We start from the raw sequence: 57,671 nt of genomic DNA, 5'->3' as shown, positions 1-57,671 counted from the left end.
GGACCTTGTAGGCGTTCTTCGACAACGGGGTCGCCCCCTCCACGGCGGCCTTCGCCGCCTGCCGTGCGAGCCCCTCATCGAGCGTCTTCCCCACCAGGAGCTTCTCCGCTTCCGCCACTCGCCGGGGAGTGGGCGCGACCCAGCCCATGACAATCGCCGCCTGACGGATGACCTTGCCATCCATCTGCAGCACCACCGCGACGTCACAGATGGGCCAGTCGTAGCTCTCCCGCTCACCCTGCTTGTGGTACGCCGCCTTCGTTCCCGCTCCCAGCGCGGGGAGGCGCACGCGCGTCAGCAGCTCATTCGGCGCGATGACCGTGTCGGTGGACCGCTTCATGTCCGGTGGCAGCAGGAAGTCGGACACGGGCACCATCCGCGTCTTGCCCCCGGGGCCGGTCAACTCCACCGAGGCCCCATAGGCCACCAGGGCCGTGGCGGGCGTGGAGGCGTGCACCAACACCGTGCGCTGGTTGTCGAAGATGGCGTCGTACTGGTTCTCCCCCGCGCGCGCCCGCTCGGAGATGTCGCCACTGGCTTGATGGAAGTACTCGTTGCGGAAGTACCAGTTGCGGGGCCGCTGAAGCAGGTTGCCTCCGATGGTGGCGGCATTGCGCACCTGCGGGGTCGCGGCGTGCTCCGCCGCATCCGCGAGCGCCACGTAGCGGCGGCGCACCTCGGACTCCCTCGACAGCCGGGCGAGCGTCACCAGGGCGCCGAGCTCCAGGCCCTGTTTCGCGTCGAAGCGCACCCCATCCAAGCCCTTGATGGTCTTGAGGTTGACCACCCGGTGGGGTGCCACCACGCCATTCTTCATCAGGTCCAGCAGGTCCATTCCGCCGGCCTTCGCGACGACAGGCTGGCGCTCGTTGCCTTCTCCCAGCAGCGAGACGGCCTGCTCCACGGATTCAGCGTCCACCCACTCGAAGCTCTGCATGAATCCTCCGATTCGTCTCAGGCTCGCAGCGCCGCGAGCACGTTGGCGGGAGTCATCGGGAGCGTTCGAATCCGCTTGCCCGTCGCGTTGTAGAAGGCATTGGCCACCGCCGCCGCCGTCGCCACGTTGGCGGGCTCGGCGACTCCGCGCGCATCCGTCGAGGACTGTGCCCCCAGTTGCTCGAGCACGATGACCTCGATTCTTGGCACCTCGCGCGAGCCGACGATCTTGTACTGATCCACGTTGGCATTGAGCTGGTGCCCGCTCGCGGCATCCACGTGCCGCTCCTCGTAGAGGGCATAGCTCACGCCTTGAGTCACACCTCCGTAGATCTGGCTCTCGATGAGCTTGGGGTTGATGGGGCGCCCGCAGTCATGCACCGCGACCACCCGCTCCACCTTGACGATGCCCGTCTCGGTGTCGACCTCGACCTCGGCGAACTGCACGCCTCCAATTCCATGCCGGCTGAGACCGATCTGAGGGAGCTTCAGCACGAACCCTTCGTAGTCGTCACGGCGCTCGGCCCTGTGGGAGATCTCCGCGATCCCTGCCTTCTTGATCGCCTCGCGGAACGTCATCGCCGACGAGGCCTTGCCTTTCACCATCACCTTGCCATCGGCGAAGACGATCTCGTCCGCGTTCGCCTTGAACAGGGGGGCAAGCCGGGAGGCCAGCTCACGGGCACAGCGATAGGCCGCGTTGCGTGCGGCGGGAGTCAAGGTACTGGTGACCCGGCTCCCGCCAGAGGCTGGCCCCGCCGGATAGCGGGTGTCCCCAACATGGGTGCCAATCTCCTCGGGGCGCAGGCCGAGCTCCTCCGCCACCACCTGCGCCAGGACGGTCCGCGTCCCCGTTCCGATGTCCTGTGTCGCGCTGAAGGCCTCGACGGAGCCATCACCCGACACCCGGACCTCACACGCGGTGTTGGGATGGATCAGGTAGACCCACTGGGACTGAGCAAACCCCATCCCCCGCTTGATGGGACCCTTGTCGGCGCCCGCGGGCTTCCGCTTGCTCCAGCCAATCCGTTCGGCTCCCACCTTGCGTTCGTGGGCGCGGGCCAGGGAATCATCCGTCCCCGAGATGTCGATCTTCCCCCGGAGCGCGAGGGGATCCGTTCCAAGCTTCTCCGCCAGCTCGTCGATGGCTTGTTCCAGACCGAAGATGCCCTGGACCTGGCCGGGCGCCCGGAAGGCGGCGCAGGGCCCGGTGTTGGTGAAGACGTCGTATTGCTCCACCAGCACATTCGGACAGGCGTAGAGCGAGGAGTGGCAGAAGCCGACTCCCGCGCCGCCAGCCACACCTCCACTGCCGTGGGCCTGGAGCTGGAGCGCCACGAGGGTGCCGTCGCGCTTCGCGCCCAGTTTGAGCCGTTGAATGCTGTTGGGACGATTGCCGCCCGACACATGCTCTTCCCGGCGATCCAGGATCATCCGGACCGGCGCCCGGGCCTTGCGCGAGAGGTGGATGGCGAGCAACCCGTAGTTGCCAATCCCGTACTTCGCACCGAAGCCGCCCCCGGTGAAGTCGCTGATCACCCGGACCTTGCTCTTTGGCAAATCGAAGAGCTCGGCCGCTTCGTCCCGGACGCTTCCGACCCACTGGGTGGAGGCATAGAGGGTGAGTCCCTCCTCCCTCCAATCGGCGACGAGCCCGTGCGGCTCCAGGGGCACATGGGTCTGCACCTGGGTGCGGTACTCCGCTTCGATGATCACATCGGACTCGCGAAGCCCCTTGGCGACGTCCCCGCGCGGGCCGCCACTGCCCAGAGGTTTCGTGTCGGGACCGCGCACGTTGCCTTTCTGGGGAAGGCCCGGCGGCGCACCTCCGCCTCCCGCGGTCGCCGGCTGTTCGGTGGGACCGGGAAAGACGCGAGGCGCGTCCTCCTTCATCGCCTCCTCGATATCGGTGACGTGGGGCAGAGGCTCGTACTCCACCTTGATCAGCTTCGCCGCGGCCTCGGCGGCGCGGGGGCTGATGGCCGCCACCGCCGCGATGGGCTGGCCCGCGTAGCGGACGGTGGGATAGCGATTGCCCTTCTCCGCGTTGGTGTCGCGCAGCTGCGCGATGGAGAGTACGCGCTCCAGGATGTGAACGGCACGGACCCCCGGGTAGCGCTCGGCCTCCGAGGTGTCGATGGACTTGATGCGCGCATGGGGCAGCGGAGAGAGAACCCGCTGGCCCCAGAGCATTCCGGCAAGCTGGACATCGAAGGTGTAGCGGGCCCTGCCGGTGACCTTCTCGGTTCCGTCCAGGCGAGAGACAGGCTTGCCAATGGACTTGAGCTTCGCGTTCTCGGGCAGGGGTGGCGGCTCGTCCAGGGGCACCCGCCGGGTGACCTCCTTCAGTCCCTCGCCGACAATCCCATACGGGAGGGCCTGCTCTCTGGAGGGCCCTGGGTTGGGAGGCTGTGCTTCTGCGGGTTTGCTCGAGCCCTGGGGCCTGGTGGTGTCCTTGACCTCTTGCATCAGCTGTTCCCCTTTGCCTTTCCGCCTCCCTTGGCCGCGGCCAGGGTCGCCTTGAAGACGTTGGGATAGGTGCCGCACCGGCACAGATGACCACTGACCGCCTGCTTCACGTCATCGAGCGTGCACTTCGGATTGCGCTCGACCAGCGCGGCGCAGCTCATCACCATTCCGGGAGTACAGAACCCGCACTGCATCGCATCGTTCTCCACGAAGGCGCGCTGAACCGGGTGGAGTTCGTCCCCCTGGGAGAGCCCCTCGATGGTGGTGACCTTGCGGCCGCGAGCGTCGAAGGCCAGCGTCATGCAGCTCGCGGCGACCTCGCCGTCGAGCCAGACCGTGCAGGCCGAGCAGGCACCGCGGTCGCAGCCAATCTTCGTCCCTGTCATTCCCAGGTGGTTGCGCAGGAGCTCGGCCAACGTCGTGGCGGGGTCCGCCTGGACGATCACGGTGCGGCCATTGATGGAGAGGGACAGCGAGGAAGGCTCGGGGCCCAGGACCGCCGGAGAGGCGGGCGCCGCATCCGCAACGGACTGGGCCAGGGTGACGCTCAGCGCGGAAGCACCCGCGCCGGTGAAGAAAGCGCGGCGGCTGAGCTTGGGAAACGGAAGCTTGGGGTCGGAGTCATCATCGGAGGGGGCCAATGTCGAATGCTCCTTTCGCGGGTGAAGCTACAGGAGCCATCGCGCAGCGGCCCAGCCAGATGATGGCGCGCGAGCCGCCAGCATCGATTCGTCAACAGAGATGGGAAGTAAGGCCCACGCCCCCCTCTGAGACAGAGAGAAGTACAGCGCGAGATTGTGAACAGAGGCGTGACGCCGAGGTGGGCCATGCTATGCACTCGAGTCGACCCTTATGTTCCGCATCGAGACAGAGAAAGAGTTCCTGAGCGCATTCCGCTCGCGGGATCGGAAGCACGTCGAGTTGCCCAAGGGCACCTGCTTCCCCCTCTTCGTCCGCGACTATCTCTCGTGGGTGGATCCCTACGGGGTTCGCGTCTTCCTCGTGTTCACCGCACCGGGCAGCAAACGGCCCACGGGCATTGCATTCCGCCGCGATCAGCAGGGTGACAAGATCCTGACGCCTCGGGTGTGTGACTGGTGCCGCTCCCCTGGTACGTCGGACCAGGTCGGGCTGCTCACCACGGATGTCGATTCGAAGCGCCGGGTGGGCGTGAATCTCTGCCTGGATCTCCGCTGCAACGAGAAGCTGGAGGCGGCGGCGAACATGACCGGCCGGAGTGTCTTGGATGACACCCAGCGGTTGATCGAACGCATGGCTCGCTTCGCGAACGAGGCGTTGGGCATCGAGTTCAGCCCGGAGACGTGAAGGGCGAGCCCGGCCGGGTCAGGCCTCGGCGAGCAGCCGGTCGAGCTCGCGCCGGTAACGTGCCAGAAGGGAGTCCTCGGCGGGGTGGTGCCGCTCGCGCACCACGAAGCGTGCGGCCACCATGACGTCACGGACGCAATCGCTCCCACTGGCGAAGAGGTAGGAGTCGAGGAGCGCATCTCGCGTGCGCCCGTAGAGCTTGGGGTGTTCCGCATCGAGGACGACGAGGTCGGCCGGGGCCCCCACCTCCAGCCCGGGAGCGGAAAGCCCCAACGCCCGGGCACCTCCGGCCACGGCGGCGCGGTAGAGGCCCGCCCCCACCGACTCCTCCGAGCCCACACGCAGCACGTTGCGGCGCCGTGCCACCAACCGCTGGCCGTACTCCAGCAGGCGCAATTCCTCCGGCGCGCTGACGCTGATGTGGCTGTCCGAGCCGATGCCAAACACGCCCCCCTGGCGCAGGTAGTCCACCGCGGGGAAGAGGCCGTCTCCCAGGTTGGCCTCCGTCGTCGGGCACAGGCCAGCCACGGCGCCACTGGCGGCCAGCCGTGTCACCTCCTCGGGCGTGAGGTGCGTGGCGTGCACCAGGCACCACCGGGAGTCCACCGGCACGTGATTCAACAACCACTGCACGGGGCGCTCACCGCTCCAGCTCAGGCAGTCCTCCACCTCCTTCACCTGCTCGGCGATGTGGATGTGGAGCGGCGCCTGCCCGTCCAGCGAGTTCATGCCGGCGAGGGCCGCATGCAACTCCTCGGGCGTCACGGCGCGCAGCGAATGCAGCGCCAGGCCCACGCGCACCGCGGGCTCCGCCGCCGTCGCCCGCCGCACGGACTCCACGACGCCGAGCAACCCCTCCACCGTCTGCAGGAAGCGCTTCTGTCCCTCGGTGGGAGCGCGCCCACCGAAACCACCGTGGGCGTAGAGCGTGGGCAGGTGCGTCAGCCGGATGCCCGTCTCGCTCGCGGCGGCCACGATGCGGTGCGAGTTCTCCGCACGGTCGGCATATGGCGTCCCGTTCCGGTCATGGTGGAGGTAGTGGAACTCGGCAACGGAGGTGTAGCCGGCCTTCAACATCTCCAGGTACAGGAGCGCGGCCACCGCCTGCAGACCCTCCGGGGTGAACCGGGCGAGGAAGCGGTACATCGTGTCTCGCCACGTCCAGAAGTCATCGTCGGTGCGGCCGGCCCGCTCGGCGAGCCCGGCCATGGCGCGCTGGAATGCATGGGAGTGCAGGTTGGGCAGCCCCGGCACCACCGGCCCCCGGGCCCTCGCGCCCTCGGGCCGAGCCCCGCGCTCCACCGTAGTGATGACGCCCCGGTCATCGAACCGGAGCAGGACATCCTCCGCCCAGCCGTCCGTCAGCAGCACGGAGTGGCAGAACAGGCTCGTCTCACGACTCATGGGAGTTCCTCGCGCTCAGGAGCGGCCGCCGGAGCGGGCAAAGTCGGCCAGGACGTCGACGAAGCGCCGGAGCACGGGCCGGAGGGCCGCCGCACGCTCCTCGCGGAAGGTGAAGGGCGCGTCCTCGTCCATGTAGTTGCACTGGGCCATCTCGAGCTGCACGGCATGGTAGCCGGCGGTGGGCCGCCCGTAGTTGCGGGTGATGTAGCCGCCCTTGAAGCGGCCGTTGAGGACGTGTGAGTAGCCACTCGTGGCGCACGTGGCCACCAGCCGCTCGGAGACTTCCGGCGCGAGGCTCCGCCCGTCCGCGGTGCCGATGTTGAGATCAGGCAACCGCCCCTCGAACAGCCGCGGGACGACCGAGCAGATGGAGTGTGCATCGAGCAGCACCGCGATTCCATGCCGCGAGTGGAACCCGGCCAGCGTCTGCTCGAGACGCTCGTGGTAGGGGCGCCAGTACGTCTCGAGGCGCGCCTTGCGCTCGGCGGGCTGGAGAGCCGGGCCGGAGCGGAAGAGCGGGCGCCCATCGAAGAGCGTCTCGGGGAAGAGGCCGGTCGTCGCGGTGGTGTAGAGCGGCGTGTCATCCGGCGGGCGGTTGAGGTCGATGGTGTAGCGCGAGTAGCGGGCCACCAGCACGCTGGCACCCACCTCTTCGAGGAAGTCGTAGAGGAGCGGCAGGTGCCAGTCGGTGTCCGGGAGGCCCTGGGCCTCATCGGTGAGCCGCTCGTGCAGCCCCTCCGGGAGCTGGGTCCCCACGTGAGGCATACTGACGAGCAACGGGATGCGTCCCGGTTTGAAGAGGTAGGTCTCCATGGGCCTCGAGTCGTGCGTGTAGGGGGCGCGAGTCTACGAGAGGGCCAGGGGATGCCCAAGCTGGTTCACGGGGCTGCTGGAAGTGGGCGTGTTGGCACCTCCCAGCTTGACTGTCCGCCAGACGCGCAACGCGGAAGGATGCAGGCCGCATCACCCGGCAAAAGCCCGGAGCACCTCATCCCAGCTCATCCGGGAGCACCGCTCCACCCACCGCGCCACGGTCTCCTCCCTCGTTCGCGCGGCCAGCGCCACTGCGGCGGCCTTCTCGAGCGGTGCATCGAAACGCTCGCGCGCTTCCGCGGCCAGCCGCTGCACATCCACGGGGCTGGACAGGTATGCCACCGCCAGGGCGCCCGGCCGGTTGAGCGCCTCATAGGCACGGCGCAACCGTTGGAACCCCTCCGGGTCCTGGTGAGGTGGGTGCCGCGCCAACGCGGCGAAGTACGCGCTCTTGACGGCGACCGGGTCGAATGTGGGCTCCAACCCCAAGATGGCGAACGACTCTTCGAGCGTCATATCAGCGGCTCCCCTCCCCGTCCTCCGGGGAGCGCGTCTCCCGAGGGTTGCTCTCGGGCTCCTTGGGTGGCGCGGCGCCCTTCTTCTTCTTCGAGCGGGGCGCGCGGCGAGCCGGGGTGCTCTCGGCCTTCTTCTTCCGCGGAGACCTGCGCTTGCGCAGCCGGAATCCATGCTCGTGCGCCAGCGCCCGCGCCTGCTCCACCGTCGCGGAGTGGGGAGCTGGCGACTGCTCCGCCAGGGCCTTCATGAAGGCCTCCAGCACCGGGTGGAAGTACTCGCAGGGGGTGCCCATCCTCCCGGCGGCAACCACCGCATCGGCTAGCGCCAGCACATGGGCCGAGAGGCGCTCCAGCCAGCGCGCCAGGATGCGCCTGGCGAGCGACTCCCGCCCGAACACCGCCATCGTACGAAGAGCCTCGAGATGCCCCATGTCCCCGGGGTGTACCTCCAGGTATCGCACCGCGGCATCCCATGCCTCGGCGTCCGAGGAGGCATGACGTACCGCCTCCTCGAGAAACTCCACCCGATAGGTCAACACCCTGGGAGCGAACCGGCGCCAGATACGCAGGCCGTCCGCGGCCAGCTTCATCGCGGAGTGGACCTGATCCATCGCCCCCTCCACCTCCATCACCATCCGCGCTGCGTCCTCCAGACTCTGCGCGCCGCGCAGCAGCTTGTCCAGCCGCCGTCCTCCCTGCTTCGCCCGGCTGCGGTCCAGCAGGATGAGGATGGCTTCGCTGAGCATGCTCCGGAGCTCCTCGTCCGCGCCCTCCCAGCAGACCTCCACCCATGACTCCACCAGGTCCGGCGCGCAGGTAGAGGCCACGCATTCGACCAACTCCGTACGCTCGGAGGGCGCTGCTCCACCCAGCCAGGACAGCAGGACAGAGGCATTGGTGGCGACCAGTTGGCTCAAGCCCCCCTGAAGCCACCCGGGGGCATTCGGTGCCTCGGGGTTCTCCTCGCACCAGGCCAGGAAGGCCCGTGCCCAGAGGGGCGCGTTCGCGGCCCGGGCCAGCAGGTCCTGGTAGAGGCCCAGCGCCCGCGGCAGGGCCGCCCCCTCGAAGTGCATCCCAGACACCGCCTGTACCACCCAGGGCTGGACCGCCGGTTGGAGCGCCGCGGCCTGGGCCAGGGTGCACAGGAGCTCGGCATCATCGGCGCGTGAGACGACCGTCTGTGCAAGCCCTGCGGCCACCCACCGCAGCGCCTGCAACGTGGGGACGGACAGAACCTCGGGGGCTCCTCCCTCACGCACCGCCCGCGCCAACAGCGAGGCCGGCTCCACGAGAGAGGCGCGCCCCTTGCCCGCCGCTGCCCGGAGCCACAGCTCCCGCGCCGCCAGCTGTCCCGCCAGCTCCCATACCGCCCGAGCCACCTCGGCGGGCGCCGCTCGTGCCCATGCCTCGGCGCGGCTGGCGAAGACGGGGAAGTGCTCGAGCGCACACAGGGAGAGGAGCGCCCCTTCCACCTCCGCCAGCGAGCGGGGCGGAGGCAGAGAAACACGCGGACCCGGCGGCTCGACTCCCAGGAGAGAATCCACCGGGGGCAAGCGCTCGAGCGCCGGGGCGATGACCTCGGGGGCAGGACTCCCCTCCGCGGAGAACCAGCCATCCAGCGCCGTGCCCAGAAGAGGTGCATGCGCTCGCACCTGCTCGGTGAGGGATTGCCACAGACGCCGCGCGAGGCCCCAATCGCGGGCACGGCCCGCCGCCCATACCAGCGGCCAGTACGTGGCCCGGACTTCCTCTGGAGCCGCGCCTTGCTCCACCAGACGGGGTTCGGCGTCCGCGCGCATGGCCAGAGTGCCGAGCGTCGTCCAGGCGCCGCGGCGGTGCTGCTCCTGGACGGACTGCCGGAAGAGAGCGGCGCTGCGGGGGAGCAGTTCCTCCCTCTGCGAGGGAGGCAACCGGAGCAGCGCGGAGAGCATGCCCTCCAGATTCCCCCGCTCCAGGTACTTTCGAGCCTCCTCCAGCCACTGGCGGTGCTGGCGTTCGGTGCGGTCGTGCCTCCCCATGGCTCAGGACTCCGGCAGTCCCGACCCGTGGTCGAGATTGAGGAAGAAGTCCAGCAGCGCCTCCTCCGCACGTTCGCGCATCGCGCCCTGGGCCCGCGCGTACTCACCCAGCAGCCGCTCCAGCTCGGCGCGAGGCCCGGGGGAAAGCCGCTCGAGAAGGGCGTGCCCCTTGCGCTCCACCGCGCTCTGGCCCGGAGCCAGGGCTTGAGTGGCCTTGCCTACGTCCGCCACCGACAGGGCCACCGTCTTGGCGTTCGCCGTGCCGGGCTGGCTGACGGAGACCTTCACCACCCCGTTGAGGTCGTAGGCGAACTCCACCCGCACCGGTGAGTTCGCGGGCCGGGGCTCGAGCGGGAACTCGAAGGCCCCCACCCGCGTGTTCTCCGACGCCCGGCGCGACTCTCCCTGCAACACCTCCACCTGGACGAGCTCCTGCTCGGACACCAGGGTGTAGAACTCCTCCACCTTCACTGCCGGCAGCACCGTGTTGCGGCGGAGGACCGGGGCGAACATATCCGGCACGCTGCTCCCCCAATCTCCCTCTCCGAGCACGCGCATGCCCAGGCTGTGCGACGCCACATCCACGAGGATGCGCCCCACCGGCTCGCCGGACAGCATGCCGGCCTGGATGGCCGCGCCCAGCCCTACTGCCAGGTCTGGATCCACCTCTTCATGGATGTCGACGCCGAAGGCCTCCTCCAGCATCTGACGAACCCGGGGGATGCGCGTCGAGCCTCCCACCAAGCATATCTTGGACAGGGATTGCCCCTCGAGCCGGGCCTCCGCCAGCGCCTGGCGCGTCAGGGCCACGGTGGACTCGAGCAGCGGCTCGATGAGCGCCTCGAAGTCGCGCCGCCGCACCTCCAGCTCGAGGTGGATGGGCCTGCCTTGCACCTGGGTGAGGAACTCCTCCTTCACCTGCACGGAGATGTCCTCGGACAGACGGATCTTCGTCTCCTCGGCCAGCTGGCGCAGGCGCGCCATGGCCCGCACGTCCTCGCGGGGATCCACCCCCTGCTTCTTGAGATCCTCGAGGAAGAGCTGCACGAGCTTGTCGTCGAAGTCGTCCCCACCCAGATGGGTGTTGCCCGAGGTGGAGCGCACCTCGCGCACTCCTTGGAACACCTCAAGCACCGACACGTCGAAGGTGCCGCCCCCCAGGTCATAGACGAGGAGGATCTCCGGCTCGGCCACACGGAGGACCTCGGGGTGCAGGACGCGCTCATACAGGAGCGAGGCACTGGTGGGCTCATTGAGCAGCCGCAACACGTGCAGCCCCGCGCGCTGGCCGGCCTCGAGGGTTGCGCGGCGCTGAGCATCATCGAAGTAGGCAGGCACGGTGATGACCACGTCGCGCACGGGGATGCCGGTGACCTTCTCGGCTCCCTGCTTGAGCGCGGACAGGATATCGGCGGAGACATCCTCGGGAGCCAGTTCGCGCCCGGCGATGGAGTAGCGGTGGACCGTCCCCATCCTGCGCTTGACCGAGCGGACGCACCGCTCGGGCCACAGCATCTCGAGGTTGCGCGCCTCGCGCCCCACGACGACACGATGGTCCTCGTAGAGCACCACCGAAGGGACGATGCGGCTGCCCTCCACCGGCACGGCCACCGGACGCCCATCCACCAGGTGGGCGATGACCGAGTTGGTCGTGCCCAGATCAATCCCAAAGACATGGCTCAAGGGGTATTCCTCACGATGATGACCTCGCCCTCGCGAATGCGGTGATCGCCCCGCAGAGCGGCGGCACGGACCACCCGGGCAATGGCTCCCTCCGCGAAGCTGGGATGAGGCTGGGTGCCGACAATGCGGAACAGTCGCCCATCAGGAACGTGGCCGATGGGCGCCAGACGCGTGAGCCCGGAGTGGGCCAGGAACCGCTCGAGCCGGGCCACCACTCCCATGAGGCCCGACGCCAGCCCCGCATCCGCGACACGAGAGGCTTCTTCGAGCAGATCCATGGCATCCAGGAGCTCATCCCAGCGGGGTTCGCCCCCCGAGGAGTTGCCCAACGTGGCACCCCGCAGAGAAGAAAGTGACCCTCTCAGCTCCGCGAGCCCCCCTTCCAGTTTGCGCTCCAGATCCTCGACATGGAGACCCATGCGAGCCTGGGCCCGGGAGGACTTCTGGACGGTGTCCAGAAGCGTGGTGGCCCAGGCAGGAGGAGACTCAGCAGGTAGCGTGGTCTCGGGGAGTCCGGGCGCCCCTGAATGTCCAACGAAAAGGCGACGCAGCCAGCTGAGCATCAATCCAACACCAATCGTTGCCGACTGGCGCTCCATACAGAACAGAACCGGATGTCTCCCATGCATCTCTCGGTGCAAACACCCTGACGCCTACCTCTGCCGTGGGCCCCTATGACATAACCTCTCCCGTCATGTCCACTCCTTCCTCCTCGCTGCCAGCTCCACGTTCGCCCTCAGACAGTGGCATGCCAGTGCAAGACACATGGCGCATCGCGTCACGAATGACTCCGTGATGGTTGAAAAAACCCGCCAGAACATCACTCCATGGAAGTCATGGAAAATAAGCCCTCGTTGGATTATCAGGTTGAGCCCCGAGGGCTCAGCCGAGCCCATGGCGCGACGTGGGACACGAGGAGGCTCGAGTGGCCTTGAACTTCAAGAGGACGATGGGAAGCCGTGGGTTGCTGTTGCTGAGGATGGGAGTGGGAGGCCTGTTGTTGGGAGCCCTCGCCTGCGCGCCCGAGGACGGCCTGACCCCGGCACCCGGCGCTGACCCGTTCCTCGACGTGCGGGAGAGCCAGCACCCGCTGAAGCTCAACGCGCAGGGCATTACGGCGGGCAGCTACACCCAGGTCTACGTCGCGACGAACGCAATCGACGGGAGTCAAGCCACCTATTGGGAGGGAGCCGCCAACGCCTATCCCAACTGGCTCCGGGTCGATCTGGGCAGCGCGAACAGCATCAACCAAGTGGTCCTCAAGCTGCCGACGACCTGGGGAGCCAGGACGCAGACCTTGTCCGTCCTCAAGAGCACCGACGACATCACCTATACACAGGTGCTCGCCCCCGCCACGTACACGTTCAGCCCGAGCGCCAATACCGTCACCCTGAGCTTCACGGAGACCAGCGCGCGGTACGTGAAGCTGAACTTCACGGCCAACTCGGGCGCCACGGGAGGGCAGGTCTCCGAGTTCGAGGTGTATGGCCCCGGCTCCACGACTCCTCGCTCCGCACTCACCCAACTGGCGGCGTCGAGTCATGACAGCCAGACGGGCACGCAGTTGGAGGCATGCAGCGAAGGAGGCCAGAATGTCGCCTACATCGACAATGACGACTTCATCGCCTTCAACAACCTGGACTTCGGCGGCGGCGCGACGGTCTTCGATGTCCGGGTGGCCAGCGCTGGAGCCGGAGGCAACATCGAGGTGCGGCTCGACAGTCTGACGGGAGCGCTCGCGGGGACCTGCCCGGTCCCTTCAACGGGCGGCTGGCAGACCTGGCTCACGAAGTCCTGCACCGTCAGCAACGTGAGCGGCGTGCATACCCTGTTTCTGAAGTTCACCGGAAGCGGGACGGGAGGCCTCTTCAACCTGAGCTGGTTCAAGTTCTCGGCGGCGGCGCCCAGCGGCGGAGACGTTGTCGGCAAGCTCATCGTGGGATACCAGGGCTGGTTCAACGCCTCCGGGGATGGGTCTCCGAACAACGGCTGGGTGCACTGGTCGAAGAACAGCAGCGCGCCGACCGCCAACTCCAACGTCAACTTCGAGCTCTATCCGGACCTCCGGGAGTACACCAAACTGTATCAGACCAACCTGGCGAACCTGGGCAATGGGCAGGCCGCCCGGCTCTTCTCCTCCTATGATCCGGAGACGGTCAACAAGCACTTCGAGTGGATGCAGACCTACAACATCGACGGGGCCGCGCTACAACGGTTCGGCGCCGACGAGAGCGACACCCCGAACGGCTGGAAGACCAACCGGGACAGCGTCGCGGTGAAGGTGAAGAACGCGGCGGAGACCTACGGCAGGAAGTTCTATGTCATGTACGACATCACCGGGATGAACCCTGGCAACTGGGTGAACGCGGTCAAGCATGACTGGACGGCCAACATCGTCAACACGATGCACCTGACCTCCTCCACCGCCTACGCCCGGCAGGACGGAAAGATCGTCGTCTGCATCTGGGGAATCGGCTTCACGGATCGGCCTGGCACGGCCGCCGAGGCCGCGGATCTCATCAACTGGTTCAAGGGCCAGGGCATCTATGTCATCGGCGGTGTCCCCACCTACTGGCGCACGGGCACGAATGACTCGAGGGCGGGCTTCGAGAATGTCTACAGGTCCCTGGACATGCTCTCGCCGTGGTTCGTCGGCCGCTTCGGGGGGCTCGATGGTGCGGACAGCTACAAGACGAACCAGTGGCAGCCGGATCTGGCCTACACGCAGCAGTATGGAATCGCATATCAGCCCGTCATCTGGCCGGGCTTCGCCTGGGCCAACCTGAACGGAGGGCCCCGCAACCAGATTCCAAGGCTCCACGGCGACTTCATGTGGCGGCAAGCCTATGCTCTCAAGAGCCTGGGCAGCACCACCACCTACGTGGCCATGTTCGACGAGTACGATGAAGGGACGGCCATCGCCAAGGGGGCGGAGAACAGCTCGATGGTTCCCACCAATCAATACTTCCTCACCCTGGATGCGGATGGGGTCGCTGTGTCCTCGGACTTCTATTTGAGGCTGGTGGGCGACATCAACCGGCTGTTCAAGGGACAGCTCCCTCTGTCCACCAACCATCCCACGAGCCATCAGTAGGACACGCTCCAGCCCGGTTGAAAAAAGACCAGGCTGGACGTGCTTTCGGAAAGCGCTGTCATCAACGCGCAGAATCCTGTATATTTCGTTTAACCAGTATTTACTGGTTACGAGATCGGTCGTCTCCCGACTGCGGCCGGAACTCGGCTCCGTATCCGTTCACCCTCAACCCCCCCGAGCTCAATGAAGATCAAAAATATCGGCGTCGCGGTCGGCGCATCTCTGTTCACGTTCGCCCTGGTTGCGGAGGCCGCTGTCATCTTCCACAACACCGGCACGGTCTCCGGCTGGAACTCCATCAACCAGGAGCACAACGGTTCCGTGAACGAGGTCACGAATGTCACCTACGAGGGCCCGACCGCCATCAAGGTGACCCAGATCTACGACCCCTCGTACACCGGCCGCTATCACTCGGAGGTCGTGAAGAACAACGTGTACCGCCGTGGCGACACCGGCTTCTATGGCTTCGCCTTCCGGCTTCAGGCCGACTGGCAGTTCCAGCCTCAGTCGTACAACATCGCCCAGTTCATCGCGGATTTCTCCGACACCGGCTGCGACGACTACATGCCGTCCAGCATGGTCTGGCTGCAAGGCAACCAGCTCTTCACGCGCGTCAAGCAGGGCACGATCTGCAGCCAGAAGACCGTCACGTTCGGCAACCTCGCCACCGTCACCGCGGGTGAGTGGCACAAGATCGTGATCCAGGCGAAGTGGGCGAGCGACGGCACCGGCTTCTACAAGCTCTGGTTTGACGGCACCAAGGTCCTCGAGCAGTACAACCTGAACACCACCGTCGCCGACGACCGGTACTTCCAGTTCCGCGTGGGCCTCTACGCGAACGGCTGGCACGACAGCGGGTACATGCAGGGCAGCCAGGGGACGCGCAGCATCTGGTTTGACGAGATCGGCGCGGGCACGACCTTCGCCGACGCCGACCCCGCGCAGTGGTAATCCCGTTCCGGGCACGACCACGGCTCGCGGATTCGGAGTACTCCTCCCCGACGGGTTCGAATCCCGTCGGGGACACTTCAATCGGGGCCGGAAGCTGCTGGAAGCTCAGCGGTTTCCGGCCTTGGTGTTTTCAGGCTCCTGCTCGTCTCCAGAATGTCTCCAAGCCGGAGACTCTCCCCGCCCCTCCTCCAGCATTTGGATGGCGCGGTGCTTCTCTCCCTTCCCCAGGTGCATGTACCGCCAGGGGGTGGCCATCACCACGGAGATTCCCATGAAGCTGGGCTGGACGGTGGTACTGCTGATGCTCTTCGCCGGGTGCGGCTCCATCAACGAAGCGAGTGGTTCCCTCGGGACCAAACCCACGCCATCACCTGGGGCCAAGCCCGCTGTGAAGAAGGAACTGCCGTGGCTGACGGTGCCGGGCGGGCGGATGAAGACGACCCTCTTCTACGGTCCCTGGCAGTGCCGCCAGGAATTCATCAACCAGTGCCAGATGGAGTGCGCTGGTGAGGGCTACCCGCTCATGGGCTGCATGTGGCTGGCCGACCTCAAGTTCGACTGGGAGGGAAGCATCATCCTCTTACCCGTGGATGTTGATGCCGGGAGCCGCTACGGCATCTATCACTGCTGCTGCAAGTTCCCCACGCGGACGAAGGCGGAGAACGAGGTCGCGCGCCAAGGGTGGAAGAACGTGATGAAATCCTTCCGAAAGAGCTGGAGTGAACGGTTCGGGGAGTGGCCCGTCGAAAAAGGCAAGTCATGGCCCGGCCACCACATCCGGGACCTCTGGCATGGCGGCGACCCGGTGGACCCCAACAACATCTTCCCCGCGCAGCCGGACGTTCACGATGTGCACACCGAGCAGTACCCTGCCTGCTACGACGGCAAGGCTCCTTGGAATACAGTGGGCCCCAATCTGCCCTACACGGACAACTGACGATGGCCACCCCCATGAGCAGCCTGCTCGAAGAGGTCTCCCGCGAGCACTTCCCGTACCCCCCCGCCACACCCGAGGAGATCGAGGAGTTCGAGCGGCGGGTGGGGTGGCGGTTGGATCCGGAGCAGCGGGCCTTCTACCTGCACTGCAACGGGGCTGAGCTGATTGAGCGGCTGCCGGATTCGCCTTACCAGATTCTCCCCCTGTCAGAGATCGTCCGGGCGCGGGTGGCCATCTTCGGAGAGCGAAACGATGATGACGAGCACGGTCCCGCTTCGATGTACACCCTCTGCGACGTACAGGACGGGGATTACGTCCTGGTGGATGTGAGCCGACAGGAGAATGGCCGCTACCCCCTCATGGACGGCTACCATGAGGCGTGGCCGAACCCGGAGTACTGCGGGTCAGTTGCCAGTTCCTTCGCGGAGTTCTTGGAGGCGGCGATGCGCTCTCGACGCCCTGCCTACTGGCTAGGGAAGAAGTGATCTCGCTGGCCGCTTGCTTGGCACTGGGCTGACTGTCCGGCAAGGTCGTGCTCGGGAGGATGGGCTCCAAGCACGAGGAACTGACGGGGCTGACGCATCTTGAGCCTGCTCCGATTTCGTGGCTCTCCCGCACTTCATGTGGTTCGGATGCAGCGAGCAGGCGGCCCGCCCTGGCGCAGACAACCGCATGCGCTCAGGATTCACACAAACTGCGAAAGAGCCGTAACTGGGGTAAGCCCACCCGCGCCGTCCGCTTCTTCTTCAGCTCCTCTCCCGTCGCTGCCTCAGGAGGCGGGTTCGCCTCTTCCGGCTTCGGCTCTGCCCCCCGCTTGAGGGAGCCCTGATGTTCAAACACCGGGCCCCGGCTCGCCCCCGAGGGTGATTCCAGCGCCACCTCCAGGCACCTATTCATCCATGCCCAGGGTGTGGGGGCGAGGCGATGCGGCCCGGGAGCTCGGAGATGACTCCGTATCAGCTTCAGATCTTGGACCTGGCCCTGAAGACCCTCGGGCTGCTGGCCATCGGGATTGGCGTCTTCACGCTCCGGGAGACACGGCGCAGACGCCTCGTCGACATGTACTGGAAGATCTACGAACAGTACTTCTCGGAGGCCTCACGCAAGTCCCGGGAGGACATGGAGAGGGTCGAAAAGCACTTCGGACTGACGCACACCTCGCTGGAGGTGGACGTCGCGCGCGAGGAGTTCGGCCCCCTTGCGGAGCGCTACAAGAAGGAACTCCACGACGCACAGGACCAGGAACTGCGCGCCATCGCCTCGGGAGCGCTGTGGAGGCAGCGCTTCCTCAACCAGATTGGCTATCTCCTCGAGAAGCGGCTTATCGACCCGGACCTCACGTTCTCCCTGGTGGGAGCCGGTGTCGATGTGGACCGCCAGGTGATTCGAATCGCACTGGCCGGCTATCGGAAGACACACGCCCAGCCGAACATGTACCGCGGGGTGGACCTTCTTCTCTCGCGCTACGACCGCTGGAAGGAACGATCTATGGCGTAGCCAGCATCCACTGCCGGTAGGGCACGTAGCCTCCTCGTACAGCACCGTCTCCTCCGGCAGCCTCCGCCTGTACACTCGCCCGCGCCCAAGCGAGACATCACCTCGTGACTCTCCCAGGACCTCCCGTCCAGGGCTCGCGAACCGACAGGAGGACACACGTGCAGAGACAGTTCAGACAGCGCTGGGGGCTCCTGGCCCTGCTCGCCACCACCGCCTGTGGAAGCCAGGGCACGACAGACCCGCGCCCCTCTCCTCCCACCACGGCGTCGGCCGCGCCCCTGACAGGGACCACACAGCAGCTCTGCCAGGGAGAGAATGTCAATGGGAAGAGCTACCTCGTCCTCGTCTCGGACAAGAGCTATGTGCAAAGTGGCTCCTCCTTCAACTTCCAGGTGGGCTTCGTCAACTGTGCCAACGCCGAGCACACCCTCCGTCTATGGGTGGACCGCCTTGAGCGCTCCCGGCTCCACCGGCACCATCAACTTCTGGGACTCGGGCTTCACCAACATCCACACCTGGACCAACCTGCAAACCCTCTCGTCTTCCTTCTCATCCGAGCGGGCCTTCGTCTCCAACGCCTTCGAGATGTACCAGTGGAACCCGAACCAGCGGGACACGCCCCCCTGCACCTGGAACGACCCGAACGCATTCGCTCCCAACTCGGCCTGCGTCCAGGGCGGCGAGACGAAGCGCTTCGAGGTGGCGTGGATGGCCATGCCCGATAACGACGCGCCCAACAACCCGTGGCGCCGCAACTACTTCCTGGCTCCCGAGTACATCGCGGATGGATGGGGCATGTGGTTGACCTTCGAGCAGGGCAGCAATCAGCGCCAGTGGTACGCCCTGGCGAACATCCTTGAGCGCCGCATGCTGCCCGACGATGGCTCCACCAGCACCGAGCCCATGCTCCTGCTGCGCTACTACGAGGGCTCGCCGGGCGCCTTCACCACCTCTCCCGCCTCCACCGACTGGGCGCACCGCGAGGACACCTACGTCACCACGGCAGGCATCACCTGCGTGGAGGGACGGCGCTTCGGCGCTCCGTACTACAACACGGCATGCTCCCATTGGTCGTGTCAGCGGCGGCAGCTGAAGGATGATGCGGATGCCTTCCATCACATCGTCCTCACCGCGCCCAACTACTGTATGACGGCCGCGGGTTCCTGCCTGGTGAAGCTCAACGGCCAGGGCCGGGACAAGTGGCCGGTGCTCTACCAGTAGTCCGTTCACACGTCCTCCGCCCTGACCCGCGCAGCGGTGGGCGCCTTCCGCCGGGTCTCGGCCTCCAGGAACCTCCGATGCAGGCCAGTCTCGGCGAGAGGGTGGTGATGCTGACGAAAACGCCACCCACGCTGAGGACCAGGAAAGTATTGGGTGAGAATGTCTGTTGTTGAGAGTGAGACAGGGCGAGGTACCTGATTCGGGGGGCCGCTTCACAGAAGGACGAATGGGAGGCCTGTAGAGCGGGTGAGGGCTGGAGCAGAGGGGCCAAGGAGGGCTGCGGACGGGTGCCGCCGAGCTGTGCGCCAGGCCGGTGCAGAGGCCGTGCAGCCCTCTTTGGGCACACGCCCGCTCACGCCGCGCTCCCCTCAGGGGCGAGGCAGTTCCAGGTGCTCCAACATGGCGCGCACCCCGTCGGGTGCCGTCAGGTACCTCCAGTCCCATGCCCGTGACCTGACCTCTCGGATACCCTATCGCCCTCTCGGCTGCTCGCGTAGGGCTGGCGGTGATGCGGCGCAGAGTGTATGGAGCCCGCACCAGAATGGGAGCAGGTGCGGGTGAGAATGACAGCAGCCAGGTACGTGGCCATGCCGGCCTTCGGGAACCCGCCATGAGCGCTCCTCGCGTGGGCGCGGTTGCTGGTCGCCAAGAGCGGTTGCTGCCGTGGTTCGGAGCAGCACTCGGGGTGCTCTGGTTCCTCGCGGTAGGTGGGGGACCGACGCTCGACCCCACGAACCTGGATTGGCTGGGCGGGGGAGATCTGGCGGAGCATGTGCTCGGCTGGCTCCACTTCCGTCATGCGCCCTGGGGATTTCCGCTGGGCAGGACGCCCGGCCTCCTGTACCCGCACGTCATGACGGTGGGGTTCTCCGACTCGAACCCGTGGGTGTCGCTCGCGCTCAGACCCCTCTCCCACTGGCTGCCCCAGGACTTCCAGTTCATCGGGCCATGGCTCGGTCTGTGCTTCGCGCTCCAGGGGTGGATGGGCGTCAAGCTCATGGGTCTGTTCACTCCCCGGGCGTCGCAGCGCCTGTTGGGGGCGGCCCTGTTTGTGCTCGCGCCCGTACTGCTCAACCGCACCGGTCACGACACCCTCTGTGCCCACTGGATGCTCACCGCGATGTTCTGGCTCTACCTACGCCCTCGCGAGGACGCACGGGCGGCATGGGGCGCTCTGGGGTGGGCGCTGCTGCTCAATGTGCTCGCCGCGGGCGTGCATCCGTACCTGGAGGTGATGGTCTTCGCGCTCACGCTGGCGTTGCTCTTCGCCACGGTGCGGGAGCAGTACCTGTCCTGGCGCTCGGCGGGAGCGTCGTTCGCCGGGGGCAGTCTGGCGGTGGGGGTGATCTTCGCCGCTTTCGGCTACGTGGGGCAGGGAGTGAGCTCCGGAGCGAGCGGCTTCGGCTTCTACAGCGCCGACCTGCTGACACTCATCAACCCGATGGGCTGGTCGCGCATGTTGCCGGGCCTGCCTACCGGGCCGGGGCAGTACGAGGGCTTCGGATTCCTCGGCACGGGCGTCCTGGCTCTCGCGGGGATGATACTCTGGAAACCCTCGAGGTGGTGGCCCCAGGCGAAGGCGGAGGTGAAGGCCCGCCTGCCTTTGGTGATCATGGTGGTCCTCCTGGCGGTCCTGGCGGGGTCGTCGGTGATGACCGCGGCTGGCCGGACCGTGCTGACGATGCGCAAGCTGATGGGGCCACTCCTGCCGCTGTTCGAGCCCTTCCGCTCCTCGGGCCGTTTCATCTGGCCACTTCACTACGCAGTGCTGACGGGGCTCATCGCGCTCGTCGTGTGGCGGTGGCGGCAGCGCCCTGGCGTGGCCACTGGCATGATTCTGTTCGCCGTGCTCATCCAGGCCGTGGACACTCCAGATGTGTGGGAGAGGGCCCGCTTCCGGGGAAAGCCGTGGCCACGACTCCGGGCGCAGGAGTGGGAGAGCGTAGACCCATTCTACCGGCACATCGTCCTGTTCCCCCCTGCCGTCAATGGCTCGACTGTTCCGTGCGTCGAAAATACCTTCGCGGAGGGCGCCTACGTGAGCTTCGGCGATCTCGCCTACCGCAAGGGGTTGACGACGAACAGCGGCTATCCGGCCCGCCTCGACGAGAAGCAGATCGAAGCGGTCTGCACGGCGCTTCGAGCCGACATCGAGAGCGGCCGCCTCGCGGAAGACAGCCTCTACGTGGTCGACGAGCCCAAGCTGGCGGTGTTCCAGCGTCTGGGCCCGAGCGTCACGTGCGGCGTGCTGGACGGGTTCACGGTATGCGTGGCGGCCAAGGAGGGCAGGTTCCGGGAGGCGCTCATGCGAGCACCGTCCCCTTCAGTCCCCCTCCCAACCCCCGAGGGTGCAACACCTTCCGCGGGTAGCGCTCCGTAAAAGCTGCTCGCGCACAAGGCGAACGTGGCGGCGAAGATCGAATCCGCGGGACGTGATGCGCTAACAAGCGAGGAGCAGTGATGATGAAATGGATGGCAGTCTCCTTCGGGGCACTTGTCGCGGCGACCCTCACCGCGAGCGGCACGGCCCGCGCTGACGCGGCGGGCGACAAGGTACTCGCCGCCATGGACGCGGCCATGAACCGAGCCAAGACCCTGACCTTCGAGTACGACGTCATCAACCAGGAGCCCGGCAAGGCGGAGCGGAAGATGGAGGTGACGGTCAAGCTCAAGGGGGATAAAAGGCTCGGCGAGTTCCTCGCCCCCGCGGACATGAAGGGGACCAAGGTCCTGATCCTATCTCCGACGCAGATGTATGTCTTCTTGCCTGCCTTTGGGAAGGTCCGGCGCATCGACAGCCACGTCAGCGATCAGGGATTCCTCGGCCTCGCCTTCAGCCAGGACGACATGGCCACGACGTCGTACAGCGGCGCCTACACCGCGCAGATCGCCTCGGAGACGCCGACGCAGTGGAAGCTCATCGCCACGCCCAAGGCCGGCCAGACGACGACGTACTCGAAGATCCAGTTCACGGTGAACAAGGACAAGACCTTGCCGAGCGAGCTCCGGTATTTCAACGCGGCGGGCACGAACATCAAGACCGAGACCCGCTCTAATTACACCTGCGAGGGAAACGTCTGCAGCCCGACCGAGCTCAAGATGGTCAACAACACCCAGGGCAATTGGACAAAGCTCGTCCGCAAGAGCTGGAAGGTGAACGCGACCATCTCCGACGATGTCTTCTCGACCCGCAGCCTGGGCGAGTGAGCCCCTCGAGGGACACACAGCCGCGCCAAGCAGGCGCGGCCGGTGATTGGATTGACTGCGCTCAGGTGGCCTCGATGACCTTGCCGTTGTAGGCGAAGGAGACGATCTGCGCCACGTAGGTGGGGTTGCCCGAGGGTGACGTACCCGACGTGACGACCTGGTACTGAATCGTCGTCTGCCCGCCGACGGCGAGCGCGGTGTCGGCGAGCTGGGCCATCGCGACGAGGGTGTTGCTCGAGAGGTTGGCCAGGAACATCCTCGTGCCGAACCCCGGAGAGGAGGCCTGCTCCGTGGTGTCGATCTCGATGTTGTTGGTGAAGTTCAGCGTCGTCACCGAGGGGTTGTTGGCGATGACGCGATACAGCTTGGAGGTAAGGCTGTAGATGGTGCTCATGGTGAGGTTCCTTTCGAGTCGACGGTGACCGCCGATTGACGTGGCCGGCTGGGTTGCCGCCCCGTGACGACACCTCACTGCAACCCGAATGCCGCTCGACGGCCTCGCGGGCGCGGGCTGCTGTTCACCTGGAAAATCAACGCTTTCCCTCGCAACCACCCGCGGGCGCCAGGGGAGGCGGCGGCATTGCGGGTCCTCCCTGAAACCCTCCGGTTTCACGCCAAACCGAACGGTTTCACCCTCGCGCCCTTTTCAGGTGTGTTCCCAAAACTGGGGCAAGCCCATCTGCTGAACCACGACGCGCGCGATAGTGTGACAGTCAGTCCGCGGTGCCCGCGGAGGACTTCCGATAGGCGCTCGGCGTCTGTCCGTGGTGCTGCTTGAAGAGCGCGGTGAACGTGGATGGATCCTCGTATCCCACTCGGTGGGCGATCTGGGAGACGGCTTCGTTGCTGGAGAGCAGCAGCGCTCGCGCCCGCGCCAACCGGATGTCGGTGAGGTACGCCGACAGGGTGCGCCCGGTGGCTTCGAGGAAGCGTCGCCGCAGGTTGCGCGGGCTCATGTGCACCAGGCGGGCAGCTTCCTTCGCGGAGATGGGCTGGCCGTAGCGTGCCTCGAGCCATTCCTGCACCTCCAGAACCTGGGCGTCTCCGTGATCGCGGAGGGGAATGGTGTGGAGGAGGGGCAACGCTTCGGAACCGGGCTCATAGATGAGCGAGTACTGGTACGTGCGCTCGGCGATGGGGACGGTCAGCGCGCGGCCGACCACGTGGCAGAGCGCCACTGCGGACGCACTCATGTCGCGCGCGGTCACGATCCGCCCCGTGACTGCGAGGCGCAGGTCGCTCGTCCAATCGACCCCCGGATACTGGCGCCGGCAGCGGTCCAGGCAGGCCCAGTGGGTCGTAGCCGTGTGGCCCTGGAGCAGACCTGTCTCCGCGAGCAGCCAGCTCCCCGTGGTCATCGCGAGCACCGAGCATCCTCGGGCATGTTGTCGGGTGATCCAGTCCGCCAATCCCGGCGGATGCCCCTCGGGCACCAGGAAGTGGACCGCCCTCGACGGAAGGATGATCACGTCCACGTCCGTGCGGTCCCAGCGCTCCTCCGCGCGAATCGCCATCCCACTTGCCGTAGGCACGTCTCCCGACCGCGCGCCCAGGAACCGGACCTCGATGCCGCCACTGCCGGGTCGCGCCCGCGCGATGACCGACGCGATGTGGAGGACGTCCCTGGCGAGGCTCGCGCTCGAGCCCCAGACACCTGGATAGAGGCAGATGCCGACGTGGGCGATCCGCTCGGATGTTGGCCGTTTTGCCATGGTCTTCGTCCGTCGGCCCTCTGGGCGAGCCGCCCCGTGCGAGCCATCCTGCGGACCATGGAATCACATGCAAGCGGCAGGGACTATTTCGAGAAGGATCTCCTCGCGCGCGAGCTGGGGATCGAGCTGGTGGAAATCAGTCCAGGGGCCGCCCGTGTCCGCCTTCCCACATCCTCACGTCGGCTGAACGGGCTCGGGACGACGCACGGTGCCTTGCTCTTCGCGCTGGCCGACATCGCCTTCGCCACGGCCTGCAACTCCCATGGCCAAACGGCCATCGGCATCCAGGCCAACATCACCTACCTGGTCGCCGCAGGCGACGGCCCCCTGGAGGCTCGAGCCCGCGAGATCTCGCGCGGGCGGAAGCTGGCCACGTACGAAGTGCGCGTGCTCGATTCGGAGGAGCGACAGGTCGCGACCTTCCAGGCGACCGCGTACTTGCGGTGACGACGCGACGCTCTAAACGGGAAGCGGCTCGTTTGCTCAGCGCTGACGCTGGCGCCCTCCAGGAACGGGCACACTCCTCAGCCGGCGTGCTCGTTCACCTTGATGACCTTGGTGTCGGCGAGCTGGTCATGGAGGGTCCGGCGCTCGGCGTTGAAGAAGATGAAGAGCGCGTCGATGATGGCGAAGATGCCGATGAAGAAGCCGATGGCCTCCGGCACGACGTTGCGCAGGAGGATGACGCGGCCGATGTCGGCCGGGCTCCCGTCGGTGCGGACCACCTTGATGCGCATCATTCGCTTGCCAATACTCTGGCCGGTCCTGGTCATCAGGTAGAGCTGATAGCCGATCATGCCGAGGCTCCCCAGCAATCCGAGTATCGTGAAGGTGAGGATGACCGGCATCACATCCTTGCTCTTCGACACCAGCGCCACCACGACACCGATGAATCCTGTGACGAACATGGGGCTGAACACGACGAGACGGTCCACGACGTGGGCGGCGAGGCGGATACCCGGCTCCGCGAGCACGGTGGACACCGTGGAGCTGCAGCGGTTGCAGTATTCCAGGCCGTCGGGCCCCTCGTTGCGACACAGCTCACAGGCATAGCTGCCGCACCGGGTGCAGATGACGCTGGCAGGGCGGTCGACGTGTTCGGCGCAGCGCGCGCCCTGGAGCTGAGGGCTGGAAGGATCCGACTGAAGCATGGCGCGCATACTCTCAGGCCAGACGGCGCGACCTCAAGGGCTCATACCCTGGGGGTCAACGCGGGGACTCGCGGCGGCGTACGCAGGCCACGGCCAGCAGCGCGAGCACGCTCCAGAAGGCGCTCGCCCCGGGCCTACTGGACGTGCTCGCACAACCCGCAGCCTTCGGCTCCGCTCCCACCTGAGGGCTCTCCTCCACCTTCGCGACATATGACAACCATCGAGAAGTAGATCATCTCCGGCAGCGGTCGAAGTCCGTCACGCTCAACGGCGGTCCACGGTCTCGATGTGGCTCAGGAGCGCCGCCGCGAGCGGGGGCACGACGGCACGTGGAATCGCGTGCCCCATCCCGTCGATCGTCACCAGGGTCGAGCGCGGCAGGGTCTCCGCCAGGAACCGCGAGTTGGACTCGGGATTGGTGGGATCCTCCGGTGTGGCGATGACGAGCGTGGGCACGGTGACGTGAGCGAGTTCCGCCCCACGAGCCAGTCCTGTGGAGCCGGCCCGCGCATGGGCATCCGAGGTGTCGTGACGGCCGGCGTGGGCGATGATGCGCCGCTCGAGAGCACGGAACTCCTCGGCATCGAAGGCAATCGCCTCGCCGTTGAGCCTGCGCCAGTGCTCGACCCTCCATTCGATCTGCGCCTCGCGGTCACGAGGCTCGAACATGTGGCGCCAGAACTCGTACAGGCCGGGGTCTATGGGGGCTCGCGCCGTTACGTTGGCACGGGCGGGCGCGCCTTCGAGGGCGGGCGCCCCGATGACCGTCGCGCTGAGCAGCCGCTCGGGATGCTCGACCAGGAGCCACTGCACCAGAATGCCTCCCAACGACAGGCCCACGACGTGCGCGCGCTCGATGCCGAGCGCATCGAGGATGGCCAGTGCGTCCTCGGCCATCCGGGTCGCGGAGTAGGGGACCCTGTCGAAAGCCCAGGTGGACGCTCCGGCGTCCCGGTGGTCATAGCGGATGACCCGGTGCTTCCGGGCCAGGGCATCCACGAGTTCGTCGGGCCAGACCAGTCCCGAGACGGTGGATCCCATGATGAGCAGAACGGCGGGCGCCTCCTCCGGCCCTCGTGATTCGACCCAGAGCGAGACTCCCTCGGCGACCTCGACGAAGCGTTCCATGGTCCCAGCTTCGCAGGACGGTGCGAGGAGGGAGAAATATCGGAGGGAGGGATGGAGGCCCTGTTGAAGGCGAGGGCAAGAGCGGAGGAGCCGAGGAGGGCTGCTGAGGGAGCCGCCTGAGTTGTGCGCCCGGCCTGTGCAGAGGGCCACGACCGCTTGCCCGCGTCTTCCGACCGTTCATCCGCGCCGCCCGGGCCTTTCCTGCCGCCGTGCGTAATTTCCACCACGTCACCACGATGGAGGATGCGGATGCGGTTGTGGCCCATGAAGCGCCGAGCGGACCCGATGCAGGTAGCCCCGACACTCCCTCCGGCACGGCCGGGGAGCCCCATGCCTCGCACGGCGCTGCTGGTGAATTCCTTCTACCCGAAGGACGTGAACGCCAGCTTTGGCAAGCACGTGCTCACCCCCACCCTGGCCCTCACCAGCCTCGCCGGGGCCACGCCTCCCGAGTGGCGCCTGCGCTACTGGGACGAGAACCTCCTGCAGGGCCCGCCGCCCATGGACGAGGTGCCCCAGGTGGTCGGCATCACCGTCCACCTCACCTTCGCCAGGCGCGCCTACGAGCTCGCCGCCTGGTTCAAGGCCCACGGCTGCATCGTCGTGCTGGGCGGCCTGCACGCCCTCTCCTGTCCGGACGAGGTCCAGGCCCACGCGGACGCCCTCTGCATGGGCAACGGAGTCCCCGTCTGGCCTCGCATCCTGAAGGACATCGAGCGCGGCGAGCTCCAGCCGCGCTACAGCGCCGAGTACCGCGACTACGCGGCCGACCCTCCGCCCGACCGGAAGATCCTCCCCGAGTATGGCTTCCTCACCCCCGCCTCGCTCATCGCCACCCAGGGCTGCCACAACCGGTGTGACTTCTGCTACCTCGCCACGGGCGACACGCGCATCAAGTACCAGATGCGCTCTCCCGAGCAGGTGGCCGCCGAGTTCCAGGCCACGGGCGCGCCGTACGGCGTCTTCGTGGACAACAACCTGGGCTCGAGCCGCCGCTACCTGCGCGAGCTCTGCCAGGCGCTGGCCCCGCTGGAGAAGATCTGGAGCGCCGCCGTCACGCTCGACGTGACGGACGAGCCCTCGCTGGTGCGCGAGATGGCACTGGCCGGGTGCACGGGTGTCTTCATCGGCTTCGAGAGCCTCACCGACGACAACATCCGCGCCGCCGGCAAGAAGAGCCCGCGCGCCGAGGACTACGCGCGCCGGGTGGAGGTGTTCCACCGCAACGGCATCCAGGTGAACGGCAGCTTCGTGCTGGGCTTCGACCACGACCGGCCGGACGCCTTCGAGCACCTGGTGCGCTGGATCGAGGAGAACCGCATCGAGTGCGCCACCTTCCACATCCTCACGCCCTACCCAAACACGCCGCTGTTCCGGCGCATGGAGGCCGAGGGACGCCTGCTGCATCAGGACTGGTCGCTCTACGACACCGCCCACTGCGTCTTCCGCCCCAATCACATGAGCCCCGAGGAGCTGGAAGCGGGCTACGCGTGGATCTACCGGCGGCTCTTCTCGCTGCGTTCCATCTGGGCCCGACGTCCCCGCCAGGCGAGCGCCGTGCTGCCATATCTGGCCATGTCCCTGCTCTACAAGCGCAGCAACTTCCTGTGGCGCTTCCTCATCCGCCACCGGCTCACGCACGCGGTGTGGTCACCGCTGGTGCACCTCACGCGCCTGCGCCACCTGCGCTACCGACGGCGGCTCGCGCGCGAAGGCTCCCTGCCCGGCCACATGGTGTCTCCCATCCGCCCCAGTGTGTAGCGCCCTGCCCCGCCCTGTGAGCCAGGCTCGCACCTGTCATGGGCAATCCACATCCGCCGAGGCACCTCGTCCATCTGCGGTGTCATCGATAACGCGTTGCTCCAGTCTCACTCGCGCCCACTGCGAATGTCCTGCGCAGCAGCTCTGCCGGTCCACTCGCGGCGTCCTCTCCTTCAGCGGCTCCTTGCTGGCCGCTGCCTCGAGCGCCACGCTCACATCCTCCTCACCTGCTTGGGGGAACGCGCCGGCCGCCCGCCGGAAGAATCGGTGCAAGTTCGGCGGCACCTAGATAATAGTGTCCGAACATGAACAATCGCATCGCGTCCGCGATCCTTTGCTTGACCCTCGCGAGTTGCAACTGTGGGAGCAGCGGGATCGCGCTCCCCACGCAGCACTTCGATCCCCCCAGCGCCACCACCCTCCCCGAGGCCGGCTCGCGGATCTCAGTCATCAACCTCGACGACGAGCCGGTGGTCTGTTTCACGACCGACGGCACGGCCCCGGACTGGAACGGGGGCGACTGCCCGAACCGGCTCGACGCGAACCGCCAGATCGCCGTGCCCAACTGCGGGTTCAACCTCGTCCGCATCGCGTGGTCGACGGGCACGGACGAGGCCAGCTACGTGGTCGAGAGCGAGAACTGCAAGTCAAGCTGCACCCCGGTGCTGCCCTGGTCCAACGGAGCGCTGGTGCGCGCCTTCGCGCTCTGGCAGGACGAGATCAAGTGCAAGATGAACGATTGCGAGAACCCGGGGGCCACCGGCAACTGGTCGGCGCAGTGCGACACCGGGAGCGTCGCCTGGAACGTGAGCCTCAACGGCCTGCGCGCGGTCAGCAAGTTCACCTTCGACGCCTGCGCTCACGCCGTCACCGTCGACGTGGAGGAGAACGGAACGACGGTCGCGCGGACGTTCAACCTCGTGGTCGACGGCCAGCTGAGCCAGGACACCGACTTCAGCGGCAATGGTAACGAGGGCGGGACCGTCACGGTGTCAGGCGATTTCACCGGCACGTTGACTTCGCGCGTCATGATCAAGAACAAGAAGCGCGGCGGCGGCAGCTTCGAGGCGGCATGCTCGGCAGATTCTCTGGAAGGGATGGAGTGCGCCCCGTCGAGCGCGAAGATCGCCTATGACTTCCCGGACTGGAGCTGTCACGGCGGTATCTGCCCGGTTTCAGCCGTGACCGGCTGCGAGAGGTCCGACGTCGACCATGACACCATCGTCGATGCCGACGACAACTGCCCCGACCTTCCGAACACCGACCAGGCCGACGTCGATGGCGACGGCATCGGCGATGCCTGTGACAACGCCCCGGGCTTCGTCGTCATCCGCTACAAGACGAACAACCGTTGCCTGCTCGCCAGTGACGACAAGGTCCACTCGACGAGCACGTGCGAGCCCGCCGACCCGCTCCAGCAATGGCAGATGTTCGCCGACGGCGACGCCTTCGGGTTCCGCAACCTCTCGAACGGCGAGTGCCTGAGCCAGTCCGGTATCCTCATCGGCCCCTGGACCGTCGTCACCGACCCGTGCGACGGCAGCGACAAGCAACGCTGGAAGCTCGAGAGGTACGACCAGGGCGGCTTCGACGCGGCTTTCCCCATCCGTCTGCACAACGTCGCCAACAACTTCTGCGCGTACACCGACTTCACGGGGAACGTGTACGGCACGGCCTCCAATTGCGGGCTGTGGGGGACCGAGTCGAACCTGAAGGTCGGGTTGTACTACGGAGGCGCGTTCGACACGCAGCCGTACCAGCCGTGAGCCGGCAGCGTTCGAATCCCACGGGCGGGCGCGGCTTCGGCGGGCGACCGCGCGCGCCCGCCGGGCACCCGATGCGACGAGATCCAACTTCAGGCTGCTTCTTCCTTCATCGCGTTCATGGAGCCTCTGGTCGCGTGGCTGCCGCGAAGTAGTGATCGCCGTCGAGGTCGGCGATGAGCCCGGGCTCGACGGGGCGCCAGCCGAACTGTTCGCGCGTACGCTCCGCCGATGCCGGGATATCGCGCGCGAAGATCCATCCCAAGAAGCCGAAGTGCTCGTTCGCCTCTTCGGGCGACTTCGAGACGACCGGCACGCCGAGCCGACGACCGATGACGCTCGCGATGTCGCGGGTGGGCACGCCCTCGTCGGCGACAGCGTGGAGTCTCGTGCCCGCCGGTGCGCGCTCGAGCGCGAGCCGGAAGAGGCGCGCCGCGTCGAACCGGTGCACGGCAGGCCAACGATTCGCGCCATCTCCGACGTACGCGGCGACGCCCTTCGCGCGCGCGATGGTGATGAGGCGCGGCACGAAGCCGTGATCGCCCTTGCCGTGGACCGTCGGCGGGAGCCGCACGATGGACGCGCGCACGCGGCGCGCGGCCAGCGCCAGCGCCGTCTCTTCCGAACGGCTGCGCGGCGAGCTGGCGGGCGCCGCGTCGGTCTCGGTGGCCCCCAACATGCCCGAGGCGATGACGAGCGGTCGATCGGAGCCCTCGAGCGCGGCGCCGAGGTTCTCGATGGCGAGCGTATCGGTGCGCAGCGCCGCCTCGTACTGCGAAAAGTCGTGGACGAACGCGAGGTGGATGACCCCGTCCGACTTCGCCACGCCGGCGCGAAGGCTGTCGAGATCGTCGAGCGAACCACGATGCACCTCGGCTCCGGCCTCCGCGAGGGCCTTGGCCGCGGCATCCGAGCGAGCAAGCCCGACGACCTGATGGCCCGCGCCGAGGAGTTCAGGGACGACCGCCGAGCCGATGAAACCGGTTGCTCCGGTGACGAAGACGCGCATGGCAAACCTCCTGATGTCAGGTTCTGACATCATCTGTAACACGTGATGTCAGTCCCTGCAATCAGGTACACTTGGAGCCGATGGCACGCTGGGAACCCAACGCACGCGGACGGCTCGAGCAGGCCGCGATGGAGCTCTTTCAAGAGCGCGGATACGTTCGAACGACGGTGGAGGAGATCGCCGCGCGCGCGGGGCTCACGGAGCGCACCTTCTTCCGCTACTTCACCGACAAGCGCGAGGTGTTGTTCTCAGGCTCGAGCGACCTCCAGAAGCTCATCGCGGACACCACCACCGACGCCCCCAAGGAGACCGCACCGCTCGACGCAGTCGCTGCCGCACTCGAAGCCGCCGCAGCCTCGCTCCAACAGCATCGTGACGAGAGCTACGTCCAGGCACGGCACGCCCTCGTCGTGGCTCACGCGGAGCTTCGAGAACGCGAGTTGATCAAGCTCGCGTCGCTCGCATCGGCCGTTGCGCACGCACTTCGCAAGCGCGGCGTCGCCGAGCCCGCCGCGAGTCTGACCGCCGAGGCGGGGATCGCCGTCTTCAAGGTGGCGTTCGAGCGCTGGGTGACGGGCACCGAGCCGCGCGACCTGTCGCAACACGTCCGAATGGCGCTCGACGAGCTCAGAGCCGTCACCGCGGGCACCGCGCGCACCATGAAGGCATCTCGGCACGAGTCGCCGAGGCGCCATCGCACTTCGAAGTAACGTCGGTGGTCCCGACGAGGCGTGAGCCCTGTCACCGGGCCTCACCGTGTCCTCATGCGGACTGCATGGCGGCGGGCCGCTCGGGATGCTCCAGCCGCAACCGCTTCCGCAGCCAGCCCACCAGGAGCTCGGCCTTCTCGTGGTCGCTGTAGTCGATGAGGGCCACCTGCTCACTCCTTCCCGAGGCATGGGTGAGGGTGAGCGTGGGACGCCGCGGCGGTAGCGGCTCACGGGGTGACCCAAGGGGGTGGGTCCTCCGCGTACTTCCCCTCTGTCCCAGGGGGCGCGTCGGGGACGTCCCTCCGGGCCGGGCATGTCAGACCCGAACGGTAGTGTGGGTTCATGACCAACACCGGCAACGAGGGGTCTTCCGTGACTGAAATCCGTGAGAATCCGTGCGTCTCGGTCAACAAGCTCGGCCAGTACCTCACCGCGCGTCCCGCGCTGCGCAAGCGCATCATCCACGCGCAGAAGCACCCGTGTGATCCCAAGTATCTGCGCTACCCAGAGGCCGCCCAGGCCATCATCGAGTTCCTCTGCGGCGACCGGGACGAGGCCATCCTGCGCTACCACCAGCGCCGGTTGCTCAACGCCATCCCCGAATCGGACTTCGACGCCCACCGGCTCGCCCTGTGCGCCGAGGCCCTCCAGCACTTCCTGAAGGCCTCGGGCGAGCTGGCACTGACGCACGCGGTGGCCAGCCCCGTGGACGAGGGGCTCCCGCCGCTGGCACTCGCCGGGGTGTCCATCACTGTACGGCCGGAGCTGCTGCTGCGCAGCGTGGATCGCCACGGGGTGATGCGCTCGGGGCTGCTCAAGCTCTACTTCTCCAAGCACACGCCGCTGGACGAGGCCTCCGGCCAGTACATCGCCACGGTGCTCCAGCTCTTCGCCGAGCAGAACCTGAAGCAGCGGGGAGAGGTGGACCACCGGCTGGTGCGCGTCTTCGACGTGTTCTCCGGCAAGGTGTTCGTGGCGCCCAAGGCGCAGCAGCGCCGGCTGGGAGACGTGCAGCTGGCGTGCGAGGAGATCGCCGCGCGCTGGGACATGAACTGAACCCGCCTCATGCTTCAGTACCCGGCGCGGCGGGCGGCGGTGGCACCTACTTGAGGATGAAGTCCTGGGGGCGCAGCGGCTCGGGCTGCGGTTCACCCAGGGCTTCCAGCAGGTTGATTTCCCCTGTGCGGGCGAGCGCGAGCAGGGGCAAGTCGTTGGGGGCATCCCCGAAGGGCTCCTCCAGCTCGTCACTCAGCAGGTCCAGGCCGAAGAAGGTATAGGCAATCATTGCCGCGAGCACCGGCGCAAACCAACCCATCGCCTCGGCGAGGCCGAAGGGCAGCAGCAGGCAGAAGAGGTACGCGGTGCGGTGGAGCAGGACGGTGTAGGCGAAGGGCACCGGGGTGTTGCGGATGCGCTCGCAGGCGGTGAACACGCTCATCAGCCCGTGCACCCGCTCGCTCAGCGCGCCCCAGGGGATGTCGGAGAGCCGGCCCTCCCGCCGCAGCGTGGCCAGCTCCCGCTCCTGCTCGCGCAGCAGGGCGTTCGGCCGGTTCCCGCTGGCGAGCACGCGCGAGCGCTCCGGCTCGGACACGAAGCGGGAGATGTCCTCCCGGGCGTCGTGCCCGCGCAGGTGCGCGGCGAGCGCGTGCGCGAAGGCGATGTTGCGGTGGACGAGCCGCCGCGCCGTCTCGCGTCCCACGACGGGCAGCTCGGCGCGCCCGTCGTCCAGCAGCGCGATGGCCGCGTGGGAGAACGCACGCAGCTCGATGAGCAGCGCGCCCAACTGCTTCCGGGCCTCCCACCAGCGGTCGTAGCAGGCGTTGTTCCGGAACCCGAGGAAGATGGACAGGGCGATGCCGAGCAGGGACAGGGGCGCGGGCGAGGTGACGGGCAGCCGCAGGAGCCCTCGTTGGAGCGTCCAGACGACGAGGCAGGAGAGCCCCGCGATGACCAGCACGTGCGGCAGCACGCGAGGCAGGATGGTGCCGCGCACGACGAACAGCAGACGGAGGGAGCCAGGGCGGGGACGGACAATCACGGCCGGCCCCTCGTGCTCCAATTTCCCGCCACTCGCAAGTGCGCCATGCGACCGCGTGTCCGGGAGTCACGGCCCGTCTCCCCGCATTGCACGGTGAGCGTCAGTGCGGGTGCCCCGCCATGCGTGGCTCAACGGGCGCCGGACCTATGGCAGGGCGCCGTTGGTGATGACGATGTCGTCGATGAACCCCCGGTAGTCCCCCGTGCTGGCGGGCCGGTCGTAGCTCACGAGGATGCGGTCGATCGTCTTCCCGTTCAGCCACTGGCCCACGTTGCTGCGAATCTGCGTCCAGGTGTTCAGCGGAATCGCCCTGCCATGGCCCGCATGGGCGTGCATGCTGAAGCCATTGAGGTCCGAGGCGCCGCTGTCCCGGAGCGTCGAGCCGTCGGTGCAGACGAAGTCCACCGCGACGTACCGGGCGTTGTCCTGCTGCGGATGAATCCAGTAGCTCAGCTTCGTGGCGGCGGTGATGGGGATGTTCACGTCGAAGACACGCGCATTGGCGTAGGACACCGTCTCGCTGGTGTCCTTGCCCGAGTACATGAGCGTGGCAAGGCCCGTGTGCGGCGACTCCTGACGGGGCGAGCACTCCACCTGCGTCGCCCACGTATTGGCGGTGACGTTCTGGCTGGCCTCCAGCGTGTCCAGCCACGTCGGCTGGGTGTCGGCGCTCTCGAAGCCGGACTGGAACAGCACGCCTCCACCGGTGGCGGGGATGACCTCGAACGACACGACGTGGTACGGCGGCACGGTGTAGGTGAAAGCGGAGCCCGCGTACGCAACCGTCGTGTACGCCGTAGGGTTCGCCGTCGTAGCCGCGTTGACGGTGCGCACGTTCACGGTGCCGGTGGCGCTGGAGATTCCGGCGAGCGAGACGGTGACGTCATACGCGTTCCCCGCCGTGTCCTTGTTCACCACGGTGACGTACGTCCTTCCCGTCGCGGTGGCCTTGCTGGCGAAGGCCTCGAGGTTGGCCGTTCCGCCCGTGCTGGTCAGCTTCTGGTTGCCCGTGTAGTTGCCGAAGAGGAACAGCGTGAAGTACGGCTTGTGCGGCGCGAAGTCCGTGGTGTTCAGCAGGCCCAGGTGGTTCTGTCCGGCCTCGGCGAGGTTGTAGAAGCTGAAGATGTCGATGTCCGCCTTCATCGCGTTGATGATGGCGCTGGCCGTCCACGTCGCGTTGACCTCGCTGTGGTACTTCGCGTTGAAGGCCGCGAAGTCTCCCTGGGCGATGTTGTACTCGGTGATGGCCGCGCCGAACTTCTTGCCCGAAGGGCCGGTGAGGACGCCGTTGAGGCCGCCGTTCTTCACCTTGATGACATCGTCCCGGTAGTTCGGCGGTGTCCAGGCCATGCGCTGGCCATCCGTCACGGACGTGTCGCTGGCCTGGGGGCCGTAGTTGTGCCAGCTCAGGATGTCCAGGTTCGCTTCCAGGTTCTTCGCCGCATTGGACAGCCAGCTATCGGTGGGCCCCTTGTCCAGATCTCCCGAGTGCGAGTCCGCCGGACCGATGAGCTTGAGCGTCGAGTCCTTGGCGCGCATGGCCGAGGCGACGGTGGTGAAGAAGGTGTTGTAGTCCGCCTTCGACGCGAACTTCCCGTCCCACTCATTGGTGGACTCGTTCCACATCTCGAAGTACCGGACGCGCTTCGCGGCCCCCAGCGCCTGGTCGACGTTGTAGCGCTGCACGAGGCCCGCCATGAAGGTGCCGTACTCGGCCCAGTCGGCGGAGAGGATGACCTTGTCCGCATCGAGCGTCTTGTTGACGCCTCCAGGGAAGCCGCACACGACGATGAGCGGCTCGGCCCCGGCGTCCCAGATGGTGTTCAGCAGCGCGTCGAGGGTCGTCCAGTTCCACGTGTTGTGGGCCGGGTAGACGTCCTGCCCGTTGTACAGCCCCCACTGCGTGACGCCGACGCGGACGAGCTTCACCTTCGCGTCGCTGATTCGCTGCTTGAGGGCCGCGTTGCCGGGCCAATGGCCCACGTACTTGTCAGGAGCGCCGACGGCCCAGGAGAACGGGTTGACGGCGCCCGCGTCCGATGCGGTGTCGACCGTGATGGTCGTCGCCAGCGCCGCACGGGAGACTCCCGGGGCTTCAGGGCCGAACGCCTGTGGGTTCGCCTCGGAGCCCCCGCAGGCAATCAGCAGCAGGAGCCCCAGGGCTCCCATGAGGCGGCGGAAGCGATGTGGCGACGAGGCTTCGAGGTTCGAGCGTGATGACACGGTGCTCCTCCCAGGTGCGGGTCATGGTGGCCTGCTCGAAACACAGACACGGGCCATGGCGCGCTGGCGCACGCTTTCCCCAACCCTCTGCCCGCCGGCACCTCACAGGTTCCGGTGGAGCCGCTCCTGTGCCTTCACGATGGCCGCCGTGCGGGTGGTCACATCGAGCTTGGCGAACACGTTGCGCAGGTGCCACTTCGTGGTGGAGAGCGCCACGTTGGAGCGCTCGCTGATCTCCTGGTTGCTCAGCCCCTGCGCGAGCAGCTTGAGCATCTGGAGCTCGCGCTCGGTGAGCGGCTCGAGCGGCGCGCTGGGTGGGGGCGCGAACTCATGCGGCTCACTCATCCCCGCCGAGAGCACGTCCTGGAACCGCTCGGTGTACCGGGTGGGCAGCACGTGGCTCAGCTTCCGCTGGGTGGCGGCCGCGACGATGATCTCCTGCAGCCCCGGTGTCTCGTCGAACACGCCGCGGTTGAAGCCGAAGCGCTGCACCAACGCGATCCCCCGGTTGAGCGCGGCGAACGCCGCCGTGGGGTCTCCGGCACGCCAGTGGCCCACCGCGATCGCCGCGAGCAACGCGCTCTCCCGGGACACGTAGCCCACATCATGGGCGCTGGCTCGCAGCGTCTCCAGCAGCGCGTGCGCCTTGCCGTGCCGCCCGCGCGCCATCAGCACCCACGCCTGCGCGAGCCCGAGCCGCTCCCAGGTCTCGTCGTAGAAGCGCCGCTCGCTCCACTCTCCGCGCCGCATGCGCTCGCCCAGGCCGAACTCCTGCGCCACCACCCGCATGCGCTCCGGCGCCTGCTCCATCAGGCTGAGCCGGATCTTCTCGCCGCAGACATGGGCGAGGAAGCGCGTCTGGTGACCGCACTCGAGGACGCTGTGAAGGTAGTCCAGGAGCTGCCAGGCCTCCGTGGACTTCCCGCGGATGGACTTGATTCGGACCAGCACGAGGTAGGCCATCGCGAAGGTCTCGAACGCGGACGCCTGCGGCAGCAGCGGCAGCACCTCGGTGCAGAGCGCCTCGGCCTCGTCGATCCGGTTCTGCTCGTAGCGGGTGTTGGCCAGTGCCGTTGCCGCGTTCACCCACACCGGGTTGCGCCGGCCGCGGTTCGCCTGCGCGAATGCCGCTTCGCACCGTTCCGCCGCGTCCTTCATGTTCCCCTGAGCCCGGTCCGCCAGCGCGATGAGGACGTCCGTGTAGCCGTTGATGAAGGGGCTGTTGAGTCCCTGCAGTGTCTCCCTCGCGCTCAGCGCGAGCCGGCGCATCGAATCGAACCTGTTCATCCGGAGCGCCTGGTAGGCCTTCGCCGCCAGCAGCGCACCCGCCATGAAGACGTTCGGGTCCTCATGGTCCGACCACGCGTCCAGCTCGGTGCCGGAGCCCGGGGCCGAGTCGGACAGGATGGAGTGGAACAGCGTGAGGCGCTCGAGCTGCTTCGACAGCCGCTCGCGCTCCGTTTCTGATGTGGCGTACGCGGTCGCGAGGCGGTGCTGGGCGTCCTGCAGCGCCGAGGAGGCCTGCGTGTAGCGCCGGGACAGGATGAGGCACGCGAGGTGCGCCACGCAGATCGCCGGCGAGCGGATGATCTCCTCCGCCGTCAGCTTCTCCGTCCAGTGGAGCACGGAGGCGATCTCTCCCTCGCGCATCCACGCCTCCGCGCAACGCGCCGTGAGCTCGAGGCACCAGCTCCGGTCTCCGGAGGCGAACGCGTGCTTCAGCGCCTCGTCCGGCCGTTGGTGCTCGGCGAACCACGCGCTCGCCGCCCGATGCAGCCAGGGGATGCGGTCGCCGAAGTCGCACGCGAGCTGGGTCCTCAGGAAGTCGAGGAACAGGGCGTGGTACCGATACCACTGACGCTGGGGATCCAACGGCTGGATGAAGAGCTGCGCCCGCTCGAGGTTCGCCAGCAACGCCGGCCCATGGGTGATGCCCAGGAGCGCGTTGCACAGCTCCCCGTTGAGCTGGTCCACCACCGAGCTCAGCACCAGGAACTCGTGCACCTCTTCGGTCTGCTCGCGCAGCACCGCGTCCGCGAGGTACCGCGCCACGTCGCGGTCGGAACCGATGGCCTTGCGCAGTGCCTCCCCCACGTTCGCGTGCTCGCCCACCGACAGCAGCGCCAGCTTCACGCCGGCGACCCATCCCTCGGTGCAGGAGCGCAGGTACTCGACGTCCTCGGGCGCGAGCTCGGCGTCACACAGGCGCTGTCCCAGCTCGCGGATGGCCTCGCCATCCAGGCTCAGGTCGCGGCTGTCGAGTGTCACCAGTTGCTCGGTGAGCTTCAGCTTCGCCAGGTCCAGCTCGGGCAGGTTGCGCGACGAGACGACCCAGTGGACGTGCGGCGGCGAGTGCTCGAGCAGGTACGAGAAGGCCCGTACCAGCGCGGGCTCGCGCAGCACGTGGAAGTCGTCGAGCACCACCACCAGCTCGCGTCCCAGGTTCCACAGGCTCCGCAGCACGACGGACACGACATGGTCGAGCGGAAGCTCCACTTGCGCGTCGAGCTGGCTCGCGATGTACGCGTCGAAGTCCGGAGCAGCCCGGCGAATTGCCCCCACCAGGTACGAGAAGAACCGCTCGGGCGCGTTGTCCAGCTCATCGAGCGACAGCCACGCGAACAGCCGCTGCGCGCACGCTTCGCGGTACCACTGCGTCAGCAGCGTCGTCTTGCCCCAGCCGAGCGGCGCGGTCACCAGCACCAGCTTCCCGCCGACGCCGCGGTCCATCTTCCGCAGCGGCGCGCCACGCGCCACCAGCACGGAGGTCGTCTGCGGCGGAGAGAGCTTCGTCGGCAGCAGGTGCGAGGGATGTTCGCCGATCGGTGCCGTATGCGCCGCGACGTCCGTCAGGAGCGGCGATGACGCACGACGACTCCTCGTTGCGGTTCGAAGACTCGGCATTGGCACATCCCCTGTCGCCGATTGATTCCAGGGTCAATTAGAGCACGGATTCCTGGATTTTTCCTGTTCTTCCGTGGAAACAGAGTTTTACAGTCCTCGTGATGTCATGCGTCACGCGAGGGGTCGTTCCGCCCAGGACGCATCGCGTCAACGCGGTCTTTCGCGAGCCGGTGGGGTGTTTCCCCTCCCTTCGGTGGGGGCGATGTCGTGGCGTCGCTTGGTACTCCCCGTCCGTTGCGGTCTGAACTGCAACGCTTATCCCGCCGAGGAGATCCAACCATGGGAACCCAGCAAGTGGGCGCGAGCCTGAGCCGATGGCGCGCGCGAGCCGCTTCGTTGTGCGCCGCCGTATCGATGTTGGTTTCGGTCAGTGCCACCGCCCAGACGCCCTCGTTCATCGAGTTCGAGAGCGCGCACGTACGTCCGATGGCCCTCTCGCCAGACGGGACGAGGCTCTTCGCCGTCAATACGCCGGACAATCGCCTGGAGGTCTTCTCGGTCACCGCCTCCGGCCTCTCCCTCCTCGCCGAGGTGCCGGTCGGCCTCGAACCGGTCGCCGTCGCCGCGCGCAGCAACACCGAGGTGTGGGTGGTCAACCACCTCTCGGACAGCATCAGCGTGGTGAGCCTGGAAGGGACTCCGCGCGTGGTGCGCACGCTGCTCGTCGGCGATGAGCCGCGCGACGTCGTGTTCGCCGGCACCAATGGCTATGCGTTCATCACCACCGCGCACCGCGGCCAGCACCGCACCGACCCGTCCATCGCCTCCGTCCCCGGCGCGGGCGACCCGCAGCTCACCACGCCGAGTGTGGGCCGCGCGGACGTCTGGGTCTTCAACCCGGCCTCCCTGGGAACGACGCTGGGTGGTACGCCCGTGCGCATCGTGACGCTCTTCGGCGACACCCCGCGTGGCCTCGCCGTCAGCCCTGACAAGAAGACGGTCTATGCGGCCATTGCCCAGTCCGGCAACCAGACGACGACCGTCAGCATGGACACCGTGTGCGACGGGTTCGAGAGCTCGAGCATGTGTCTCGTCTTCCCCGACACGTGGCCGTGGGGGAACAACCTCCTTCCGGGCGGTCTGCCCGGTCCTCGGACGAACGTCGCGGGCGCGAAGGCTCCCGAGACCGGATTGATCGTCAAGTGGAACAGCACCACCGGGCAGTGGGAGGACACGCTCAGCCGCAACTGGAACAACGGTGTGCGCCTGAGCCTGCCCGACAAGGATGTCTTCGCCATCGACGCGGACAACCTGCAGGAGAAGGCCTTCTACACGGGCGTGGGCACGACCATCTTCAACCTGGCCACCAACCCGAAGACGGGCGTGGTGTACGCGTCCAACAGCGAAGCCAACAACCTCACGCGCTTCGAGGGCCCCGGCGTCTTCGGCGGCAGCACGGTGCAGGGCAACATCGCGAAGATGCGCATCTCCGTCATCTCCGGAGGAACGGTCTACCCCCGCCACCTCAACAAGCACCTCGACTACTCGAAGCTGGCCAGCTCCGCCGGGTTCGATCCCACGGCCAAGAATCACAGCCTCTCCACCCCGACGGAGATGGCGATTTCGAGCGACGGCGCGAAGCTGTACGTGGCCGCGTTCAGCTCGAACAAGGTCGGTGTCTTCGACACCACGGCGCTGGAGGCCAACACCTTCGACCCGAAGACGGCGAGCGCCAACTACATCCCGGTGAGCGGCGGCGGCCCCAGCGGTCTGGTGCTGGATGAGGCGCGCAACCGCCTCTACGTGATGACCCGCTTCGACAACGCGGTGAAGGTCATCGACCTGGCCACCAAGAAGCAGGTGGCCTCGGCCGCCTTGTACAATCCGGAGCCCGCCTCCGTCGTGGAGGGCCGTCCCTTCCTGTACGACGCGAACTTCTCCTCCGCCAACGGCGAGGCGTCCTGCGCCAGCTGCCACATCTCCGGAGACAAGGACGAGCTCGCCTGGGATCTGGGCAATCCGGACGACGAGGTGTCCTCCAACCCCATCGACAAGCGCCTCGCGAGCGATCTGGCGATAGGCGCGTTCCAGGTGCTCACCGGTCACCCGGGCTCGCCCATCAACGGCACTGGCGACCAGCATTCCTTCCACCCGATGAAGGGGCCCATGACGACGCAGACCCTGCGCGGCATGGCGAACTCGGGTGCCATGCATTGGCGGGGTGATCGCTCGAACGGCTTCTTCGGCATCAACTCGAACGCGGAGGATGTGTCGTTCAAGAACTTCATCGTGGCGTACGAGGGGCTGCTCGGCCGCGCCTCGATGCCGACTGAAGAGGAGATGAACAAGTTCACCGCCTTCCAGCTCCAGGTGCAGCTGCCGCCGAACCCCATCCGCAAGTTGGACAACTCGCTCACCACCGCCCAGCAGGCCGGCCGCGACTTCTACTTTGGCAGCCGTCGCGTGGACGGCATCGCCATCGGCACGGACACCGGCTTCAACTGCAACGGCTGCCACACCATTGATGCCTCGCAGGGCTTCTACGGCACCGACGGCCGCTCGAGCTTCGAGGGAATCAGCCAGATCATGAAGATTCCCCACGTGCGCAACATGTACACGAAGGTCGGGATGTTCGGCTTCCCGGACAGCAGCTTCTTCCAGCATCCGGAGACGGGACCGACGGGAGACCAGATCCGCGGCTTCGGCTTCACGCATGACGGCGCGGTGGACACCATCTTCCGCTTCTTCAGCGCCATCGTGTTCTCCAACACGAGCGTCGGTGGCCCGCTCGTGGGCTTCCCGGGCGACACCGAGCGCCGCAACGTGGAGGCCTTCATGCTGGCGGTGGACTCCGACCTGGCGCCCATCGTGGGCCAGCAGGTGACGCTCACGTCGACGAACGCCGCCGCCGTTGGCTCGCGCATTGATCTGCTCATCGCGCGCGCCCGGGCGCCGTTCGTGTCGAAGGTCCTGGGCGGCTCCACCTACGAGGCCGACCTGGTGGCGAAGACGGTCGTGAGCAGCAAGCCGAAGGGCTTCCTCTACGACCGCACCGCGGGGACGTGGAAGCCCGACGACGGCACCGCGAACATCACCACCACGGCCCTCCGTGCGCTGGCGACCAAGGCGGGCCAGGAGGTGACCTTCACCGCGGTTCCGCCGGGCTCTGGTCTGCGCATCGCGCTCGACCGCAACCTGGACGGCAAGCTCGACGGCCAGTAGTCAGCGAGCGGGGCAGGCCCCCTGCCCGTCATGCCCCGCCCCGGTCCTACCGGAGGCGGGGTTTCTTTGATTCCTCACGCCCTTACTCGCCGATGTAGCTCACTGTACAGGTCTGGAAACCCCAGCTTCCTCAGCGTGCCGTGTCGAGCAGCACGTCGTCGAGCGTGACGTCCAGCGGGGCGTCGATGGCACCGAGCCGGAACCGGTTCTCCCGAGGCTCCGAGGTCCGCACCCGGCTGGACGCGAAGGGACACTCGAACTCCGCGCCCGGTCCGTTGAGGTACAGGTCCAGGATGGCGTAGCGCCCCCCGCCATCCCGTTGCCGCAGCGCGACCTGGTACACCTCGCCCACCGTCATGAAGTTCGTCCGCGTGCCCACGGGCGTGTCCCCGTTCATCAACTGGAGCGCGCGGTTCGGGCGCAACAGCACGTGGGGCACCACCGTGCCGTCCTTCGAGAGCGACAGGAGGTTCGCGTCTACCGTGGGCGCGGTGTCCATCCGCAACAGGAAGGACGTGAAGAGCTCGTCCGTGCCCTGGAAGGATTCCTCCAGGAACGCCGGGGCAGCGCCCGGAATCTTCGCGGACCAGTTTCCTCGCAGCGCCGCGACTCCCGACACCAGCGTGACGGGCCCCTCGACACGCTCCACGCCCGACAGGCTGCCGGTCTCGAAGTCGAAGAAGCGGTGCTCGGCGCGGTCCAGCGGGGCCGGCTCCGTGGTGAATGTCCAGCGCTGAAAGCCGATGGACCGCCCATCCGGGCCGGTGATGTCCTTGGTGAGCAGCACCGCGTACTCGGTATCGTAGCGCAGGGGCTGGCGCGGGTGGAGCCGCGCGACAAGGCTCTCGGCATCGTACGAGACGTCCGCCGCCACGAGCGTGGAGCCCCTCTTCAGGAGGAAGGTCGTCGCGCTCACGCCGCGCACGGGCGCGCTGAAGAAGATCCGCACGTCCCCGCCCACGGAGGCATAGGGGTCATCCGGCATGGGCGTGCGCGTGGCGATGATCGCCGGAGGACGCTCCAACCCACGCAACTCCGGGTGCCGGAGCGCCTGGTACCGCAGCAGCGCCTCGATGAAGTAGTAGTCCGCATAGACGAGCCCGATGTCGAACCGGCCGCGCGGCTTGAAGGCCGTGCCATGCAGCAGCACGGACTGGAACGGCGTGCCCTTCGACAGGTATGCGGGCGAGGACAGTGCCAGCAGGATGTCCCGCGCCGCGTTCAGGTAGGCCTCCGCGCGCCGGGAGTCCGTCTCCAACTGGCTCAGCTCGATGAGCCCGGACGCGGTGGCGGCCGCCGCGGAGGCGTCGCGCGGCGCCATGGGAATGTCCGGGGCGAAGAAGTCCCAGTAGGCCACCAGGTCCCCTGGCGCGTGGGAGATGTAGAAGTCGGCCGCCTTCCGCGCGCCGGTGAGGAAGCGCCGGTCCTTCGTCTCGCGGTAGGCCACGGTATAACCGTAGACGGCCCAGGCCTGCCCACGGGACCAGACCGTCTCGTACCGGCAGCCCTGCTCCTTGCCGTTCTCCTTCAGCACCCCTGTGAGCGGATCGAACCGGGCCACCTGGAAGGTGCTGCCGTCCGAGCGGAAGTGACTCTCCAGCGTGTTGAGCGCGTGGCGCGTGGCCATCTCTCGCAGCATGGGCGAGCCGCCGTTGCGTGAAGCCCAGAACAACAGCTCCAGGTTCACCATCGTGTCGATGATGAGATCCAGATCCTTCAGGTCGGAGATGTCCCCGCGCGAGCGGATGAAGCCCAGCGGCGCGTAGTAGCGCTGGGAGAGGGAGTTCGCCGCGGTCAGGAGGAGGTCGCGGTAGGACGGATCGCCGGTGAGGCGGTAGCCGTTCCCGAAGCTGCTGTAGAGGACGAAGCCGAGGTCATGGTCGTCCGTGCGCGTCTCCTGGCCCCGGAGGGGGTCCTGCCAACGCTCGGCCTGGGTGCGCCAGTACGGATCCTTCGTGTACTCGTACAGGTACCAGAGGCTCCCGGCGAAGAAGCCACTGGTGAAGGCCGTGGCATCCGAGGTGACCCACGTCCCGTCCGCCCTCGTCTCCTGGGGAAAGGCGCCGGGTGTCAGCGACTCGGCGGTGTCGCGAAGGCGGGACGCCGCGAACGCGAGCGTCTCCGGGATGCGGGCTTCCAGCGAATCCTGCTTCGGGGCCTGCGCGAGTGCCTGCGTATTCGTGATGAACACCCCTAGCAACACCACCCACGGCATCACGCCCAGCCGCGTGCGTCCGGCTCTTCGCTCCAGCGAGTTCATGGCTCCCCTCCTGATTTCCCCCGGCAGACCGGGCGGGGAGAAGGCTGCCCACCCCGGACGGAAGCGGACAGCGGCCAGAAGACGGGGGAATGTGCCGCGCGCAAGACGGGGCGGAGTCACCTGCCTGCCTGTAGGCGCGCGTGGCGTGCGTTCCCAATGAAACCGTGGAGAACACGGAAGAGCGGGCCGGGGGCAGGTCTTTCACCTGTTGGCTTGTTGCATCGATTCGATCCATCGCTGGACGAGCGCGTGGCCCTTTTCGTCCACGACGTGCGTCCCCAGAGGGGGCATCTGGACCGCGGGCTCGCGGCTGCTGATGCGGTGGAGGAGCGTGCTGTGCGCCGTATCCCCTGGCGCCACCCTCATGAACTTCCCGCCGAGCCGGACGACGGGCCGGAACAGGGAGGGCACCCCCACCACCGTCCGGAAGGCATCCGTCCGCTGGACGGAGATGAGATCGGCCACCTCCAGCCGCAGGTGGGGGCCCGAGACGCTCCCCAGTGCCTTCTCATTCGCGTTGTGGCACGACACCCCGCAGTTGATGTGCAACCACCCCAGCGCCTCCCGCTCGACGGGAGTCCCTGGGATGCGCAGCTCCTGGGTGGGCGGGTGCGTGAGCAGTCCTTCCTGAACGAGCCGTTGAAGCGACAACCCCTTGGCCGCCTCATGCGCGAGCGCCACCGCCTCGAATCCGAGCACCCCGTCCCCTCGCCCCTGGTGGCACGCCAGACAGTCCAATTGGCTGGGAATCTCGAAGCCATCGGTTCCGGGGACGTCCCGCTCGCCATCCGTGAGCTCGAGCGCGACGCTCTCGTCACCGCTCCAACGGTACGTCGTCCGCAGCCAGGAGCCCTCGGCCTGCTTCCACATGAAGCGGGTCTCGATACGCCTGCCCTTCCAGCGGAACTCCTTCCACAGCTTCGTTCCCACCGGGAAGCGCCACTCGTCCATCCGCGAGGAGTCCACCCGCGTGCCGGGGGGTAGGAAGATGAAACGTGACTTCTCCAGACCATCGCTCCACAACTGGAGCCCGGGCTCGAAGGAGCGCACGCCGGGCCCTGTCTGTCTGGACGCCCAACCCTGTCCGCCTTCGCCATACAGCCCCGTGCACGCCAGATGTTGAAGGGTGTCGCAGCGAATGCCGCCATCCTCGGCCTTCCACGTCTCCGAGGGCTTCTGGGTACAACCCGGCAGGGTCAGGGCGAACAGCAGGGCGCCCATGCGCACGGTCATCATGGAAAGACACCTTAAGTGCGTGCTCGGAACGTCTCGTGCGTCTTGGTGACGCACCCCCACCCGCTCGCGCATCCCCAAGTCCGCGTTTTCACTGAGGTTGGGGAGAAATATCGGTCGACCGATGAGTCCGGCTCCTTGCAGTCGTTCTATTGCGCATGATGGAACCCACCCACTCCCCGCCCCCGATGTCCGATTTCGACGCGCTCGTGCGGCCGCACCGCCACGCACTGCACCTCCACTGCTACCGCATGGTTGGCTCGTTCACCGAGGCCGACGACCTCGTGCAGGAGACGCTGCTGCGTGCGTGGAACGCGCGCGATGCGTTCGACGCGAGCGGCGGTGAGGCCGGGATGCGGCGCTGGCTGTATCGCATCGCCACGAACGCCTGCCTCGACCACCTGCGGAGCACCTCGCGGCAGGCGACCTCCGCGCGCTCGTTCGCCGACATTCCCTGGCTGCAGCCCTACCCGGACGCCCTGCTCGAGGACCAGGCCGTCACGCGCGAGTCCATCGCCCTGGGCTACCTCGCCCTCATCCAGCGGCTGCCACCGCGGCAGCGAGCGGCCTTCGTGCTGTGCGAGCTCCTCGACTGGCCGGCGGCCGAGACGGCCTCACTGCTCGAGACCTCGGTCGCGGCGGTCAACAGCAGCCTCCAGCGTGCACGCGCCACGCTCTCGCGCCACGAGGTGCCCGCGCGCGGTGACGCTGTGACGGCCGACGAGCGCGCGCTGCTGGCGGCGTTCATGGCGGCGCACCAGAGCGGCGACTGCAAGGCGTCCATCGCGCTGCTCACGCGCGACGTGCGCGTGACCATGCCGCCGCTGCCCGCGTGCTTCGAGGGCGTGGACCAGGTGCTCCCGCTGCTGGAGCGCGCGAACGCCATGGGCGAGTGGAGGCTGGTGCCCGTGTGGGCCAACCGCATGCCCGCGGCCATGAGCTACCTGCGGCGACCGGGCGACCGTGAGCTGCGCGCCTTCAAGCTCGACGTCCTCCACGTGCGCGACGGCCTCATCCATGAGATCACCACGTTCCAGCCCACGCAGCTCGCCGCCTTCGGCCTGCCGGAGGTGCTCGCGTGAGAGCGCTCCTGGCCACCCTGTCCCTCCTCGCCGTCTCCTGCACCTCCACCCTCTCCTCTCGTGAACCCTCCCCCATGACCTCTCCCACCGCCCCGACGAAGACCGGCTACGCCCACGTGAACGGCCTGAGCCTCTACTACGAAGTGCGCGGCTCGCTCGCGGACGGAGGCACCCCGCTCGTGCTGCTGCATGGCGGGCTCCACAACACCCTGCTGGACGCGCCGGTCGCGGCGCGCCTCGCGCAGGGCCGCCAGGTCATCTCGGTCGACCTCCAGGGCCACGGCAGGACCGCCGACGCCGACCGGCCGCTGCGCTACGAGCAGCTGGCGGATGATGTCGCGGCGCTGCTCGAAGAGCTGCGGGTGCCGCAGGCGGACGTGCTCGGCTATTCGCTCGGCGGTGGCGTCAGCTTGCGCCTCGCAATCCAGCACCCGTCACGTGTGCGCAAGCTCGTCGTGGTGGGTGCGCCGTTCAGCAACACCGGCTGGTACCCGGAGGTGGCCGCGGCGTTCCAGCACCTGACCGGCGCAATCGCCGACATGATGAAGCCCTCGCCGGTGTACCAGACCTACGCCGCCATCGCGCCCGACCCGGCGGGCTTCGCGCGCCTCATCGACAAGACCGGCGAGCTCCAGCGCCGCCCCTGCGACTGGTCCGCGGAGGTGTCGAAGCTCTCCATGCCCGTCCTCCTCGTGTTCGCCGACGCGGACTCCATGCCGCCCTCGTACATCGCGCAGTTCTATGGGCTGCTCGGCGGAGGCCAGCGCGATGGCGGCCTCGACGGCAGCGGCCGCCCGAAGTCGAGCCTCGCCATCCTCCCCGGCCGCACGCATTACGACCTGTTCGAGTCCCCGGCGATGGTCGCAGCCGTCGAGCCCTTCCTCGGGCGCTGACCTGCCCGGCAAAGATCTGATCAAGCCCCTCACGCCTGGCGGGTGACGGGCGTGCCGAGGCGGAAGAACCACACGGCGATCAGCGAGTCGAATACCAGGCAGCCCCACGACGAGGTCTCCATGAAGGGCCAGATGGGGTGAGCCCAGAAGTGGTGCACCAGGTCCCACGCGGCGTGGAGCCACCACGCACACGCGACCGCCCGGTACGACGAGCGCGACAGCCAGCTCACCGGAAGGAGCAGCGCAGGGAAGGCAAGCTCCCAGACGCCCAGTCCGCCGGCGAGGTAGGCCCCGCTGGCGCCGGTGACGAGGAGCGAGTTGAGTGTCAACCGCGCGGGCTCGCGCACGCGTGACATGCCGAAGACGAAGACGAGCGCGGCGAGGGCAGGGCCCACCGTGGCCATGATGTCGGAAGGTACGGGTCTCATTGCGCGCGATGATGCGTCTGGGGTAGACGTCCGCGCTAGTGGCCGAAAAGACAAACATCGCAGGAATCAAGACACGGCGGGTGGTGGTGCTGGCGTTCGATGGAGTCGTGCTGGGCGACCTCTCGGTGCCATGCGAGCTCTTCGGGCGGGCTCGGAACGCGGACGGGAGCCCGGCCTACGAGGTGCGGGTGTGCTCGGTGCGGCCACGGGTGCGCTCGCTTCACGTGCAGTTGGAGGTGCCATTCCGCCTGCGGGAGCTGGCGCGTGCGCACACCGTGGTCGTGCCCGGGCTGGAGGAGGATGCGCCCATGCCCGCGGAGGAGGTGGCGGCGTTGCGGCGGACGCTGTCGGCTCCACGCGCCAGGCGGCCTCGCGTGATGTCGATCTGCACGGGCGCCTTCGTGCTCGCGGCGGCTGGAGTCCTCGACGGGTTGCGCGCCACGACGCACTGGCGGGCGTGCGCCGCGCTCCAGGAGCGCTTCCCCGCGGTGCAGGTCGACCCGGCGGTGCTCTTCGTCGACCATGGAGGTCTTCTCACGTCGGCGGGAGCCACGGCCGCGGTGGATCTCTGTCTGCATGTGGTGCGGAAGGACCTTGGCGCGGCACAAGCGGCGCATGTGGCGCGGCAGGCGGTGGCCCCGCTGGAGCGCAGCGGCGGTCAGGCGCAGTTCATCGAGCACCTGCCGCCGGCCACCGAGGAGACCTCGCTCGCGGCCTTGGGGACGTGGCTCGAGCGTAACGTCGGCGGAGATCTCTCGCTCCCGGCGCTGGCGAAGCGGGCGGGGCTGAGCACGCGCACGTTGAGCCGACACGTCAGGCAGCACCTCGGCATCACGCCAGCGCAGTGGGTGGCGCAGGCGCGCGTGCGGCGGGCGCAACACCTCCTCGAACGCACCAGCCTGTCGATCGAGCGTATTGCGGAGGAGGTGGGCTTCGGCTCAACGTCGGTGCTCCGCGAGCACTTCGCGAAGGCGGTGAAGGTCTCTCCATCGGAGTGGCGGCGGAGCTTCGCGAGCCGCGTGTAGTCAGAGGAGGAGGGCGTTCGCGCTGCACACCTCGTGCCGCAAAAGGTGTCAGACAACTGGCACGGCTTCCATCACCACTCGCTGTGCGGTTGGGCCTCGATAACCCCGGCGCGGAGCCCTGGACGCTGGCGGGGGCGGCGCTGGTGGACTCGACCGGGAAGAGGTAGCGCTCGTCGCGTGGCAACAGGCGCCCATTCCCGCGAATGGGGCCGGTGCCGTCGTGGTGGGCATTGGGGGGACCGCGCGCAGCTCGGCTGCCCCTGTACCCTCAAGCTGTGGGAGGCAGGGGGGCCGCGCACCGTCACCCTCGGGAACGTCACGTTCCATGTGAGCCAGAAGGCGGCGCCCTGAGCACGGCCACCGCGAGCCGTGCCGAGCCTCAAGGGGCTTCGCGCCCGCCGATCTCCGGGAAGCGCTCGTAGGCCCGTTTAAGCGCGTCCAGGTGGGCGGGGTTGTCCAGGTCGAGCGGAGCATCAGTGAGCCGGACAACCCACCCGCCCGACGCCGTGCGCCGTGCGCGCGCGAGCAGGTCCGCATCGCGGGCAGGGTCAGGAAAGCCGATGGCCCGTGCGGCAGCGGCCGACCAGTAGTTCAGCCACCCGAGGCGATGCGGAATCTCAGGCGCGCGGATTTTCTTTGGGAGCTTGAGCGCTGGCAGTCCCCGGGGAGGACACGGAGGCCCTTCCAACGTGGGACTCGTCTGCTCTGCGATCTCCACACCCGCGTTGAACGGTGTCGCGTGCCCCCAGAACGCGCGTGCGCCCTCCGCTACGGCTTCCAGCATATCCGCTGCTGCGGCGATGCCGGCTGCGTCTAGCGGCAGGTCCGCATGGACTTCAAAGTGCGGCGGGCTGCCTGCTGCAAGACCGTTCGGATTTTCCCACCCAGCAACAGTCACGAGGTGGTCATCATCATCGTTGCAGAGGAACGGAAGTCCGCCGTCCGTGCTGTTTGCCGCGACCCATTCATCGCGGTGAGGCAATGCAATAAGGTCTTCCTTTCCGGAAGTCGTCCATCCCAGACGCAAGCCCGGAAGCGCACGTTCCATCCCGTGGATGATGGCGAGAGATAGCGCATCGCCGCGCACGAGTGCAGGCGCGTAGACGATGATGCCAAGCTCGTTGTGGCTAGATGTCATTTCAGCACCAGTCCATGACGACGACTTTAAGGGTGGGATCCGCGCGCTTTAGCGCGGTCTTGTGCGCTTCGCTGCGTACGCCAACAATGAAGTCATACCCACACTCTTCTGCGAGTCTCTTCTCGCGTTGTAGCTCGCCCAGTTTCATTTTGATAAAGAACTTCTGAGAGTGTGGTGAGTGCTTGTCAAAATCATCCGTCTTGACGTCCCACAGAGTGAGCGTGGCCAATTGCAGCCCGTCGTAATCCTTCCCGTTGACGCGCACATCCCAGCCGGGAAAGCTGTTGTTTGGAATTTTGTCGGCGCATTCGTTGTGCGGGTCATGACCGCCACGGTGCGTCACTGGTCGAGGCTCGCACTCCGGGCGGCGGTCTCGCTCCGTGACTTCGGGTGGATCCAGAGGAGGGAAATCCGGCCCTCTTGGCTCCGGCTTGGGCCTTTTTTTCGGCGAGGGCTCCTGCGGCGCGGGCTTTGTTTCGGGCACGGGCTTCACTTCTGGCACGGGGCGCACTTCAGGCACGGGCCTTACTTGGGGACGACCCTTCTTCTCCGCGTAAGTATCCAAGGCTTCTTTGATGGCGAAGCCCACCACTACAACGCCCGCCACAACGACTGCTCCCACGACGAGCTCGGGTGCCGCCAGAACGCAGACCCCAAGTCCCGTGGCCGCGGCACCCGCGGAGGCAATCGCGCATCGTCCCGTGGGGTCGTGAAACTCGAGCCGGTCATGGTCCAGGGCCTGATAGCACCGCTCCGCCAGCACGGGCCAGGGCTCGGAAGCCTCCCGTACGGCGCACCGCCCCCCGTCCGTCCAGGGCAGCGTCGCCGCTCGCTGGAGGTTGGCGAGCCTCGGGTCTCGGGCCGCTGGCTCTCTTGGGCCAGGCGCTGACGTAGCGCAGGCTGAGACATAGAGCAGAAGTGCGATGCACGCTCGGAAACGCATGGCCACGTCCTCCAATCGAGTCAGGACCTAAAGGGTCCTGGTGGGGCTGTAGGGAACTGGGTTGATGAGCAGCTCCGTTCCCTCTCCGGAGCGGTCGCTCAGGTTCTTGGTGTACACGAGCGGCGTGCCCGTGGGCACGTGTTGGCCAGCGTCAGCATCCGCCCCAGCTCCCACGCGGAGGCGTAGGACACATCGAAGAGCCTCGTGGCCGGGTCGTAGCGCACCAGCTCGTCCGCGCACCGCACGGGCAGTGACACGCTGTCCGGGTTCTCGCCCGGCACCAGCGGCCCTCGGTAGAAGGACACGCTCTTGCTCCCCCGGCGCATCCGGTGCGTCACGGGGACATAGCCCTGCTCCAGGCAGGGCGCGGCCGGGCTGCTCGCGGGCAGGCTCACCGGGAGCTGCAGCGTGTTCGGCTGGCGGCCCAGGTTGCGCAGCAGCCCGCTGAAGCCCTGCTCCGGCTCCACGCTGAAGAAGGACCAGTGGGCCAGGCTCACCAAGCGGATCCAGTCGTTGGCGCCCGCGCCCTGGAAGTCGAACTGCCCGTTCGTGTAGCGCTTCTCCAGCGACACGAGGTGGACCGTGCTCTTGCCGTCCTCACATGGGCAGGCGATTGCAGAGCACGGTGGCCTCGGGCTCGCCCTCCAGCGCTCCGGTGGACGACTTGCGCTGATGCACGTGCGCCAGCAGCGCCAGCTCCTCGGCCTTGGGCAGGATGGGCTCGAGCACCTTGCGCTTCACGTCCAGGACTGTGACTTCAGGGGAGAGGCGCGGGCTACAGCTTCGCGAGCGCCGCGTCGTAGTTCGGCTCCTGGCCGATCTCGGGCACCTGCTCGGCGTGGAGAACCTTGCCACTCTCGTCGAGCACGACGACCGCGCGCGAGTAGAGGCCCGCCAGTCCTCCCTCCTTGATGGTCACTCCGTACTGCTTGCCGAAGTCGCCACGGAAGCCCGAGAACGTCAGCGCCTTCTCGATGCCCTCGGCGCCGCAGAAGCGCTTGAGCGCGAACGGCAGATCCATCGAAACGTTGATTACCGTGACGTTCGGCTTCTCGGTCGCGCGTTTGTTGAACGTGCGCACCGACGTCGCGCAGACACTGGTGTCAACGCTCGGGAAGATGTTGAGCACGCGCTTGCCGGAAATCGACGAGAGCTTCTTGTCACCGAGGTCGAGACCCGTGAGCGTGGCGTCCGGCGCCTGGCTGCCCACCGCGGGCAGGTTGCCCTCGGTCTGAATCGCGTTTCCCTTCAGGGTGATCCTGGCCATGGGTGCGTCTCCTTGAATGCGTGGGGTGCCCGTCCTAGTGGCCCCCCGCGGCGAGCGCCAGTGAAACATGGTTCCACTGGCGCCAAGGTGACGCTTGGCCGCGCCTTCCAGCTCAGGCCGCGCTGGCGGACTGCCTGGCGCCTTCCCGCAGCACTTCCTCGGCCATGTCGATCGTGTAGTCGATCTGCTCCGCGGTGTGCGCCCCGCAGATGAAGTTCAGGTCCCGCCGCAGCAGGATGCCACGGCGCGCCATGCCGGCCTGGAACGGTTGTGTCAGCTTCGCGTTCTCCGCGGGGTCCTTCGAGAAGCGAAGGAGCGGGATGGCATCGTACCCCAGCACCCGCAGCGGCGAGCCGAGCTGCTCGGCCCTGGCGTTGATGCCCGAGCGCAGCCTCCGGCCCAGTGCGGCGATATGCTCGTAGTAGCCACTCCGCTGGTACTCCTTGATGACCGCCTGGCCCACCGCCAGCGACAGCAGCTCCCCGCCAAACGTGGTCGACACCTGCAGCGCCTCGAGCTTGCGCAGGTGCTTCTCCGGCCCGGCCACCGCCGACAGGGGCATGCCCGCCGCAATGGCCTTGGACAGGCAGACGAAGTCGGCCTTCACGTCGAAGAACTCCTGTGCGCCCCCCTTCGCCAGGCGGAAGCCGGTGATCACCTCGTCCAGCACGAACAGCACCTCGTGGGCGCTACAGGTGGCGCGCACCTTCTGCACGAACTCACGGCTCAGGCACCGGTTGAACGGCACCGAGAGCAGCACCAGGGCGAGCTGCTTCGCGTTCTGCTCGATGCAGGCCAGCAGCGCCGCCTCGTCCGGCTCCTCGAAGAGCGGCATGCGCCGCGTATACGAGGCCAGCACGGCGGGGACGCCCGGTGTGTCGTACATGAAGTGATCATGCCAGCCGTTGTAGCCCACCGTGATGATCTGCTCCTTGCCCGTGATGTAGCGCGCCAGCCGCACCGCCGCCGAGGTCGCCTCCACCCCCGTCTTGAAGAACCGCGCCATCTCCGCGCCGGGAACGGAGTCGACCAGCGTCTGCGTGGCGCTGATCTCGATGGGCGTGGGCAGGGAGTGGATGAGGCCCTGCTCCAGATACTCACGGATGGCATTCAGGACGACAGGATGATTGTGGCCGAGCGAGCTCGCCCCGAGCCCACAGATGTAATCGATGTACTGCTGGCCATCGACATCTTCCACCAGCGCGCCCTGCCCTCTCGCGATGTAGACCGGGAAGGAGCCTGGAGCGAACATCTCCGGCCGCTTCATCATCGTCTGGGTGATGCCGGGAATCAGCCGCTTCGCATCCGCCAACAGGCGGTTCGAGTTGCCAAGCTCCATCCTGCCCTGGATGGGTAGAGGCAATGACGAGCTCTTACTACCAAGCGGGTAGTGCATGACACATCCTTTCACTGATGACTGCGTTTGACAGATGAAGCGGAGCCCGCGAGCCCTCAGGCCGGCGCGGCGCTCCGGGAGACAGCGCTCCGCCCGAACGTCCACAAGGTGCAGAGCGCGAAGACCGTCACCCCCACCGCGACCCAACCCACGCGGCCGAAGCCGATCAGCGCTCCGTCCGGTGCCGCCATGAGCATCCAGCCGCTCACCCACGCCCCGAGTCCCGAGGCGGCATCGCTCGCCGCCGAGTTCACCGCGAGGTAGCGCCCCCGCAGCGCCGGCGGCACCCGGGACGCGACCAGGGCCATCGTGGGAATGGCCCGGCCCGAGGTCAGCGTCATGAACAGCACGAAGACCAGGCCCACGACCGGCGGCGGTGAGGCGGTCAGGTGCGTGAACACCAGATGCGGTCCCATCGTGCCCACCAGCAGCGCGGCCAGCACCCGGGCCGGGCCGTAACGGTCGGCCAGGTGGCCGATCCACCGCGAGCTCAACAGCGAGGCCGCTCCGCCAAACAGATACACCCAGGACAGGTCCACCAGACGCAGACCCAGATTCCCCACCATGTAGGGGCTCAGATAGGGAATCAGCAGGAAGCCAGAGAACACCACGCCAAAGGTCAGCAACCACCCCAGCCCCAGCTCCGGAGTCCAGCCCGGCACGAGCTGGGAGCGATTGCTGTCTTCACGGGCCCCGGTCAGATGACGATCCACCGCGGGCAGGGTCCACCACAGACACAGCCACACCCCACCCGCGAGCGCGCAGATCACCCAGAACGGCGCGCGCCAGCCAAACTGACTGGCGAGTCCCAGGCCCATCGGCACTCCGGCCACTCCGCACAGTCCATACGCAGACATCACCGTGCCAATGGCGCGTCCCCGCCGCTCCGCCGGAACCAGGTCCCCCACGATGGCCAGGAGCACGGCCCCCATCAGCCCCGCACACGAGCCCGCCACGGTTCTCGCCACGAGCAGCCACGTATGGCTTCCCGCCGCGCCGCAGGCCAGGGTCGCGAGGATGAATCCCGCGTAGAGCAACAACAGCGCGCGCTTGCGATCGAACCGATCCAGCCAGAACACCCCCAGCACCCCCATCACCGCCGAGGCCAGCGTGTACGCGGACACCATCGCCCCGAACTGCGCGGCCGTGATGCCAAACCTCCGCATGAACTCCGGCCCCAACGGCATCACGATCATGAAATCCAGCAGGTGGGTGAACTGCATGCCCGCCAGCAGCCACAACCACTGGCGTTCCTGCCTCGGAGAGGGAGATGCGTTCATGACAATCCCCTGGTCGCTCCGGAGCCCGGACGAACACCCGCCCCGCCCCAGGATTGATGTGCCGTGCCCACACCCGGATACGATTCGCACAGGCCGATAATGATAATGAGAATCAAAATCATCACAGGGCGGCACCATACCCGTTCGCCGCATCGGACGGCAAGCACGGTCTGCGAGAGGGCCGGGCTCAGCCCGCCTTGCGCACCGGAGGATCGTCCCCGCCGCCCGAGCCTTCTTCGTCGGGATTCGCGGGCTCGGGCTCGTCCTGGAAGGAGCTCGGCAGCAGGTTGAAGGGCAACACCTTCGCCAGCGCCACCAGCAACAGCATGCCTCCCGGCGCCGCGAAGATGGCCAGCGCGGGAATCGCCTTGGCCACGTCAATCAGTTGCGCCCGCATGCGCTGGCGCTCCTCGGCCGTGAGCGGCTGCCTCCGCGCAGCCTTGGTGAGCAGGTGGTACAGCTCGCCCGTCTCGCGGACCTCCTGCATGAGCCGGTAGAAGTTGCGCTCCAGCGCGTTCTGCATGCTGGACACGAGGTCCTCGCCCATCAGGTTCGCCGCCGAGGACACCGTGAAGACATCCACCACGGAGCGGTTCTTCGCGTAGAACTCGGCCACCTCCAGCTCCAGGTGGTGCACGGTGCTCTCCGGCACCCGGAGCGCCTGGGCGAGCCGCTCGATGAAGGCACGCTCCCCTCGCGAGCGCCGGCCATCCACCAGCGAAGCCAGCAGCGTCTGCTCCAGGATGAACCGCCGCAGGTCCACGCTGCGCACGCCCTTCACCGCCGTGCTCAGGGAGCGCTTGCGCTCGAAGGACTGTCTCACGGCGGCACGCAGCTCGCTCTCGAGCTCGTCCGGCAACCCCAGGTCCTCCACCTGCCGGAGGATGGCCCGGCGCGCGGAGTAGGTGGGCTGCCGGTCCACACAGGCCAGGCCCGTGAGCACCTCCACGAGCAGCGCCTTCTGCCGGGCGGCGAAGTCGATGCGGCGCCGGGCCATCTCGCGGTTCAACCCGCCTCGCGCGAAGTAGTCGAGCGCCTGCCGGCCGAACATGTGCGCGTCGGCGTAGAGGGCACCGTTGTGCAGGACGAGCCCGTAGGCCGGGTCTCCCGACAGCGACATGGCGCGGCGCTCCAGCGCGTCCTCCACCTTGCCCCATGACCTGCGCGGAACCGCGTGCTGCTGGCGCAGCTTCTCCTCGATGGCCTGGGCCTCGTCGAGCTGCCCGGTGAGGACGGCGAAGAGGAGCAGGAGCTGCTCGCGGCGAGGACCCTCGGGTGCGCCGGCCAGGGACGCGATGTCCAGGGCCATCCGCGCGAAGGTGCGCACCACGGCACGGAAGAGAACCTCCTCGGGGGCGCCCGTTCCGGTGGACTCGGCGGACGCGCCCTCCGTGACGGCTCCGCCATCCGCGGGCGTGCCGTAGAGCAGTCCGCTGGCGCGCAGCATCCGGCGCACGTACGAGCGGGCACGGGCCCGGCCAGAGCTGGACTCGGGGAGGCCCGAGGGCACGACGGGTCCCGGTGCGCGTACGTGGGCCGCGACCGACTCCTCGAGCAACGAGGAGAGCCAACCCGCCTTGCCTAAATCCATCGGAAATCCACCCAGATGCCGCGCCAGGGCGGCTGCGAGGGAGATACCCCACTTACCGCCCCGGCGCCAACGGCCCCACCCGACACGGTGGGGCCGGACACAGGACGACTACAGCGCGGTGGCCTTGCCGGCCTCGAGCGACTTCACCTTCGCCGCGCTCTTCGTCTTCTTCAGCTCCGCCTCCAGCTTGTCGGGCGAACCCGTGAGCAGCGGGAACGTGCCGTAGTGCATGGGCACCACCGTGGGGTTGCCGAGCAGCCGGGCGGCCTGCGCGGCGCCCGCCGGGTCCAGGGTGAAATGGCCGCCGATGGGCAGCAGGGCATACGTGGGCTTGAACTGCTCGGCGATGAGGCTCATCCCACCGAACAGCCCCGTGTCACCACCGTGGTACAGGGTGGGGCCGTTCTCGATCTCGATGACGAAACCCATGGGCGCGCCCGCGTACTGCGAGGGGCTCTTCTCATCCGCGGCGTAGCTGCTGGAGTGCACCGCCTCGACGAAGTGGATGGTGGCGTCCTTCACCTTGAAGGTGCCACCCACGTTGCCGCCCATGGCCTTGTCCTGCGGAATGCCCAGCAGGCTGATGAGCTCGTAGCAGCCGAACACCTGGGCCCCGGTCTTCTGCTGCAGCGCCTTGGTATCGCCCACGTGGTCGAAGTGCCCGTGGGAGACGAGGATGGCGTCCACCTTCTCCGGCCACTGGACACCCTGCGGAGCCTTGGGGTTGGACAGCCAGGGGTCGATGGCCAGCGTGGCACCACCAGGGGTGCGGAGGATGAAGGCCGCGTGGCCCCACCAGGTGAGCTCCGTCTTGCCAGCCGGGGCCGCGGCCTCCTTCTTCGCGCCCCCCTTCGCGGGCGGCTGGGCGACGGCCGGTCCGGACAGTCCCAGGAGCGCTCCCACCACCACTGCCATGAGCTTGTTGCGCATTGCGTGCTCCTCCTCGAAACGACGGTGTTCCGCGGTGCCACCGAGGCCCCCCGCGGTCGAGGGGCCGCATATGCGGCGGGCGGGCAGTCGTCCAGAGGCAAATCCGGCGGCTGTCCACGGCAAGGTAGACAGCTCCACCGCCGAGGACGTACGGCTCGCCACGTATTCGCTATAGGCTGCTCGGCTCGTGGATCATCGCTTCCAGGTCAACCTCCGGGGGGTCATCGACCTCCTCTCCCACCACCTCTACAGCACGCCCGGCGTGTTCGTGCGCGAGCTGCTGCAGAACGCCACCGACGCCATCCGCGCCCGGCGGCACCTGGAGCCGGAGCACCGGGGTTCGGTGCGGGTGGAGCTCATCGAGAAGCAGGACGGCGGCCTGCCCACCCTCCTCTTCAGTGACGACGGCGTGGGGCTGACGGAGGAGGAGCTGCACCGCTTCCTGGCCACCATCGGCGAGAGCTCCAAGCGCGAGACGCTCGAGGCCCGCCGCAACGACTTCATCGGCCAGTTCGGTATCGGCCTGCTGTCCTGCTTCATGGTGTGCGACGAGCTGCTGGTGGTGACGCGCTC

Annotated in this window: 48 protein-coding genes (2 of these 48 cut by a window edge); 19 read left to right on the top strand and 29 right to left on the bottom strand. The window is 67.4% G+C overall.

The window, feature by feature from the left end; all coding sequences use genetic code 11:
• The 3 genes in view from DAT35_RS35750 to DAT35_RS35740 are tightly spaced (at most 17 nt apart) and all read right to left on the bottom strand, a layout consistent with a single transcriptional unit that may run on beyond the window.
• Positions 1–937, bottom strand: partial view of a xanthine dehydrogenase family protein subunit M gene (locus DAT35_RS35750; RefSeq protein WP_108073742.1) — the 5' portion only. The gene continues 53 nt to the left of window position 1, outside the view; the window shows 937 of its 990 coding nt (coding positions 1–937); its start codon is at positions 935–937; its stop codon lies off the left edge, out of view.
• Between the two features lie 17 nt (positions 938–954).
• A complete protein-coding gene (locus tag DAT35_RS35745; protein WP_108073741.1) occupies positions 955–3,405 on the bottom strand; it encodes a xanthine dehydrogenase family protein molybdopterin-binding subunit in 2,451 nt (816 codons plus the stop codon).
• Entirely contained in the window at positions 3,405–4,046 is a 642-nt protein-coding gene (locus DAT35_RS35740; RefSeq protein WP_108073740.1) for a (2Fe-2S)-binding protein, read from the bottom strand. Before DAT35_RS35740 ends, DAT35_RS35745 begins: the two co-directional genes overlap by 1 nt.
• Before the next feature lie 211 nt (positions 4,047–4,257).
• Between DAT35_RS35740 and DAT35_RS35735 the strand changes: the two genes are divergently transcribed.
• Positions 4,258–4,731 (top strand): FBP domain-containing protein, encoded by a 474-nt coding sequence (locus tag DAT35_RS35735; protein WP_108073739.1) that lies wholly within the window; start codon positions 4,258–4,260, stop codon positions 4,729–4,731.
• Positions 4,732–4,749: 18 nt separating this feature from the next.
• On the opposite strand, the gene DAT35_RS35730 is transcribed toward DAT35_RS35735, so the two are convergent.
• From DAT35_RS35730 to grpE, 6 genes are all read right to left on the bottom strand, one after another.
• Positions 4,750–6,135, bottom strand: coding sequence for a formimidoylglutamate deiminase (locus DAT35_RS35730; protein ID WP_108073738.1), 1,386 nt, complete (start codon positions 6,133–6,135; stop codon positions 4,750–4,752).
• Between the two features lie 15 nt (positions 6,136–6,150).
• Positions 6,151–6,948: an N-formylglutamate deformylase gene (gene hutG / locus DAT35_RS35725; RefSeq protein ID WP_108073737.1), complete on the bottom strand. Its 798-nt coding sequence runs from the start codon at positions 6,946–6,948 to the stop codon at positions 6,151–6,153.
• 150 nt (positions 6,949–7,098) lie between these two features.
• Positions 7,099–7,464, bottom strand: a complete 366-nt coding sequence (locus DAT35_RS35720) for a J domain-containing protein (protein WP_108073736.1) — start codon at positions 7,462–7,464, stop codon at positions 7,099–7,101.
• 1 nt (position 7,465) lies between these two features.
• The gene (locus DAT35_RS35715; RefSeq protein ID WP_108073735.1) at positions 7,466–9,481 is read right to left on the bottom strand and encodes a DUF6109 family natural product biosynthesis protein; all 2,016 of its coding nucleotides are present in this window, start codon (positions 9,479–9,481) and stop codon (positions 7,466–7,468) included.
• Between the two features lie 3 nt (positions 9,482–9,484).
• Positions 9,485–11,164 carry an Hsp70 family protein gene (locus DAT35_RS35710; RefSeq protein WP_108073734.1) on the bottom strand — a complete coding sequence of 560 codons (1,680 nt, stop codon included), beginning with the start codon at positions 11,162–11,164 and terminating at the stop codon, positions 9,485–9,487.
• Entirely contained in the window at positions 11,161–11,583 is a 423-nt protein-coding gene (gene grpE, locus DAT35_RS35705; RefSeq protein WP_158502048.1) for a nucleotide exchange factor GrpE, read from the bottom strand. The genes DAT35_RS35710 and grpE overlap by 4 nt, the downstream gene beginning before the upstream one ends.
• A gap of 506 nt (positions 11,584–12,089) precedes the next feature.
• Here grpE and DAT35_RS35700 point away from each other — a divergent pair.
• The 8 genes from DAT35_RS35700 (at position 12,090) to DAT35_RS35665 (ending at position 22,071) form a co-directional block, all read left to right on the top strand.
• Complete coding sequence (locus DAT35_RS35700; protein WP_108073732.1) at positions 12,090–14,258, top strand: carbohydrate-binding protein; 2,169 nt, start codon at positions 12,090–12,092, stop codon at positions 14,256–14,258.
• 183 nt (positions 14,259–14,441) lie between these two features.
• Positions 14,442–15,209 carry a polysaccharide lyase gene (locus tag DAT35_RS35695; RefSeq protein WP_108073731.1) on the top strand — a complete coding sequence of 256 codons (768 nt, stop codon included), beginning with the start codon at positions 14,442–14,444 and terminating at the stop codon, positions 15,207–15,209.
• Between the two features lie 271 nt (positions 15,210–15,480).
• Entirely contained in the window at positions 15,481–16,146 is a 666-nt protein-coding gene (locus DAT35_RS35690; RefSeq protein ID WP_108073930.1) for a hypothetical protein, read from the top strand.
• A 2-nt stretch (positions 16,147–16,148) separates the two neighbouring features.
• A complete protein-coding gene (locus DAT35_RS35685; protein ID WP_108073728.1) occupies positions 16,149–16,631 on the top strand; it encodes an SMI1/KNR4 family protein in 483 nt (160 codons plus the stop codon).
• 460 nt (positions 16,632–17,091) lie between these two features.
• A complete protein-coding gene (locus tag DAT35_RS35680) occupies positions 17,092–17,643 on the top strand; it encodes a hypothetical protein (protein ID WP_108073726.1) in 552 nt (183 codons plus the stop codon).
• Between the two features lie 450 nt (positions 17,644–18,093).
• Positions 18,094–18,864, top strand: a complete 771-nt coding sequence (locus tag DAT35_RS35675) for a hypothetical protein (RefSeq protein ID WP_108073723.1) — start codon at positions 18,094–18,096, stop codon at positions 18,862–18,864.
• Positions 18,865–19,474: 610 nt separating this feature from the next.
• Positions 19,475–21,244 (top strand): DUF6311 domain-containing protein, encoded by a 1,770-nt coding sequence (locus tag DAT35_RS35670; RefSeq protein WP_108073720.1) that lies wholly within the window; start codon positions 19,475–19,477, stop codon positions 21,242–21,244.
• 80 nt (positions 21,245–21,324) lie between these two features.
• Positions 21,325–22,071 (top strand): outer membrane lipoprotein-sorting protein, encoded by a 747-nt coding sequence (locus tag DAT35_RS35665; protein WP_108073717.1) that lies wholly within the window; start codon positions 21,325–21,327, stop codon positions 22,069–22,071.
• A gap of 61 nt (positions 22,072–22,132) precedes the next feature.
• On the opposite strand, the gene DAT35_RS35660 is transcribed toward DAT35_RS35665, so the two are convergent.
• Positions 22,133–22,465, bottom strand: coding sequence for a hypothetical protein (locus DAT35_RS35660; RefSeq protein WP_108073714.1), 333 nt, complete (start codon positions 22,463–22,465; stop codon positions 22,133–22,135).
• 319 nt (positions 22,466–22,784) lie between these two features.
• Positions 22,785–23,783, bottom strand: a complete 999-nt coding sequence (locus tag DAT35_RS35655; RefSeq protein WP_108073711.1) for a GlxA family transcriptional regulator — start codon at positions 23,781–23,783, stop codon at positions 22,785–22,787.
• Positions 23,784–23,840: 57 nt separating this feature from the next.
• Here DAT35_RS35655 and DAT35_RS35650 point away from each other — a divergent pair, with 57 nt between their 5' ends.
• Positions 23,841–24,230 (top strand): PaaI family thioesterase, encoded by a 390-nt coding sequence (locus DAT35_RS35650; RefSeq protein ID WP_108073929.1) that lies wholly within the window; start codon positions 23,841–23,843, stop codon positions 24,228–24,230.
• Between the two features lie 77 nt (positions 24,231–24,307).
• On the opposite strand, the gene DAT35_RS35645 is transcribed toward DAT35_RS35650, so the two are convergent.
• Together DAT35_RS35645 and DAT35_RS35635 are read right to left on the bottom strand one after the other, a co-directional pair.
• Positions 24,308–24,934 (bottom strand): RDD family protein, encoded by a 627-nt coding sequence (locus DAT35_RS35645; protein WP_108073928.1) that lies wholly within the window; start codon positions 24,932–24,934, stop codon positions 24,308–24,310.
• 264 nt (positions 24,935–25,198) lie between these two features.
• Complete coding sequence (locus tag DAT35_RS35635) at positions 25,199–26,062, bottom strand: alpha/beta fold hydrolase (protein WP_108073707.1); 864 nt, start codon at positions 26,060–26,062, stop codon at positions 25,199–25,201.
• A 330-nt stretch (positions 26,063–26,392) separates the two neighbouring features.
• On the opposite strand from DAT35_RS35635, the gene DAT35_RS35630 reads away from it, so the two are divergent.
• Positions 26,393–27,823: a radical SAM protein gene (locus DAT35_RS35630; protein ID WP_146210036.1), complete on the top strand. Its 1,431-nt coding sequence runs from the start codon at positions 26,393–26,395 to the stop codon at positions 27,821–27,823.
• 305 nt (positions 27,824–28,128) lie between these two features.
• Positions 28,129–29,589 (top strand): RICIN domain-containing protein, encoded by a 1,461-nt coding sequence (locus DAT35_RS35620; protein WP_108073700.1) that lies wholly within the window; start codon positions 28,129–28,131, stop codon positions 29,587–29,589.
• 115 nt (positions 29,590–29,704) lie between these two features.
• On the opposite strand, the gene DAT35_RS35615 is transcribed toward DAT35_RS35620, so the two are convergent.
• A complete protein-coding gene (locus tag DAT35_RS35615) occupies positions 29,705–30,595 on the bottom strand; it encodes an SDR family oxidoreductase (RefSeq protein WP_108073698.1) in 891 nt (296 codons plus the stop codon).
• Positions 30,596–30,675: 80 nt separating this feature from the next.
• Between DAT35_RS35615 and DAT35_RS35610 the strand changes: the two genes are divergently transcribed.
• Both DAT35_RS35610 and DAT35_RS35605 read left to right on the top strand, forming a co-directional pair.
• Positions 30,676–31,305 carry a TetR family transcriptional regulator gene (locus DAT35_RS35610; protein WP_108073696.1) on the top strand — a complete coding sequence of 210 codons (630 nt, stop codon included), beginning with the start codon at positions 30,676–30,678 and terminating at the stop codon, positions 31,303–31,305.
• 372 nt (positions 31,306–31,677) lie between these two features.
• Entirely contained in the window at positions 31,678–32,361 is a 684-nt protein-coding gene (locus tag DAT35_RS35605; RefSeq protein ID WP_108073927.1) for a hypothetical protein, read from the top strand.
• A gap of 46 nt (positions 32,362–32,407) precedes the next feature.
• Here DAT35_RS35605 and DAT35_RS35600 read toward each other — a convergent pair whose 3' ends face one another.
• The 3 genes from DAT35_RS35600 to DAT35_RS35590 form a co-directional block, all read right to left on the bottom strand.
• Positions 32,408–33,343 (bottom strand): bestrophin family protein, encoded by a 936-nt coding sequence (locus DAT35_RS35600; RefSeq protein WP_108073694.1) that lies wholly within the window; start codon positions 33,341–33,343, stop codon positions 32,408–32,410.
• Positions 33,344–33,487: 144 nt separating this feature from the next.
• A complete protein-coding gene (locus tag DAT35_RS35595) occupies positions 33,488–35,566 on the bottom strand; it encodes a hypothetical protein (RefSeq protein WP_146210035.1) in 2,079 nt (692 codons plus the stop codon).
• A gap of 102 nt (positions 35,567–35,668) precedes the next feature.
• Positions 35,669–38,470 carry a LuxR C-terminal-related transcriptional regulator gene (locus tag DAT35_RS35590; protein ID WP_233261921.1) on the bottom strand — a complete coding sequence of 934 codons (2,802 nt, stop codon included), beginning with the start codon at positions 38,468–38,470 and terminating at the stop codon, positions 35,669–35,671.
• Between the two features lie 279 nt (positions 38,471–38,749).
• On the opposite strand from DAT35_RS35590, the gene DAT35_RS35585 reads away from it, so the two are divergent.
• A complete protein-coding gene (locus tag DAT35_RS35585) occupies positions 38,750–41,632 on the top strand; it encodes a YncE family protein (RefSeq protein WP_108073690.1) in 2,883 nt (960 codons plus the stop codon).
• A 130-nt stretch (positions 41,633–41,762) separates the two neighbouring features.
• On the opposite strand, the gene DAT35_RS35580 is transcribed toward DAT35_RS35585, so the two are convergent.
• Positions 41,763–43,892 (bottom strand): Ig-like domain-containing protein, encoded by a 2,130-nt coding sequence (locus DAT35_RS35580; protein WP_108073688.1) that lies wholly within the window; start codon positions 43,890–43,892, stop codon positions 41,763–41,765.
• Between the two features lie 201 nt (positions 43,893–44,093).
• Positions 44,094–45,128, bottom strand: coding sequence for a hypothetical protein (locus tag DAT35_RS35575; RefSeq protein WP_108073686.1), 1,035 nt, complete (start codon positions 45,126–45,128; stop codon positions 44,094–44,096).
• A gap of 155 nt (positions 45,129–45,283) precedes the next feature.
• On the opposite strand from DAT35_RS35575, the gene DAT35_RS35570 reads away from it, so the two are divergent.
• Together DAT35_RS35570 and DAT35_RS35565 are read left to right on the top strand one after the other, a co-directional pair.
• A complete protein-coding gene (locus DAT35_RS35570; protein WP_199243091.1) occupies positions 45,284–46,207 on the top strand; it encodes an RNA polymerase subunit sigma-70 in 924 nt (307 codons plus the stop codon).
• Positions 46,204–47,100: an alpha/beta fold hydrolase gene (locus tag DAT35_RS35565; protein ID WP_233261920.1), complete on the top strand. Its 897-nt coding sequence runs from the start codon at positions 46,204–46,206 to the stop codon at positions 47,098–47,100. The genes DAT35_RS35570 and DAT35_RS35565 overlap by 4 nt, the downstream gene beginning before the upstream one ends.
• A gap of 29 nt (positions 47,101–47,129) precedes the next feature.
• Here DAT35_RS35565 and DAT35_RS35560 read toward each other — a convergent pair whose 3' ends face one another.
• Positions 47,130–47,528 carry a DUF6010 family protein gene (locus tag DAT35_RS35560; RefSeq protein WP_146210034.1) on the bottom strand — a complete coding sequence of 133 codons (399 nt, stop codon included), beginning with the start codon at positions 47,526–47,528 and terminating at the stop codon, positions 47,130–47,132.
• Between the two features lie 38 nt (positions 47,529–47,566).
• Between DAT35_RS35560 and DAT35_RS35555 the strand changes: the two genes are divergently transcribed.
• Positions 47,567–48,553, top strand: coding sequence for a GlxA family transcriptional regulator (locus DAT35_RS35555; protein WP_233261919.1), 987 nt, complete (start codon positions 47,567–47,569; stop codon positions 48,551–48,553).
• Between the two features lie 379 nt (positions 48,554–48,932).
• Here the strand turns inward: DAT35_RS35555 and DAT35_RS35550 are convergent, their stop codons facing one another.
• The 9 genes from DAT35_RS35550 to DAT35_RS35515 form a co-directional block, all read right to left on the bottom strand.
• Positions 48,933–49,691 carry a DUF5953 family protein gene (locus DAT35_RS35550; protein ID WP_108073680.1) on the bottom strand — a complete coding sequence of 253 codons (759 nt, stop codon included), beginning with the start codon at positions 49,689–49,691 and terminating at the stop codon, positions 48,933–48,935.
• A gap of 1 nt (position 49,692) precedes the next feature.
• Entirely contained in the window at positions 49,693–50,454 is a 762-nt protein-coding gene (locus DAT35_RS35545; RefSeq protein ID WP_369946285.1) for a DUF6310 domain-containing protein, read from the bottom strand.
• Positions 50,455–50,732: 278 nt separating this feature from the next.
• Positions 50,733–51,206, bottom strand: coding sequence for a hypothetical protein (locus tag DAT35_RS35540; protein WP_108073676.1), 474 nt, complete (start codon positions 51,204–51,206; stop codon positions 50,733–50,735).
• Positions 51,207–51,231: 25 nt separating this feature from the next.
• On the bottom strand, positions 51,232–51,375 hold the full coding sequence (locus tag DAT35_RS59380) for a hypothetical protein (protein ID WP_158502047.1): 144 nt from the start codon (positions 51,373–51,375) through the stop codon (positions 51,232–51,234).
• Positions 51,376–51,409: 34 nt separating this feature from the next.
• On the bottom strand, positions 51,410–51,901 hold the full coding sequence (gene tpx, locus DAT35_RS35535; RefSeq protein WP_108073674.1) for a thiol peroxidase: 492 nt from the start codon (positions 51,899–51,901) through the stop codon (positions 51,410–51,412).
• A 112-nt stretch (positions 51,902–52,013) separates the two neighbouring features.
• Positions 52,014–53,264: a myxochelin B biosynthesis transaminase MxcL gene (gene mxcL, locus DAT35_RS35530; protein ID WP_304466076.1), complete on the bottom strand. Its 1,251-nt coding sequence runs from the start codon at positions 53,262–53,264 to the stop codon at positions 52,014–52,016.
• 89 nt (positions 53,265–53,353) lie between these two features.
• Positions 53,354–54,577 carry a myxochelin export MFS transporter MxcK gene (mxcK, locus tag DAT35_RS35525; protein ID WP_108073670.1) on the bottom strand — a complete coding sequence of 408 codons (1,224 nt, stop codon included), beginning with the start codon at positions 54,575–54,577 and terminating at the stop codon, positions 53,354–53,356.
• Between the two features lie 187 nt (positions 54,578–54,764).
• Positions 54,765–56,168, bottom strand: a complete 1,404-nt coding sequence (locus DAT35_RS35520) for a TerB family tellurite resistance protein (RefSeq protein WP_108073668.1) — start codon at positions 56,166–56,168, stop codon at positions 54,765–54,767.
• Positions 56,169–56,276: 108 nt separating this feature from the next.
• Positions 56,277–57,098 carry a metal-dependent hydrolase gene (locus tag DAT35_RS35515; RefSeq protein ID WP_108073666.1) on the bottom strand — a complete coding sequence of 274 codons (822 nt, stop codon included), beginning with the start codon at positions 57,096–57,098 and terminating at the stop codon, positions 56,277–56,279.
• A gap of 187 nt (positions 57,099–57,285) precedes the next feature.
• On the opposite strand from DAT35_RS35515, the gene DAT35_RS35510 reads away from it, so the two are divergent.
• On the top strand, positions 57,286–57,671 hold the 5' end (the start) of the coding sequence (locus DAT35_RS35510) for an HSP90 family protein (RefSeq protein ID WP_108073664.1). 1,444 nt of this gene lie beyond the right edge of the window; only the first 386 of its 1,830 coding nucleotides appear in the window; the start codon lies at positions 57,286–57,288; the stop codon falls past the right edge of the window.

The organism is Vitiosangium sp. GDMCC 1.1324 (assembly GCF_003044305.1).
Lineage (GTDB): Bacteria > Myxococcota > Myxococcia > Myxococcales > Myxococcaceae > Archangium.
Note: the sequence above shows the minus strand (reverse complement) of the source record. Positions and strands in the feature narration are given on the sequence as shown.

Coding starts and splice junctions, on each gene's coding strand:
- DAT35_RS35630 (WP_146210036.1), top strand. CDS start 26,393: ATGCCTCGCACGGCGCTGCTGGTGAATTCCTTCTACCCGAAGGACGTG.
- DAT35_RS35515 (WP_108073666.1), bottom strand. CDS start 57,098: ATGCGCAACAAGCTCATGGCAGTGGTGGTGGGAGCGCTCCTGGGACTG.
- DAT35_RS35610 (WP_108073696.1), top strand. CDS start 30,676: ATGGCACGCTGGGAACCCAACGCACGCGGACGGCTCGAGCAGGCCGCG.
- DAT35_RS35660 (WP_108073714.1), bottom strand. CDS start 22,465: ATGAGCACCATCTACAGCCTTACCTCCAAGCTGTATCGCGTCATCGCC.
- DAT35_RS35560 (WP_146210034.1), bottom strand. CDS start 47,528: ATGAGACCCGTACCTTCCGACATCATGGCCACGGTGGGCCCTGCCCTC.
- DAT35_RS35615 (WP_108073698.1), bottom strand. CDS start 30,595: ATGCGCGTCTTCGTCACCGGAGCAACCGGTTTCATCGGCTCGGCGGTC.
- DAT35_RS35670 (WP_108073720.1), top strand. CDS start 19,475: ATGAGCGCTCCTCGCGTGGGCGCGGTTGCTGGTCGCCAAGAGCGGTTG.
- DAT35_RS35720 (WP_108073736.1), bottom strand. CDS start 7,464: ATGACGCTCGAAGAGTCGTTCGCCATCTTGGGGTTGGAGCCCACATTC.
- mxcK (WP_108073670.1), bottom strand. CDS start 54,577: ATGAACGCATCTCCCTCTCCGAGGCAGGAACGCCAGTGGTTGTGGCTG.
- DAT35_RS35745 (WP_108073741.1), bottom strand. CDS start 3,405: ATGCAAGAGGTCAAGGACACCACCAGGCCCCAGGGCTCGAGCAAACCC.
- DAT35_RS35575 (WP_108073686.1), bottom strand. CDS start 45,128: ATGATGACCGTGCGCATGGGCGCCCTGCTGTTCGCCCTGACCCTGCCG.
- DAT35_RS35665 (WP_108073717.1), top strand. CDS start 21,325: ATGATGAAATGGATGGCAGTCTCCTTCGGGGCACTTGTCGCGGCGACC.
- DAT35_RS35685 (WP_108073728.1), top strand. CDS start 16,149: ATGGCCACCCCCATGAGCAGCCTGCTCGAAGAGGTCTCCCGCGAGCAC.
- DAT35_RS35680 (WP_108073726.1), top strand. CDS start 17,092: ATGACTCCGTATCAGCTTCAGATCTTGGACCTGGCCCTGAAGACCCTC.
- DAT35_RS35645 (WP_108073928.1), bottom strand. CDS start 24,934: ATGCTTCAGTCGGATCCTTCCAGCCCTCAGCTCCAGGGCGCGCGCTGC.
- grpE (WP_158502048.1), bottom strand. CDS start 11,583: ATGGGTCTCCATGTCGAGGATCTGGAGCGCAAACTGGAAGGGGGGCTC.
- DAT35_RS35715 (WP_108073735.1), bottom strand. CDS start 9,481: ATGGGGAGGCACGACCGCACCGAACGCCAGCACCGCCAGTGGCTGGAG.
- DAT35_RS35650 (WP_108073929.1), top strand. CDS start 23,841: ATGGAATCACATGCAAGCGGCAGGGACTATTTCGAGAAGGATCTCCTC.
- DAT35_RS35520 (WP_108073668.1), bottom strand. CDS start 56,168: ATGGATTTAGGCAAGGCGGGTTGGCTCTCCTCGTTGCTCGAGGAGTCG.
- DAT35_RS35690 (WP_108073930.1), top strand. CDS start 15,481: ATGAAGCTGGGCTGGACGGTGGTACTGCTGATGCTCTTCGCCGGGTGC.
- hutG (WP_108073737.1), bottom strand. CDS start 6,948: ATGGAGACCTACCTCTTCAAACCGGGACGCATCCCGTTGCTCGTCAGT.
- DAT35_RS35735 (WP_108073739.1), top strand. CDS start 4,258: ATGTTCCGCATCGAGACAGAGAAAGAGTTCCTGAGCGCATTCCGCTCG.
- DAT35_RS35695 (WP_108073731.1), top strand. CDS start 14,442: ATGAAGATCAAAAATATCGGCGTCGCGGTCGGCGCATCTCTGTTCACG.
- DAT35_RS35635 (WP_108073707.1), bottom strand. CDS start 26,062: ATGGAACGCTTCGTCGAGGTCGCCGAGGGAGTCTCGCTCTGGGTCGAA.
- DAT35_RS35620 (WP_108073700.1), top strand. CDS start 28,129: ATGAACAATCGCATCGCGTCCGCGATCCTTTGCTTGACCCTCGCGAGT.
- DAT35_RS35585 (WP_108073690.1), top strand. CDS start 38,750: ATGGGAACCCAGCAAGTGGGCGCGAGCCTGAGCCGATGGCGCGCGCGA.
- DAT35_RS35730 (WP_108073738.1), bottom strand. CDS start 6,135: ATGAGTCGTGAGACGAGCCTGTTCTGCCACTCCGTGCTGCTGACGGAC.
- DAT35_RS35570 (WP_199243091.1), top strand. CDS start 45,284: ATGATGGAACCCACCCACTCCCCGCCCCCGATGTCCGATTTCGACGCG.
- DAT35_RS35550 (WP_108073680.1), bottom strand. CDS start 49,691: ATGACATCTAGCCACAACGAGCTTGGCATCATCGTCTACGCGCCTGCA.
- DAT35_RS35590 (WP_233261921.1), bottom strand. CDS start 38,470: ATGCCGAGTCTTCGAACCGCAACGAGGAGTCGTCGTGCGTCATCGCCG.
- DAT35_RS35580 (WP_108073688.1), bottom strand. CDS start 43,892: ATGAACTCGCTGGAGCGAAGAGCCGGACGCACGCGGCTGGGCGTGATG.
- DAT35_RS35655 (WP_108073711.1), bottom strand. CDS start 23,783: ATGGCAAAACGGCCAACATCCGAGCGGATCGCCCACGTCGGCATCTGC.
- tpx (WP_108073674.1), bottom strand. CDS start 51,901: ATGGCCAGGATCACCCTGAAGGGAAACGCGATTCAGACCGAGGGCAAC.